Origin of the sequence: Flavobacterium arundinis, assembly GCF_038289855.1 — a bacterium.
Lineage (GTDB): Bacteria > Bacteroidota > Bacteroidia > Flavobacteriales > Flavobacteriaceae > Flavobacterium > Flavobacterium arundinis.
In genome coordinates, this window is sequence record NZ_JBBYHR010000004.1 from 170,276 (window position 1) to 227,946 (window position 57,671).

General features: G+C 42.7%; 59 protein-coding genes (2 of these 59 running past the window's edge). 34 read left to right on the top strand and 25 right to left on the bottom strand.

From position 1 onward, the window contains the following. The 8 genes from AAEO56_RS08995 to glyA form a co-directional block, all read right to left on the bottom strand. Positions 1-1,138, bottom strand: partial view of a THUMP domain-containing class I SAM-dependent RNA methyltransferase gene (locus AAEO56_RS08995; RefSeq protein WP_341696711.1) — the 5' portion only. It extends 32 nt beyond the left edge of the window; the window shows 1,138 of its 1,170 coding nt (coding positions 1-1,138); the start codon lies at positions 1,136-1,138; the stop codon falls past the left edge of the window. Between the two features lie 152 nt (positions 1,139-1,290). Beyond that, on the bottom strand, positions 1,291-2,757 hold the full coding sequence (locus tag AAEO56_RS09000) for a magnesium chelatase (protein WP_341696712.1): 1,467 nt from the start codon (positions 2,755-2,757) through the stop codon (positions 1,291-1,293). A 32-nt stretch (positions 2,758-2,789) separates the two neighbouring features. Next, complete coding sequence (locus AAEO56_RS09005; RefSeq protein WP_341696713.1) at positions 2,790-3,908, bottom strand: vWA domain-containing protein; 1,119 nt, start codon at positions 3,906-3,908, stop codon at positions 2,790-2,792. Positions 3,909-4,158: 250 nt separating this feature from the next. After that, entirely contained in the window at positions 4,159-4,572 is a 414-nt protein-coding gene (locus tag AAEO56_RS09010; protein ID WP_341696714.1) for a hypothetical protein, read from the bottom strand. Between the two features lie 143 nt (positions 4,573-4,715). Next, positions 4,716-5,171, bottom strand: coding sequence for a hypothetical protein (locus tag AAEO56_RS09015; RefSeq protein WP_341696715.1), 456 nt, complete (start codon positions 5,169-5,171; stop codon positions 4,716-4,718). A 1-nt stretch (position 5,172) separates the two neighbouring features. Beyond that, on the bottom strand, positions 5,173-5,439 hold the full coding sequence (locus AAEO56_RS09020; RefSeq protein WP_341696716.1) for a hypothetical protein: 267 nt from the start codon (positions 5,437-5,439) through the stop codon (positions 5,173-5,175). 20 nt (positions 5,440-5,459) lie between these two features. Then, complete coding sequence (locus AAEO56_RS09025) at positions 5,460-6,008, bottom strand: RNA polymerase sigma factor (RefSeq protein WP_341696717.1); 549 nt, start codon at positions 6,006-6,008, stop codon at positions 5,460-5,462. Between the two features lie 74 nt (positions 6,009-6,082). Then, the gene (gene glyA, locus AAEO56_RS09030; RefSeq protein WP_341696718.1) at positions 6,083-7,357 is read right to left on the bottom strand and encodes a serine hydroxymethyltransferase; all 1,275 of its coding nucleotides are present in this window, start codon (positions 7,355-7,357) and stop codon (positions 6,083-6,085) included. Between the two features lie 111 nt (positions 7,358-7,468). Between glyA and fahA the strand changes: the two genes are divergently transcribed. The 4 genes from fahA (at position 7,469) to tnpA (ending at position 10,479) form a co-directional block, all read left to right on the top strand. After that, the gene (gene fahA / locus AAEO56_RS09035; protein WP_341696719.1) at positions 7,469-8,752 is read left to right on the top strand and encodes a fumarylacetoacetase; all 1,284 of its coding nucleotides are present in this window, start codon (positions 7,469-7,471) and stop codon (positions 8,750-8,752) included. Positions 8,753-8,789: 37 nt separating this feature from the next. Continuing rightward, on the top strand, positions 8,790-9,242 hold the full coding sequence (locus tag AAEO56_RS09040; protein ID WP_341696720.1) for a hypothetical protein: 453 nt from the start codon (positions 8,790-8,792) through the stop codon (positions 9,240-9,242). Between the two features lie 101 nt (positions 9,243-9,343). Then, a complete protein-coding gene (locus tag AAEO56_RS09045; RefSeq protein ID WP_341696721.1) occupies positions 9,344-9,511 on the top strand; it encodes a hypothetical protein in 168 nt (55 codons plus the stop codon). Between the two features lie 506 nt (positions 9,512-10,017). Further along, positions 10,018-10,479, top strand: a complete 462-nt coding sequence (gene tnpA, locus AAEO56_RS09050; RefSeq protein WP_341696722.1) for an IS200/IS605 family transposase — start codon at positions 10,018-10,020, stop codon at positions 10,477-10,479. Positions 10,480-10,696: 217 nt separating this feature from the next. Here tnpA and ytxJ (AAEO56_RS09055) read toward each other — a convergent pair whose 3' ends face one another. Next, positions 10,697-11,035 (bottom strand): bacillithiol system redox-active protein YtxJ, encoded by a 339-nt coding sequence (ytxJ, locus tag AAEO56_RS09055; protein ID WP_341696723.1) that lies wholly within the window; start codon positions 11,033-11,035, stop codon positions 10,697-10,699. Between the two features lie 46 nt (positions 11,036-11,081). Further along, positions 11,082-11,477: a bacillithiol system redox-active protein YtxJ gene (gene ytxJ / locus AAEO56_RS09060; protein ID WP_341696724.1), complete on the bottom strand. Its 396-nt coding sequence runs from the start codon at positions 11,475-11,477 to the stop codon at positions 11,082-11,084. Between the two features lie 128 nt (positions 11,478-11,605). Between ytxJ (AAEO56_RS09060) and clpB the strand changes: the two genes are divergently transcribed. Both clpB and AAEO56_RS09070 read left to right on the top strand, forming a co-directional pair. Beyond that, on the top strand, positions 11,606-14,212 hold the full coding sequence (gene clpB / locus AAEO56_RS09065) for an ATP-dependent chaperone ClpB (RefSeq protein WP_341696725.1): 2,607 nt from the start codon (positions 11,606-11,608) through the stop codon (positions 14,210-14,212). A gap of 168 nt (positions 14,213-14,380) precedes the next feature. Then, positions 14,381-16,207: a P-loop NTPase fold protein gene (locus AAEO56_RS09070; protein ID WP_341696726.1), complete on the top strand. Its 1,827-nt coding sequence runs from the start codon at positions 14,381-14,383 to the stop codon at positions 16,205-16,207. A 53-nt stretch (positions 16,208-16,260) separates the two neighbouring features. Here AAEO56_RS09070 and AAEO56_RS09075 read toward each other — a convergent pair whose 3' ends face one another. Beyond that, positions 16,261-16,500: a hypothetical protein gene (locus AAEO56_RS09075; protein WP_341696727.1), complete on the bottom strand. Its 240-nt coding sequence runs from the start codon at positions 16,498-16,500 to the stop codon at positions 16,261-16,263. 272 nt (positions 16,501-16,772) lie between these two features. Between AAEO56_RS09075 and AAEO56_RS09080 the strand changes: the two genes are divergently transcribed. Further along, positions 16,773-16,973 carry a hypothetical protein gene (locus AAEO56_RS09080; RefSeq protein WP_341696728.1) on the top strand — a complete coding sequence of 67 codons (201 nt, stop codon included), beginning with the start codon at positions 16,773-16,775 and terminating at the stop codon, positions 16,971-16,973. A 6-nt stretch (positions 16,974-16,979) separates the two neighbouring features. Here AAEO56_RS09080 and AAEO56_RS09085 read toward each other — a convergent pair whose 3' ends face one another. Then, positions 16,980-18,254, bottom strand: coding sequence for a retropepsin-like aspartic protease (locus tag AAEO56_RS09085; protein ID WP_341696729.1), 1,275 nt, complete (start codon positions 18,252-18,254; stop codon positions 16,980-16,982). A 125-nt stretch (positions 18,255-18,379) separates the two neighbouring features. Here AAEO56_RS09085 and AAEO56_RS09090 point away from each other — a divergent pair, with 125 nt between their 5' ends. Further along, positions 18,380-19,234, top strand: coding sequence for an aldose 1-epimerase family protein (locus tag AAEO56_RS09090; protein WP_341696730.1), 855 nt, complete (start codon positions 18,380-18,382; stop codon positions 19,232-19,234). A gap of 63 nt (positions 19,235-19,297) precedes the next feature. After that, the gene (locus AAEO56_RS09095) at positions 19,298-19,705 is read left to right on the top strand and encodes a hypothetical protein (protein ID WP_341696731.1); all 408 of its coding nucleotides are present in this window, start codon (positions 19,298-19,300) and stop codon (positions 19,703-19,705) included. A 70-nt stretch (positions 19,706-19,775) separates the two neighbouring features. On the opposite strand, the gene AAEO56_RS09100 is transcribed toward AAEO56_RS09095, so the two are convergent. Further along, entirely contained in the window at positions 19,776-20,003 is a 228-nt protein-coding gene (locus AAEO56_RS09100) for a VF530 family protein (protein ID WP_341696732.1), read from the bottom strand. Positions 20,004-20,129: 126 nt separating this feature from the next. Between AAEO56_RS09100 and recG the strand changes: the two genes are divergently transcribed. The 4 genes from recG to AAEO56_RS09120 all read left to right on the top strand — a co-directional run bounded on the left by recG (position 20,130) and on the right by AAEO56_RS09120 (position 28,853). Further along, on the top strand, positions 20,130-22,229 hold the full coding sequence (gene recG, locus AAEO56_RS09105) for an ATP-dependent DNA helicase RecG (RefSeq protein WP_341696733.1): 2,100 nt from the start codon (positions 20,130-20,132) through the stop codon (positions 22,227-22,229). 281 nt (positions 22,230-22,510) lie between these two features. Continuing rightward, positions 22,511-24,889, top strand: coding sequence for a TonB-dependent receptor (locus AAEO56_RS09110; protein WP_341696734.1), 2,379 nt, complete (start codon positions 22,511-22,513; stop codon positions 24,887-24,889). A 4-nt stretch (positions 24,890-24,893) separates the two neighbouring features. Continuing rightward, positions 24,894-25,718 (top strand): DUF4249 domain-containing protein, encoded by an 825-nt coding sequence (locus tag AAEO56_RS09115; protein ID WP_341696735.1) that lies wholly within the window; start codon positions 24,894-24,896, stop codon positions 25,716-25,718. A 42-nt stretch (positions 25,719-25,760) separates the two neighbouring features. Beyond that, positions 25,761-28,853: a WG repeat-containing protein gene (locus AAEO56_RS09120; RefSeq protein ID WP_341696736.1), complete on the top strand. Its 3,093-nt coding sequence runs from the start codon at positions 25,761-25,763 to the stop codon at positions 28,851-28,853. On the opposite strand, the gene AAEO56_RS09125 is transcribed toward AAEO56_RS09120, so the two are convergent. Next, positions 28,850-29,338 carry a GNAT family N-acetyltransferase gene (locus tag AAEO56_RS09125; RefSeq protein WP_341696737.1) on the bottom strand — a complete coding sequence of 163 codons (489 nt, stop codon included), beginning with the start codon at positions 29,336-29,338 and terminating at the stop codon, positions 28,850-28,852. The genes AAEO56_RS09120 and AAEO56_RS09125 overlap by 4 nt on opposite strands. Positions 29,339-29,570: 232 nt before the next feature. Here AAEO56_RS09125 and AAEO56_RS09130 point away from each other — a divergent pair, with 232 nt between their 5' ends. Both AAEO56_RS09130 and AAEO56_RS09135 read left to right on the top strand, forming a co-directional pair. After that, positions 29,571-30,233 carry a thiamine diphosphokinase gene (locus tag AAEO56_RS09130; protein ID WP_341696738.1) on the top strand — a complete coding sequence of 221 codons (663 nt, stop codon included), beginning with the start codon at positions 29,571-29,573 and terminating at the stop codon, positions 30,231-30,233. Between the two features lie 21 nt (positions 30,234-30,254). Beyond that, entirely contained in the window at positions 30,255-32,504 is a 2,250-nt protein-coding gene (locus tag AAEO56_RS09135) for a hypothetical protein (protein WP_341696739.1), read from the top strand. 58 nt (positions 32,505-32,562) lie between these two features. On the opposite strand, the gene AAEO56_RS09140 is transcribed toward AAEO56_RS09135, so the two are convergent. The 6 genes from AAEO56_RS09140 to AAEO56_RS09165 all read right to left on the bottom strand — a co-directional run bounded on the left by AAEO56_RS09140 (position 32,563) and on the right by AAEO56_RS09165 (position 38,347). Beyond that, positions 32,563-33,378, bottom strand: coding sequence for a phosphate ABC transporter ATP-binding protein (locus tag AAEO56_RS09140; protein WP_341696740.1), 816 nt, complete (start codon positions 33,376-33,378; stop codon positions 32,563-32,565). Beyond that, positions 33,375-34,229 carry a PstA family ABC transporter permease gene (locus AAEO56_RS09145; protein ID WP_341696741.1) on the bottom strand — a complete coding sequence of 285 codons (855 nt, stop codon included), beginning with the start codon at positions 34,227-34,229 and terminating at the stop codon, positions 33,375-33,377. The genes AAEO56_RS09140 and AAEO56_RS09145 overlap by 4 nt, the downstream gene beginning before the upstream one ends. Before the next feature lie 3 nt (positions 34,230-34,232). Further along, complete coding sequence (pstC, locus tag AAEO56_RS09150) at positions 34,233-35,129, bottom strand: phosphate ABC transporter permease subunit PstC (protein ID WP_341696742.1); 897 nt, start codon at positions 35,127-35,129, stop codon at positions 34,233-34,235. Between the two features lie 4 nt (positions 35,130-35,133). Then, the gene (locus AAEO56_RS09155) at positions 35,134-36,090 is read right to left on the bottom strand and encodes a PstS family phosphate ABC transporter substrate-binding protein (RefSeq protein ID WP_341696743.1); all 957 of its coding nucleotides are present in this window, start codon (positions 36,088-36,090) and stop codon (positions 35,134-35,136) included. Between the two features lie 24 nt (positions 36,091-36,114). Beyond that, positions 36,115-37,698 carry an alginate export family protein gene (locus AAEO56_RS09160; protein WP_341696744.1) on the bottom strand — a complete coding sequence of 528 codons (1,584 nt, stop codon included), beginning with the start codon at positions 37,696-37,698 and terminating at the stop codon, positions 36,115-36,117. Between the two features lie 235 nt (positions 37,699-37,933). Beyond that, positions 37,934-38,347, bottom strand: a complete 414-nt coding sequence (locus tag AAEO56_RS09165; RefSeq protein WP_341696745.1) for an RrF2 family transcriptional regulator — start codon at positions 38,345-38,347, stop codon at positions 37,934-37,936. 440 nt (positions 38,348-38,787) lie between these two features. Here AAEO56_RS09165 and uvrB point away from each other — a divergent pair, with 440 nt between their 5' ends. From uvrB to AAEO56_RS09190, 5 genes are all read left to right on the top strand, one after another. Continuing rightward, entirely contained in the window at positions 38,788-40,773 is a 1,986-nt protein-coding gene (uvrB, locus tag AAEO56_RS09170) for an excinuclease ABC subunit UvrB (protein ID WP_341696746.1), read from the top strand. A 2-nt stretch (positions 40,774-40,775) separates the two neighbouring features. Continuing rightward, on the top strand, positions 40,776-41,285 hold the full coding sequence (locus tag AAEO56_RS09175; protein ID WP_341696747.1) for a hypothetical protein: 510 nt from the start codon (positions 40,776-40,778) through the stop codon (positions 41,283-41,285). Positions 41,286-41,471: 186 nt separating this feature from the next. Next, positions 41,472-41,897 (top strand): antitoxin YezG family protein, encoded by a 426-nt coding sequence (locus AAEO56_RS09180; protein WP_341696748.1) that lies wholly within the window; start codon positions 41,472-41,474, stop codon positions 41,895-41,897. Positions 41,898-42,124: 227 nt separating this feature from the next. After that, positions 42,125-42,451 (top strand): hypothetical protein, encoded by a 327-nt coding sequence (locus tag AAEO56_RS09185; protein ID WP_341696749.1) that lies wholly within the window; start codon positions 42,125-42,127, stop codon positions 42,449-42,451. 65 nt (positions 42,452-42,516) lie between these two features. Further along, positions 42,517-42,999 (top strand): hypothetical protein, encoded by a 483-nt coding sequence (locus AAEO56_RS09190; RefSeq protein ID WP_341696750.1) that lies wholly within the window; start codon positions 42,517-42,519, stop codon positions 42,997-42,999. A gap of 88 nt (positions 43,000-43,087) precedes the next feature. Here AAEO56_RS09190 and AAEO56_RS09195 read toward each other — a convergent pair whose 3' ends face one another. After that, positions 43,088-43,459: a hypothetical protein gene (locus AAEO56_RS09195; RefSeq protein WP_341696751.1), complete on the bottom strand. Its 372-nt coding sequence runs from the start codon at positions 43,457-43,459 to the stop codon at positions 43,088-43,090. A gap of 232 nt (positions 43,460-43,691) precedes the next feature. Here AAEO56_RS09195 and AAEO56_RS09200 point away from each other — a divergent pair, with 232 nt between their 5' ends. The 3 genes from AAEO56_RS09200 (at position 43,692) to AAEO56_RS09210 (ending at position 46,518) form a co-directional block, all read left to right on the top strand. Continuing rightward, positions 43,692-45,098 (top strand): FAD/NAD(P)-binding protein, encoded by a 1,407-nt coding sequence (locus AAEO56_RS09200; protein ID WP_341696752.1) that lies wholly within the window; start codon positions 43,692-43,694, stop codon positions 45,096-45,098. Positions 45,099-45,187: 89 nt separating this feature from the next. After that, the gene (locus AAEO56_RS09205; protein ID WP_341696753.1) at positions 45,188-45,769 is read left to right on the top strand and encodes a hypothetical protein; all 582 of its coding nucleotides are present in this window, start codon (positions 45,188-45,190) and stop codon (positions 45,767-45,769) included. Beyond that, positions 45,769-46,518, top strand: coding sequence for an alpha/beta hydrolase (locus tag AAEO56_RS09210; RefSeq protein WP_341696754.1), 750 nt, complete (start codon positions 45,769-45,771; stop codon positions 46,516-46,518). Before AAEO56_RS09205 ends, AAEO56_RS09210 begins: the two co-directional genes overlap by 1 nt. Here the strand turns inward: AAEO56_RS09210 and AAEO56_RS09215 are convergent, their stop codons facing one another. Beyond that, a complete protein-coding gene (locus AAEO56_RS09215; protein ID WP_341696755.1) occupies positions 46,519-47,052 on the bottom strand; it encodes a TlpA family protein disulfide reductase in 534 nt (177 codons plus the stop codon). It lies immediately after the preceding gene. Between the two features lie 11 nt (positions 47,053-47,063). After that, positions 47,064-47,465 carry an excinuclease ABC subunit B gene (locus AAEO56_RS09220; RefSeq protein WP_341696756.1) on the bottom strand — a complete coding sequence of 134 codons (402 nt, stop codon included), beginning with the start codon at positions 47,463-47,465 and terminating at the stop codon, positions 47,064-47,066. A 55-nt stretch (positions 47,466-47,520) separates the two neighbouring features. Between AAEO56_RS09220 and AAEO56_RS09225 the strand changes: the two genes are divergently transcribed. From AAEO56_RS09225 to AAEO56_RS09235, 3 genes are all read left to right on the top strand, one after another. Continuing rightward, positions 47,521-48,315, top strand: coding sequence for an alpha/beta hydrolase (locus AAEO56_RS09225; RefSeq protein WP_341696757.1), 795 nt, complete (start codon positions 47,521-47,523; stop codon positions 48,313-48,315). Between the two features lie 115 nt (positions 48,316-48,430). Beyond that, entirely contained in the window at positions 48,431-48,883 is a 453-nt protein-coding gene (locus AAEO56_RS09230) for a DUF1456 family protein (RefSeq protein ID WP_341696758.1), read from the top strand. Positions 48,884-48,951: 68 nt separating this feature from the next. Further along, positions 48,952-49,773: an alpha/beta hydrolase gene (locus AAEO56_RS09235; protein WP_341696759.1), complete on the top strand. Its 822-nt coding sequence runs from the start codon at positions 48,952-48,954 to the stop codon at positions 49,771-49,773. 268 nt (positions 49,774-50,041) lie between these two features. Here the strand turns inward: AAEO56_RS09235 and sucC are convergent, their stop codons facing one another. After that, entirely contained in the window at positions 50,042-51,235 is a 1,194-nt protein-coding gene (sucC, locus tag AAEO56_RS09240) for an ADP-forming succinate--CoA ligase subunit beta (protein ID WP_341696760.1), read from the bottom strand. Positions 51,236-51,690: 455 nt separating this feature from the next. On the opposite strand from sucC, the gene AAEO56_RS09245 reads away from it, so the two are divergent. From AAEO56_RS09245 to lysA, 3 genes are all read left to right on the top strand, one after another. Further along, entirely contained in the window at positions 51,691-52,095 is a 405-nt protein-coding gene (locus tag AAEO56_RS09245) for a hypothetical protein (protein ID WP_341696761.1), read from the top strand. A 25-nt stretch (positions 52,096-52,120) separates the two neighbouring features. Then, positions 52,121-52,534, top strand: a complete 414-nt coding sequence (locus AAEO56_RS09250) for an RNA-dependent RNA polymerase family protein (RefSeq protein WP_341696762.1) — start codon at positions 52,121-52,123, stop codon at positions 52,532-52,534. A gap of 268 nt (positions 52,535-52,802) precedes the next feature. Next, on the top strand, positions 52,803-54,023 hold the full coding sequence (gene lysA / locus AAEO56_RS09255) for a diaminopimelate decarboxylase (protein ID WP_341696763.1): 1,221 nt from the start codon (positions 52,803-52,805) through the stop codon (positions 54,021-54,023). 60 nt (positions 54,024-54,083) lie between these two features. Here lysA and AAEO56_RS09260 read toward each other — a convergent pair whose 3' ends face one another. Beyond that, positions 54,084-54,578, bottom strand: coding sequence for a hypothetical protein (locus AAEO56_RS09260; protein ID WP_341696764.1), 495 nt, complete (start codon positions 54,576-54,578; stop codon positions 54,084-54,086). A gap of 221 nt (positions 54,579-54,799) precedes the next feature. Between AAEO56_RS09260 and AAEO56_RS09265 the strand changes: the two genes are divergently transcribed. The 5 genes from AAEO56_RS09265 to AAEO56_RS09285 all read left to right on the top strand — a co-directional run. Beyond that, on the top strand, positions 54,800-55,315 hold the full coding sequence (locus AAEO56_RS09265; RefSeq protein WP_341696765.1) for a GNAT family N-acetyltransferase: 516 nt from the start codon (positions 54,800-54,802) through the stop codon (positions 55,313-55,315). Between the two features lie 47 nt (positions 55,316-55,362). Next, positions 55,363-56,010, top strand: coding sequence for an HAD family hydrolase (locus AAEO56_RS09270; RefSeq protein ID WP_341696766.1), 648 nt, complete (start codon positions 55,363-55,365; stop codon positions 56,008-56,010). A 31-nt stretch (positions 56,011-56,041) separates the two neighbouring features. Continuing rightward, positions 56,042-56,611, top strand: a complete 570-nt coding sequence (locus AAEO56_RS09275; RefSeq protein WP_341696767.1) for a hypothetical protein — start codon at positions 56,042-56,044, stop codon at positions 56,609-56,611. Between the two features lie 32 nt (positions 56,612-56,643). Next, complete coding sequence (locus AAEO56_RS09280) at positions 56,644-57,216, top strand: hypothetical protein (RefSeq protein ID WP_341696768.1); 573 nt, start codon at positions 56,644-56,646, stop codon at positions 57,214-57,216. 98 nt (positions 57,217-57,314) lie between these two features. After that, a protein-coding gene (locus AAEO56_RS09285) for an alkaline phosphatase (protein ID WP_341696769.1) crosses the window boundary here: on the top strand, positions 57,315-57,671 show its beginning. Its footprint extends 1,062 nt past the window's final position; the window shows 357 of its 1,419 coding nt (coding positions 1-357); the start codon lies at positions 57,315-57,317; its stop codon lies beyond the right edge, outside the window.

A 57,671-nucleotide genomic window follows, 5' to 3' on the forward strand; every position in this document is an offset into this window, starting at 1 on the left:
GCTTACTGCCTTCATACATCTCATACTTTACCAATCTTGCCTCAAGCTTGCCGTTGAAGAGCTTTATTTTTCGGGAAGGTTTCAGGCCTACATATTTCAGCGCTTCAAGATTAGCGGTTATAAACCACGCATTGGTTCCCGGGTAACCCTGTTTCAGCGTGTCGCCTATCTCGCGGTAAAAACGCTCCATGTCAATATCGAGCCTTTCGCCATACGGTGGGTTAAACACCATGTGCAGCGGTCCGCGGGTTTCTTTTTCAGTTTCAAAGAAATTGAGCTGCTCAACAGTGACATATTCGTCAAGGTTGGCATTGGTAATGTTGTCTTTCGCTTTATTTACAGCAGAAGGCGCTTTGTCGTAGCCTTTTATGCTATAATGGAATTCCCTTGTTTTCTTCATCAGCGAATCAACTATCATGTCGAAAAGATCGTTATCCCAGTCGTTCCATTTTTCAAAGCCGAATTCTTTGCGGTTGATGTTAGCGGGGATATTACAGGCTATCATGGCAGCTTCGGCAAGAAGGGTACCACTACCGCACATCGGGTCAAGAAAATCGCCCTGGCCATCCCATCCGGAGAGCAACAGCATTCCTGCGGCCAATACTTCGTTGATAGGTGCTATATTGGTCGCCGTCCTGTAGCCGCGCTGGTGCAGTGACGCGCCTGAAGTATCGAGCGCTACCGAGCACTGATCGGCGTGGATATGCAGGTTGATGCGTACATCCGGGAAATCTTTATCAATATCCGGCCTTTTACCATAACGCTCACGAAACTGGTCTACAATCGCATCTTTGGCCTTGAGCGCTACGAATTGCGAGTGGTTGAAATGGTCGGAATGAATGGTCACATCAATTACAAATGACTGATTGGCATTAAGATACTTAGACCAGTCCATTGACATTATTCCTTTATATAAACTCTCCTCATTATAAGCCCTGAAAAAGTAAACGGGTTTAAGTATTTTAAGTGCCGTACGCAGGGCGAGATTGGCTTTGTACATAAAACCTTTATCACCCTTAAAACTAACCATACGTACCCCCTGCTCTACTTCCTGAGCACCCAACATTTGCAGTTCCTTAGCCAGTATCTCTTCAAAACCAAAAAAGGTTTTGGCAATCATTTTAAAGTTGTCTTCCATCCCTATTATAAATTAGCGCAAAAATAGGTTATTTTTTTGTTGCCAAAGCTTAAATCGCGCTTTCGTTATAGCAAACACAAAAAAATTAGCTATGAAAAGCTTCCACTAGCGTGGATACTTTTCATAGCTAACTTTAATAAAATAAGCAGGACTTACAATTTACTAATATAACTACCGTAAATATCCTTGAACTGGTAGCCTTCGCTAAAGCGGTCCTTGCTCAGCTTGTTGTTTTCTGCAAGCCCCCACAGGATGAATTCCTTCATAAAGTACATGTCTTCAGTTGGAGTATCGGGTTGGTATTTTTGTACCAATTGCTTTAACGGAATAATGCTGTCGAGCAGCTTGCGGTAATTGGCATCTGAGATATCGTCTTCCATTTCCACACCCGACTCGTCGTTAAAGAACCAGTCGATAACATCCTGAAACGGGCCTTTGCCATCATTTTTTTCGAGCTTCTCTATTTTCGGGAAGTAGTCGGCAAAAACGGTTTTCACGGCTGCACCTATCAGGTGTTCGGCTACCATGGCCGAGCCTTCCTGCTCACCTTCATATACCAGTTCCACCTTGCCTGTTATAGCAGGGACAATGCCCATGAAATCGGCCAGGCGTATGCTGGTCTTATCCTCCCCTGCCCTAAGTACCCTGCGCTCGGCAGTACTTAGCAGGTTCTCAAAAGCCGTGATGCTCATACGTGCACTCACGCCGCTCTTGTAATCGACGAACTCGCTGCTGCGTGCCTCGAAGCCTATCTGTTCCAGCAGGTCTCGTGCGAGGTCCGGTACGTGTATGGTATCGCTTTGGCGGCCGTCACGGTTGGCTTCCTGCTCGGTTATGGTGCGGGCTATCTTTACGGTTTCCGGGTAGTGCGTTATGATCTGCGAACCTATCCTGTCTTTGAGTGGTGTTACGATGCTGCCACGGTTGGTATAGTCTTCAGGGTTTGCGGTGAACACGAACTGTATGTCAAGGTTCAGGCGCACCTTGAAGCCACGAATCTGGATATCGCCTTCCTGCAATATGTTGAATAGCGCCACCTGTATTCGCGCCTGAAGATCGGGTAATTCGTTGATAACGAATATACAGCGGTTAGCACGCGGTATCATCCCGAAGTGGATTACGCGGTCATCGGCATAGGACAGCCTTAGGCTCGCGGCCTTTATCGGGTCGATATCGCCTATAAGGTCGGCCACGGTAACATCGGGCGTTGCCAGCTTTTCATAGAAGCGCTCGCTACGGTGCAGCCAGCTTATCGGGGTGTCATCGCCTTTTTCAGCAATGAGTTCTTTCGCATAGCGCGAAATAGGCTGTAACGGGTCATCGTTTATCTCGGAGCCTTCCACAAACGGAATGTACTCATCCAGCAGGTTCACCATCAGCCGTGCAAGTCGCGTCTTTGCCTGACCGCGAAGACCCAGTAAGTTGATGTTATGTTTCGAAAGTATAGCGCGCTCCAGTTCGGGTATTACCGTGTTCTCAAATCCCCAAACCCCTTCAAATACTTTTTCGCCGTTCCTTATCTTATCCCGCAGGTTTCCGCGAAGCTCATCTTTAATGTGTTTGCTTTGGTAGCCTGCTTTTTTTAATTCGCCTAATGTTTTTATGTTTTCTGTGTTCATTGTCTTTTATCTATCGTCTATTATCTAATAATCTATTTAACCCTCTTTTTCCTGTTCGTCTCATAATCCTCAAATATCATTTCGCCCAATCCTTTCAGCCCCGTATAGAATGCCTTGCCCTGGTTGGCCTCGGTAAAATGCTGAATGAATTCCTGCAAATACGGGTCGGTAGCTATCATAAAGGTCGTGATGGGAATGTGCAGCTTGCGGGCCTGCTGTGCCATGGCGTAGCATTTATCCACAATATAATCGTCGAGGCCGTTACTGTTCATGTAATAGGTGCCGTCAGACTGGCGTATGCAGCTCGGCTTGCCATCCGTAATCATGAATATCTGCTTGTTGGTGTTGCGCTTGCGGCGAAGCAGGTCCATTGCCAATTGCAGCCCTGCTACCGTATTGGTATGGTAGGGCCCTACATTAAGGTACGGCAGGTCTTTAATAGCAATAGGCCAGGCATCGTTACCAAATACAAGGATGTCCAGCGTGTCTTTCGGGTAGCGTGTGGTGATGAGCTCAGCCAAAGCCATGGCCACTTTTTTGGCTGGTGTTATTCGGTCTTCACCATAAAGTATCATACTGTGGCTGATGTCGATCATCAATACGGTGCTCATTTGCGCCTTGAACTGTGAATCCTCCACCACAAGGTCGCTCTCGAACAGTTGGAAGTCATCGATACCATTGTTCACCTGGGCGTTGCGGAGGCTTTCCGTAAGCGATATCCTTTCAAGGCTGTCGCCAAAGCGGTACTCCCTGAATTCACCCGTGTGCTCATCGCCGCTGCCCGAATATTTCGTCCGGTGGGTGCCCGACCCGGCACGCTTAAGGTTGCCGAATATCTGTTCCAATGCCTGCTGGCGGATAGAACGCTCGGTTTTTGAAGTTATCTTTAATCCGCCTGCACCATCCGGCTTTATCTCTTCGCGGATATAGCCCTTCTTCTTGAGGTCTTCTATAAAGTCATCGATAGTGTAATTTTTGTCGGTCAGCTTGTATTCTTTGTCCAGCTGCCTCAGCCAGTCGATCGCTTCATCGAGGTCGCCCGAAGTGTGGGTTATCAGTTCTGTAAATATCTCGAATAGCTTATCGAACGGCGATATATAAGGGGCTTCGTACGTCTTAAATACAAAGCCTTTTTTTCTGTTCGTTTCCATAGCCATAAAATTAGCACATTAGAGCGAGAAGAATGTAAAATGTAATATAAATTTTTACAGTAGAGGGTTCTCATCCCCGCCCTCTCCGAAAGAGAGGAGCCCTGAAGTAAATAAGAGTATTTATCATTAATCATGATATGTACAGCACTTAAGAATCCCGGAAGCTTTCGGGACGGCATCCCCGTAGCTTGTAGAAGCTAAATACCCGAAAAAAGAGAAATAAATCTTTAGACTTTTGGATTACATGATCTTACGCCGAAAGATGCGTACCTCCATAATAATGCCCTGTGATATCTCGGTCGGTCATGTCCAGATAATCACGCATTATTAGTTGGAAATTATCATTCGCATCAATTACTACCTCATAGTTAGCAACTTTCAGAAGATCTGATATTTTCTGAAATATAACATTCTTATTCATAGCCTCCTCTTTACTAAGCATAAGGTAAAACAACAGATACGTTTCAAACTGGTCACTACAGTCGGCATGGCTGCGCAAATCTTCCGAAACGCCTGTATCCTGTCTCACGGATATGATATCCGATTTTCCATTACTGATAATGGTCGCGGCATATTGCCAGAAGTTTTCCGGGCTGTACTTCCCTTCGACGAATTTTAGTTCCGTACTGCCCGGCAACTGCAGAACAACGAAATAGGTTTCCATAAGTAAGGTATTTACCTTAAAGATACTAACACCTTACGAAGTTATAATGCTATTTATAAACAGGTTAACACAAAATTCAAAATATAGCTACGCAATAACTAAATCGCGATTTTTTAGTCAATTTGTAAATCGAACCTTAGTGTTTACTCCTTTGCACGAGGTTGTTTCTGACCACCAAAAAGGCGTGGTAACTCAATTATAAGCTGCTTATAATATACCTGTTGCTCCGGCCTGCAAATGGACTTAATATCGCTGAAATGCTTAAAATGGGTCTCCTCTATTTCTTTGTGCAGACCGGATATGACGGTGATAAGGCTGTCCTTTTTTGAGGTATTATTTTCGGCAAGCAATGCATATAGCTCTTCTTTTGCTTTCCTGATCCGGCCATCCAGCTGGTTAATACGTGTCCGGTGCCATACGATTTGCTCTTCGTACTGATGGCGCTGGCCCTCATCAAAATGGAGCATCTTCGAAATAACTTCTTTCGGTTCGGGATGCTGCGGCGGACGTCCTGCCTTAAAGTAGATAAAGCCGAGTGTCAAAGCATTTATAATCAAAAGGAGTACGATCCCTGTCCCTAATAATGTTGTCTTCTTCATTTTAATAAAGCTGGTTATTGGTATAAAGCGGTGTTTCGGATGTTGAAGTTTTTTCGTTGCCGGCACTTCCTGCCGCCTTTACAGCAGCAAAGTTCAACGCTATCAGTACAGCGACAGAAGCCGCAGCCATCCAGACTTTCCTGGCGGGTACTTCAGCAAGCGTAGCTACACTTCTTTCAATGGCTTCCAACAGGCTGTCACGCGGGGCGAGCTTGCGCACCCTGGTTCCGTTATCGATAACTTCTTCTATCCATTTTTGCTTGTCCATACTCTTTTAGACGCTAATTATTATTTTTTCCTGCGGTATCCTTCAAATTTTCCCTCAAGTTTTTCCTGTAATGTTCTCTTTGCCCTTACCAATAGCGATTCTACCGCACCAACACTGGTCTCCATAATAGTAGCAATTTCTTGATTGCCAAGGCCTTCGAGCTTTGATAGCAGGAAAGCGGTCTTTTGGGTTTCGGGCAAAAGATCAATTATAGAAAAAAGCAACTTTGACTTTTCCTTATCCTCAAGCGCAATACCTGGATGCTCAAAAGTGGACTGGTTTAGGTATTCTTTTTCGGACGTGCTTTTCCTTCCGAAGATGAAAAACCGCTTTTTGCTGTCGCGGCGCTTTATAAAGTCAAGGGACTGGTTTATGGTAATCCTGTAAATCCAGGTTTTCAGTGACGACTCGTTTTTGAAGGTGGTAAACGATTCATGTACTTTTACAAACACATCCTGAGTGATCTCTTCGGCATCCTCAATGTTCAGGACATAATGGAGCGCCAGGTTATACACGAGTATCCTGTGCTCAAAATAAACCTTCCTGAAATTATCCTGTGTATCGCTCATATTTGTGGGCCTAATTTATGGGAAATAAAAAAGCCCTGACGAATCAGGGCTAAAATATTTTTATAATGACAAAATTAAAACACGAATATCGGCCTTTCGCTCATCATGTCGTTTACCTCATCGGCAACCTGCTCGAGCACGTCTTCATTGGTATGGTCGACAATTACACGGTCGATTAGCGCAACGATGGTTTCCATATCGGCTTCCAATAATCCGCGTGTCGTGATCGCTGCCGTCCCCACACGGATGCCGGAAGTCACGAATGGCGATTTGTCATCGAACGGAACCATATTCTTGTTCACGGTGATCTCCGCTTTTACCAATGCATTCTCAGCTTCTTTACCGGAAAGGTTCTTGTTCCTGAGGTCGATAAGCATCATGTGGTTATCGGTACCGCCGGAAATGATATCATAGCCTCTTTTTACAAACGCTTCTGCCATCGCCTTGGCATTCTTTTGCACCTGCATTGCGTAACGGAAGAACTCATCCGTTAAAGCCTCACCAAACGCTACGGCCTTGGCTGCGATAATATGTTCTAACGGCCCGCCCTGATTGCCCGGGAATACAGCGCCATCAAGCAATGACGACATCATCCTGATCTCGCCTTTAGGTGTCTTAATGCCAAATGGATTCTCGAAATCCTTACCCATCATGATCATGCCGCCACGTGGCCCGCGAAGGGTTTTGTGGGTTGTAGTCGTAACGATGTGGCAATGCGGAATAGGGTCGTTCATAAGACCTTTTGCGATAAGCCCTGCCGGGTGTGCAATATCGGCCAAAAGCAGTGCGCCAACGCTATCTGCAATTTCGCGGAAGCGCTTAAAGTCCATATCCCTTGAATAGGCAGAAGCGCCTGCAATGATCACCTGCGGCTTTTCCCTTTCGGCTATTTCCTGTATCTTGTCATAATTTAAACGGCCTGTCTCCTTCTCTACCCCATAAAATACAGGATTGTACAGCTTACCGGAAAAATTAACCGGCGAACCGTGGGTAAGGTGTCCACCATGTGAAAGGTCAAAACCTAATATTTTATCGCCCGGCTTAAGGATCGCGGCAAAAGCTGCAGTATTGGCCTGCGAGCCGGAATGCGGTTGCACGTTTACATATTCGGCGCCGAAAAGCTCTTTTGCCCTGTCGATAGCGATTTGCTCGATAACGTCAACTACCTCACATCCGCCATAGTAGCGCTTGCCGGGGTAGCCTTCGGCATATTTATTCGTTAAAACAGAACCTGCGGCTTCCAGCACCTGGTCGCTCACAAAATTTTCTGATGCAATTAGTTCCAGTCCGTGTATCTGCCTGTCCTGCTCTTCAAGGATAAGGTCGAAAATTTGTTCGTCGCGTTGCATTTTATAATTTTTCGTTAATTTGATGTCAAAAGTACAAAAAAACGTTTGGTAAAACGACAGAGGAAACTATATTTGATGATTCAATAAAACAAAAAAACACATACTTAGAATATGCCACTTACAGCAAATGACCCATCCCGGAAATCCTGGCTTAACGTACCGAAAGACAGCGATTTCCCAATTCAGAACATCCCATTTGGCGTGTTTATTACCAAAGACGATGTTGTGACGATTGGCACGCGGATCGGCGATTATGCCATCGATCTCGGCGCCCTTCAGCAGCTTAATTATTTTGAGGGCATCGAACTTACCGACGATATGTTCATGCAGGATACACTGAACGACTTCATTTCTGATGGGAAAAAGACATGGAGACTGGTACGCAACCGCATTGCAGACCTTTTTGATGTGACCAACAACGAACTTAAGGACAATGAAGAGCATAAGGCCGTTGTCATTTTTAACATGGAAGATGTAGAAATGCAGCTGCCGGTACTTATCGGCGATTATACTGATTTTTATTCAAGCCGCGAGCACGCCACCAATGTAGGCATCATGTTTCGCGATCCTGAAAATGCATTATTGCCCAACTGGCTGCACCTGCCCGTGGGCTACCACGGAAGGTCGTCAACGATAGTGCCTTCGGGAATTCCGGTACATCGCCCTTACGGACAGACATTGCCGCCAGGAGCTGAAAAACCGGTATACGGTCCATCTAAGCTGGTAGACTTTGAACTTGAAATGGCGTTCATCACTACCGATGCCAACGTTATGGGTGAGCAGATACCCGTTGAAGAGGCCGAAGAGCATATCTTCGGGATGGTGCTGTTCAACGACTGGAGCGCCCGCGATATCCAGAAATGGGAGTATGTGCCGCTCGGGCCATTCCTAGCTAAAAATTTCGCATCGTCCATGTCGCCGTGGATCGTGACGCTTGATGCACTGGAGTCGTTCCGTACACAGGGGCCGTCGCAAAACGACCCGCAGCCATTGGAGTACCTTCAACAGGAAGGCGCGCATGCTTTTGATATAAAACTACAGGTGGCCATAGAGCCTGAAAACGGCGAAGAGACTGTAATATCCAACTCGAACTTTAAATATATGTACTGGAGTATGGCGCAGCAGCTGGCGCACCACACCGTAAATGGCTGCCGCATCAATAGTGGTGACCTTATGGGAAGCGGTACCATATCCGGCCCTACGCCCGATAGTTTTGGCTCGATGCTGGAACTTACCTGGGGCGGCAAAAACCCTATCACTCTTAAGGATGGTACCGAACGTAAGTTCATCAACGATGGCGACAGCGTGATCATGCGCGGCTATTGTGAGAACGATGAGGTACGGATAGGCTTTGGGGAAGTGTGCAGTAAGTTGCTGGCACCTTATAAGAAATAATATAGTAAAGCCCCGGAAGGGGCTTTTACAATGCAATATGGAAGCATCCAAAGATTTATTTTTATTTAAAGGTAAAATATTTACAGCCATATACACTATAACAGTTATAGAAGATGGCAATGAATTCGTGCAAGACAACACGTTACTATTTGAATGTAGCGATGGTACCTTTTTGCAAATCCTGGTTGACCATATACTCGAATCGCATGAACTATTAACTTTGGATAAAATAGTTATCAAAGGTGACTATGAGATGCAAAACTGCAAGATTATTACCAACGTTTTCAAAAATTTACCTGGCGTAGCTGTAGATAGAATTTATAATTATTTCCAAGGCAAATATTATCATTTCGGATCAAAATTTATTGACCCAGATGGACAATATATATTCGGAATTTGCTATGGGTTTGACGAATTGGTGCTCTTAGATGAAATGGATTTTAAAGATATGTTAAGTAAGTATCAGGGGTGTCAAATGATGTCCTTATAATTTACTTGTACAGATTTCAATAAATCAATCATTTTCCGCTAAACCAATTATGCTCGCGCTAGTTGGGGGGAATAAATGATTGACTCTAATTAAAGTTAATTATGAAATATTTTTTAGTTTGTTTCTTACTGGTTATGAGTTGCAAGTCAGGAAAAGATGCAGGTAATCCTAATATTGTCATTGGAACCGCACTAAATGAAAAATACGGAGCTGTATTACGTGCTAATGATGAAGTCTATGCAATTGCAGGTTTGCAAAAGCTGGGATAGTATTTACCTGGAAAAAAAAGTAAAGGTAAAGGGACACTTTAAGTTAATGATAGATACGGATAAGGTTGAGATTAAAAATTTTGGTACATTTCAAGCTCAAAGTTACGCCAGGTATTATATTGTAGAAGATGCTACATGGGAATTGTATAATTCCAATTAACTCAAATAATGTATCAAACGTGTGAGTTTTGATCTTTAAAACTACCGAAATGAATTCCCTACGGAAAATTAGGAATCGTTTGTGGTTGTTACTACCGAAATGGATTCCCTAAAGGGAATTTGGGATTATGTACACTTCTTGTGACCCAAATAGATTCCCGAAAGGGAAATTTGAAAATCGTGTACGCCTGCTACCCAAATGGATTCTCTAAAGGGAAACTGTATTGCATTCCACTAAGTGAATTTCCCGTAGGGAAATAATTTCGGTAGAAAATATTCGGTATTGCGAGGAATTTCCCTTTAGGGAATTAATCAATTTATTATGTTTGTTATATTATAAAGATAAAATGCCAAATACCTACACTCAGATTCATCTTCAGTTTGTTTTTGCCGTAAAGCACAGATACGGAATAATTGCACCACATTGGAAGCAGGAATTGTATCTATACATTTCCGGAATAATTGAAAAACAGGGACACAAACTTTTAGCAATAAATGGAATGCCCGACCATGTACATATTTTTATAGGCATGAGGCCTAATCAATCTGTTTCTGATCTATTACAGGATATTAAGCGAAACTCTTCTCTTTGGATAAACCAAAAAGGATTTGTCAATGGCAAATTCGAATGGCAGGAAGGCTATGGAGCATTCTCTTATAGTAAATATCAAGTTAAGGCAGTCATTGATTATATTGAAAATCAGGAAATTCATCATAAGAAAATTTCATTTCGGGAAGAATACCTAGATTTCCTCCAGAAATTTGAAGTTGAATATGATGAGCGGTATATCTTTAGAGAGTTAGAATGATTATCAATTCCCTAAGGGAAATTTAGAATCATGTATGTCTATTGCTACCAAAATGGATTCCCTAAAGGGAAAATTGATGTATGGTTTATTGCTGCCGAAATTAACCTCCTAAACAGAAAATCGAATTGCTTAACCTGCTTAACAAATTTCTCTTAAGGAAATAATTTCTGTAGCAATTCACGGTAGCACAGCGTATTTTCCTGTAGGGAATAAATAATCATAATTTCCCCTTCACCAACCCCACATCGATCCCCCCATGTGAAGCATGGTACACAGACTTCCCGCCTTTTATCACTATAATTTGCGGCGACTGGTGCACCACGCCAAAACGTGATGCAATTTCATTGGAAATATGCCGGTTCGCTATAAGGTCTAAAAAGTAAGGCCTGCACTCCACCCCGATAAGATCATAACCGGCTTCAAATTTTCTCAGCATGGTACTGCTCATATCGCAGCGGGTACTGTGCTTGAAAATAACAACAGGCGTGTGAAACGACAAGGCAATAATTTCATCCAGTTGTTTTATATCGGTCAGGTCGTTCCATTCGGAAACCAATGTATACTGATTCTGAGGTTTAAAAAATTTATGCCGTAAACCCACACTATCCTATTTTTGCTTTCACTTCTCCGGCATTAATATCCCCGTGCGAGGTATGATAAGTAACCACCCCGTCCTTTACCAACAGCAATTGCGGTGACTGGTGCTCGACATGGAAGATAGTGGCAATTTCATTCGAAATATCCCTGTGTTCCAATAGGTCCAGATAATAAGGTTTTACCTTATCGGCATCGATAGCATATTCGCTTTCAAATCCTTTTAGCGCCATACGGCTGATCCCGCAACGCGTGCTGTGCTTGAAGATTAGTACCGGCATCTCTGCCGATTCCTGGATGATATCATCAAGTTGTTTTGATGACGTTAAATTGTTCCACTCTAAACCCGAAGATGATGTATCTTTACTATCAGATTCGCCAAATATTTTATTAAATAAGCCCATTGTGCCATTTTTAGGACATTTTGTCTGTTGAAACACCTGTAAACAGTAGTCTTTCAGGACAATTTGTCGGATTTTACTTTACGGAATACAAATTGAAATAGTCTTATCAAATTTAAAGAAATTAGAATATGAACTTTGCCAATTTTACTATAAAATCACAGGAAGCGATACAAAGGGCGCAGCAAATCGCCCAAAGTCTTGGCCAGCAGCAGATAGAGAACGAGCACATCGTGAAAGCTGTACTGGAAGTGGACGAGAACGTAACGCCTTTCCTCCTTAAAAAACTCAATGTAAATCTCCCCATGTTCCTGCAAGTATTGGACAGGGTAATTGAAAGCTTCCCGAAAGTATCGGGCGGCGAGCTCGGGCTTTCGCGGGATGCCAGCACAGCCCTTACCGAAGCCTCTAACATTGCACGCAAAATGAACGATGAATTCGTTTCTATCGAACATTTGCTGCTGGCTATTTTTGCTTCTAAAAGTAAGGTAGCCCAAATACTGAAAGACCAGGGCGTGACCGAAAAAGGCCTCAGGGCCGCAATAGACGAACTCCGCAAAGGCGAACGGGTAACCTCTGCAAGCGCAGAAGAGACTTACAATTCGCTTAACAAATATGCAAAAAATCTTAACCAGTTGGCTAACGAAGGCAAGCTGGATCCGGTGATCGGGCGTGATGAGGAGATACGACGTGTGCTGCAGATATTGTCGCGCCGTACCAAGAACAACCCGATGCTCGTGGGTGAGCCGGGCGTGGGTAAGACCGCTATTGCCGAGGGACTTGCGCACCGTATCATCCAGGGCGACGTACCGGAGAACCTGAAAAATAAGGTTGTGTATTCGCTTGATATGGGCGCATTGATAGCAGGCGCCAAATATAAAGGTGAATTTGAAGAGCGATTGAAATCGGTGGTAAAGGAAGTGACCTCTGCCGAGGGTGATATCGTACTCTTTATTGACGAGATACATACCCTTGTGGGTGCCGGTGGCGGCGAGGGCGCGATGGATGCCGCGAACATCCTGAAACCTGCACTTGCCCGTGGTGAGCTGCGTGCGATAGGTGCAACGACATTAGATGAATACCAAAAATATTTCGAAAAAGACAAAGCGCTGGAACGCCGTTTCCAAAAGGTAATGGTAGATGAGCCGGATACCGAAAGCGCTATATCCATCCTTCGCGGTATCAAGGAAAAATATGAGACCCACCACCAGGTGCGGATTAAAGATGATGCTATCATTGCAGCAGTGGAATTGTCGCAACGCTATATTACGAACCGTTTCCTACCCGATAAGGCTATCGACCTTATGGATGAGGCGGCCTCTAAACTGCGAATGGAGATCAACTCCAAGCCGGAAGAGCTGGATGTGCTTGACCGTAAGATCATGCAGCTGGAGATCGAGATCGAAGCCATCAAGCGTGAAAATGACGAGCCGAAACTGAAATCGCTCGGCATGGAGCTCGCCAACCTGAAAGAGGATCGCAACGAGATCTACGCCCAATGGAAAAGCGAGAAGGATGTTGTTGATAACATACAAGCCGCTAAAACCGAGATCGAGAACTTTAAGGCAGAAGCCGAAAGGGCCGAACGCGAAGGCAACTACGGTAAAGTAGCCGAGCTTCGTTATGGTAAGATCAAGGAAGCACAGGACAAATTGGATACCCTTGAAAGTCAATTGGCAGAAACCCATAAAGGCCAAAGCCTGATAAAAGAGGAAGTGACCCAGGAGGATATCGCTGAAGTGGTTGCTAAATGGACGGGCATACCGGTAACCAAAATGCTGCAAAGCGAGCGTGAAAAACTGCTCAACCTTGAGGATGAACTGCACAGGCGCGTTGTAGGCCAGGAAGAAGCTATTGAGGCCGTGAGCGATGCTGTGCGCAGGAGCCGTGCCGGATTGCAGGACCAGAAGAAACCGATAGGATCCTTCCTGTTCCTGGGTACAACGGGTGTGGGTAAAACCGAATTAGCGAAAGCCCTTGCCTCCTACCTGTTTGATGATGAGAACGCAATGACCCGTATCGATATGAGCGAGTATAGCGAACGCCACAGTGTGAGCCGCCTTGTTGGTGCGCCTCCGGGATATGTGGGTTATGATGAGGGTGGCCAGCTTACCGAAGCTGTGAGGAGAAAACCGTATTCGGTAGTATTGCTGGATGAGATCGAGAAAGCACACCCGGACACTTTCAATATACTCTTGCAAGTGCTAGATGAAGGAAGGCTTACCGACAACAAAGGCCGTGTAGCAGACTTTAAGAACACGATCATTATTATGACTTCCAATATGGGAAGCAGTATTATACAGGAGAAATTCGAAACTTTTAAAGGCAATATCGAAAATGCTATTGAAGCCGCCAAAGTTGAAGTGCTTGGTCTGCTGAAACAAACCGTTCGCCCGGAGTTCATCAACCGTATAGACGATATCGTGATGTTCACCCCGCTGAGCGCTGATAATATTAAGGAGATCGTAGGGCTTCAGCTGAAATCGGTAACCAAATTACTGGCAAAGCAGAATATTACACTGGACGCCACACCGGAAGCTATCGACTATCTCGCTAAAAAAGGCTACGACCCTGACTTTGGCGCACGCCCTGTAAAACGTGTGATCCAAAAAGAAGTGATGAACGAGCTTTCGAAACAGATACTTTCCGGTAAGGTAACTACAGATAGCATCATCCTGCTTGATAGCTTTGACGGCGAACTGGTATTCAGGAACCAAAGCGACCTTGTGAAAAACTAAATAATTTTTTATTTTTTATTTTCTATTGATGATTGGCTTACTCATGCTATAACCATTAGAAAATTGATTCAAAACCCTCAACGTTGTTGGGGGTTATTTTAATTTATCTATAATAACTTAATTTCTTATAAAATATAATTATTAAATTCATAAAAATTTCCTACCTATATGAATGAACACGTAAATAGATATTTAAATTACTATATAAATATAGAAAACCCACCTGAATTTGCAGTTTTTATTAGAGGAAATTGGGGTACTGGAAAATCGTGGTTTTTAGATAATTTTATACAACAAAATTCTTCAACAACATTTTTAAGAGTAAGCTTATATGGGATGGGTAGCTTTAAAGATATTGATGAAAGTATATTTCAGCAATTGCATCCTATTTTATCTTCAAAAGGAATGAGGCTTGCAGGGAAAGTTTTAAAAGGTCTTATTAAAACCACTATCAATCTAGATTTGAATGGAGATAAAAAAAGTGACGTTACAATAAATCAAGGTATTCCAGATATAGTTCTTCCCGAATATTTAAATAATCTTGATAATAATGTAATTGTTTTTGATGATTTGGAAAGATGTAGTATACCAATAGAAGATCTATTGGGTTATATCAATCAATTTGTTGAAAATAAAGGACTGAAAGTTATCATTGTTGGAAATGAAGAAGAAATTATAAAATCAGACGGAGAATCAAAAAAAAATAAATTTGCATTCATTAAAGAAAAATTAATCGGTAAAAGTTTTGACATTAAACCAGATTTTGATAGTTCTGTAGACCATTTTATTAGTCAACTAACCAATACCCATGTCATAGACCTATTAAATTCTAAAAAAGATATAATTAAAAATATTTTTGAAACCGCTGGTTATAATAATTTAAGACATTTAAAACAATCTATACTGGACTATGAAAGGTTTCATTACTATCTACCGAAAATAGAGAATAATAAAATAGATCTTCTTAATCATATCATCGAATCATTTTTCATCTTATCTTTCGAATTAAAGAAAGGAGATATGATAGAAAAAGACATTAATGATTTTTTCTTAAACTTCACTTTTGATGAAAATGATAAAAAACCCATAGATATTTTAAGAGATAAATATTCCATGTTTAACACAGGGCAATCACCTATTTTACCTCAAGATTATTCATCTTTTTTTATTTATGGAGAATCAGATGATAAAAGCATAAAAAACTCCATAGATTCGAGTAAATACTATGATAATGAAAAAACACCTACTTGGATTAAGTTTTGGAGGTTATATGATCTTGATGATGATACTTTTTTGAGCTATTATACTAATGTAATTGAAGATTTTAAAAATTTTAAATTTATTGACAAATATGTTATAATACATGTAACTGCCGTTTTATTAAATTATTCCGAATTAAATTTGATTAATTTGAATCAAGAGGATATAATAGAATATGGTAAAGAAAATATACTTAATTTAAAAGAAAAGAGGCTATTAAACACAAATATTCTTGAAGAACTTAATTATGAATATGCATACGGCTTAGCATTTCATTCGAAAAGAAATCCAAAATTTATAGAATTTCTTGACTTTACTAAAAACATTTTAATTGAGTCAGCTAGTGATTTTCAGCCGGAAAATATTGAGATATTAATCTCTGAATTGAAAGAAAACCTAACTACATTTTACAGTAAAATTGTTTTAGTTGGAACTCATCACGCAATTTATTACGATATACCAATACTAAATTATATTGATTATAAAGTTTTTGGTGATATCTGGATGACTTCAAGCAGCAATAATAAACGTCTAATAGCGAACATTTTCAACAAACGATATAAACATGAAGCTTTTATACTTAAACTTAAAAATGAATTATCATGGATAGAATCTTTGAAGGATTACATTCAAACAAATTATTTGACTCAAGAAATTAAAATCAGTTCATTAATTCTTGGGGAAACAGTACTTCCTTCATTAGAGTATGCTATTGGCCAATTATCAAAAATTTAGAAACAAAAACCCGGGCTTACATTCCCGGGTTTTCTATAAAGCGTGTCCGTGAATTAACGCGCGCTTTTATAAGCGTAGTATTGACGTATAGTCATCATATCTTTATAATTGCTTTTCCTTCTTGAAAATAGCCATAAAATTCCACCAATAACCAGGCATGACGACAATAATATTGCCAGCGTACTAATAAGATAATTACTGAAGCTTATATTATCAAAACTGAAATCATTAAGGAAAAGATAACCTGTAAGCATCAGGCCAAAAACGAATAATAGGAGGTATAATAATTTCATAATATTTTTATTAAGAGTTAAACTTCCGTTCAAATCATGGTGCAATTTCAGCAATTAAATCATTCCTTCATAACGGTTTAAGACTAAATAACTTTTATTTAGCTTTTCGTTTGTAAGTATTATTGTACGTGATATTGATAAGCTCAATAATTACTGATATTTTCAAAATTATTTGAACTAAATATGATGTTAGTGTTAATGTTTTTACAAACACTCATCGGAATATTTAAATAAGGCTGAAATTTGTAAACATCTTATTAAAACAACCTATTATGAATTTGAAACGAATTTTTGGTGCCATCCTGACTGTTCTTGGGATCATCGGCCTTATCTATGCGGCTTATATATTTGCCAATACGACAACCGGCGAGCAGAATATAAAAACGACAGCTATATACGGAGTTATAGGGCTAATTTTTTTTATTGCAGGCATTGGCCTGGTGAAAAAGACCCGCGACGATTCGCGGGCATAAACTGGCTTAGTCGAACTTCACGAACATTGCGCTGAAGTTGATGGTCATTTTTTGGAACTGTTTTATAAGGTCCTGCCCTATGTTCCCGTAGAAATGACTCTCTTCGCTATCAATTTTTTCAGTAAACAGCTGTACGCCTTCGAGTGTCAGCTGTTTACTGTTTATAATGAGCGGTAAGTTTACGCTGTAACCTCTTTTGGTCGTCATACCCCCTGCCCCGCCAAAATCCAGATCGGTTTCTTTGTAAGCACCAATTATTTCGTCCTTATGTTTTTCAAGATATTTGGTATACAGTGAAGTGCTTACAGCACCGGTATCGAAAGTATAATACTCATCGTTTATCTTTATTACAGGTGTAAGGAAATCGAGCGCCATTTCCTGCCCGCTTTTTGCCGTCATGTTTTTAGGGACAATGAATTCATCCTCCTGCGTAACCTGTATCTCTTTCATAGCCTCGATCACGGGGAAGCCAATGATACCGTTTATCTGGTAATCTATCTGCGGGAAAGCCAGCGCGCTATCAGGGAAAACCAGGAAAACAGCATTTTTTATGGTTATACTTCCTATCGTAAACTGCGGGCAAATTGCCATTTTTGCGTTGACTGTAGCACCTGTGATCGAACCTACCTGAATGCTTCCGCCCAATATCTTCATACCAAGTTTAACGGCAGTAGTTTCCGTCACTGTCGAAAGATTAGCACCGGTATCAAAAATAAAGTCAATGGTTACATTTCCAGCCTTTACCGGAAGATTGGTGAGTTGTGCCTTATCCCTTTTCATTTTTATAAATGTAGCCTCACTAACGATCACTTCCTGTTTTGGCTGCCCGGCCAGCAATGTCCATATATTGCCCATGTTGTAATAATCGGCAATTTCCGCAGCATCCAGAAATCGTGTAGGTGTCGCAAGAATATCTTTTACCACAGCATTGGCTTCGGCATACTGAAAAAGGCGTGCATGGTTGGCATGTTTCAGCCGCCTAAGGCTCAATTGAAGGGAGTCGCTTAGCTGATCAGGGAATTTATTGAAAGCTTCAACTATTTTCTCATTCGACTGCGATGCTCTGTTAAAAATATTATCGGTATTCGCTTGTAGCACAAGTCTTTCAAATTTGCTGAAATGCTTATCGTTTATAGAAATATAGTCACGTGCATTAAAATAATCTTTATCCTTAAGGAGTTGCTGCGCATGCCTGTATTCGGCAGAAGCTTTTGTGGCATTCTTTTGGGCGTTGCAGGTGATTGTAAACAGTAAGAGCAGTGGCAATAAAAATCTGTCCATGGCTAAAATTAAAGTTACGGCAAGATAACGATTTGGATAATGCAATAGTACATACCCATTGCAATCGGTTGCCTGTTATTAGACAATTGCCTAAATTAGCCTTTGCAACCAACACAAAATATAACGTGAATATTACGATCAACAACGACATCCTTACTGCTACCATCAACCCGAGGGGAGCCGAACTGAATTCTTTAAAAGACACTACCGGCAACGAATACATGTGGGAAGGCAATCCTGACTTTTGGGGAAAACATTCGCCTGTATTATTCCCGATAGTAGGCACATTACGAAACAACAGCTACCTTTTTGAAGGAAAAACCTATGCTATGACACGCCACGGATTTGCCAGGGATAAAGAATTCGCCGTAAAAAGCCATAACGGACACAGCGTAGTTTTTTCATTATTATCCGATGATGATACAAAACGGTTGTATCCTTTTGATTTTGAGTTGGAACTCACCTACACGCTCGAGGGAAAAACGCTTCGTATCGACTACACCGTAAGCAATAAAAGCGGAGGTGATATGCCATTTTCTATAGGGGCGCACCCTGCTTTTGCCCTGCCCGGAAATTTTGAGGAGTACAGCCTGATCTTCGAAAACGACGAACAGCCCATAAGCACGCAGCTGGAAAACGACCTGCTATCTGACAAAACGATAACATTACCTGTTCAAAACAAGGTGCTCCCGCTTACTTATGAACTGTTTAAAAATGATGCGCTTATCCTGAAAAACCATACCTCACGCACGTTAGAGATCGTAAAGAATGGCGACCCTCTCCTGAAGGTGGCGTTCAGCGATTTTCCGCACCTGGGCATTTGGACAAAACAAAATGCGCCATTTTTATGCATTGAGCCATGGAAAGGATATTCAGACCCGCATGACGCTTCCGGCAATATTGTTGAAAAAGAAAGCATTACGATTTTAGCATCAGGGCAAAGTTTTCAGGCGGGTTTCAGCATTGTAATTTTACGTTAAAAAAAGCCTCGCCGCTACGCAACCAATCGCATAAAATATCATCTATAATAGAAAACCACTTTTATGAAGACGCTTAAAATAAAATTTATTGGATTTTTGATTGCCATATCGGCAATAACGGCATGCAGTGTTGATGATAACAATAACAACTATTGCTTTTATAACGGCCAGATGACATCACTCGAAGTGACCGGGCCTACTACCACTACCGTAAACGTGCCGATAACACTTAACGTGACATTCAGGGTTGCCAACAGTTGTGGAGCATTCAACCGTTTTGTACAAACCACTACGTTCCCAAAAAACATTGTCGCCCTTGTGGACTATTCGGGATGCCAGTGTACCGATACCCCTAGCGGATCGCTAACTAAGCCGTATACCTTTACTGCAACGGCAGCAGGGACCTATGAACTGAGGTTCTTACAGGAGAACAACCTGTATATCACCAGGACTATCACGGTTACAGAATAATTTTTCAGTTCAGCCAAAATAAAAAAATCTTCCGCCGGGAAGATTTTTTTTGTTATAGGCAGCCACAAGACTATTTCATTTTTGGCAATGCCCTTATATAAAGTTCCTCCACTTTTTTGCGGGCCCATTCGGTTTTTCGCAGGAAGGTGAGGCTGGACTTAATGCTTGGATCCTCATTAAAGCATTTTATCTTTATCAGCTCTCCAAGGGTATCGAAACCGTAAAAGCCTACGAGGTCTTCAAGGATCTTTTTGAGCGTAACGCCGTGCATTGGGTCTTTTGAAACTGGGTTTTCCATGGTGTAAAGATAATGATAAGGCGGGAAATATAAGATATGTCCCAATTTCTCAATAATAGTTATCTTCGTACCTATAATATCAGCTGCCCTAATGTTGGTATATGCATGGAAGAATTACTTTTTTAAATGAACAACCTGCTCGAAACTCCTATAGAATACCTCAAGGGCGTAGGCCCCGCACGCGGCGAACTGTTGCGTAAAGAACTCGGCATCCATAAATATGGCGACCTCCTGCACCTGTTTCCTAACCGTTATATCGACCGTACGCGCTATTACCGCATCAATGAGCTAATAAACAGTGGCGCGGAGGTACAGGTAGTGGGAAAAGTAATCAATATAAAAACAGTAGGTGAAAAGAAGGCACGCCTTGTGGCAACGTTTACCGATGGCACCGGTGAAATGGAACTGGTTTGGTTTCAGGGACAAAAATGGATCCGCGAGAACCTGAAGCTCAATACGCCCTATGTCATTTTCGGAAAGGCAAGCTCGTTTAACGGTGTGTTCAATATGGCACACCCTGAAATGGAACCACTTGCAGAGCATGAGCAAAGCCTTCGTTCAGCCATGCAGCCTTTTTATCCTTCAACCGAAAAGCTGGCACAGAAAGGAATTACCAATAAAGTAGTGAACAATATCATGCAGCAGCTGTTCCGGGAGACTCAGGCAAAGTTTTCAGACCCCCTCCCACCTGCCCTGATTCAGGAATTGCAACTGATACCGAAAAATGCAGCGTTATTCAACATTCATTTCCCGAAGAGCCATGAAATACTGGCACGGGCGCAGTTCCGCCTGAAGTTTGAAGAATTATTTTTCATACAATTGCAGCTCATTACCAAAAATCTCATCCGGAAGCACAAGATAAAAGGCCACCCTTTTACCCAGGTAGGCCACTACTTTAATGACTTTTATAATAACCACCTGCCCTTCGGCCTGACCAATGCGCAAAAACGCGTTATCAAAGAGATACGCAACGACATGGGGCAGCCCGCACAAATGAACCGCCTTTTGCAGGGTGACGTAGGATCCGGCAAGACGATTGTAGCCATGATGAGTATGCTGCTGGCGCTTGACAACGGTTTCCAGGCCTGCCTTATGGCGCCCACAGAGATACTCGCCAACCAGCATTTTACAGGGTTAAGCGAGTTAGCCAATCCATTAGGTATCAATATAAAGATACTAACCGGCTCAACCAAAACTTCAGAACGAAAAATCATTCATGAACAACTGGAAAGCGGCGAATTGCATATCATTATTGGAACCCATGCCCTGCTGGAAGATAAGGTGCAGTTTAAAAACCTGGGGCTTGCCGTTATAGATGAGCAGCACCGCTTTGGCGTAGAGCAGCGCAGCAAGCTGTGGCGCAAGAACGACATACCGCCACATGTGCTGGTAATGACTGCCACTCCTATTCCTCGGACACTGGCTATGAGCCTGTATGGGGACCTCGATATATCAGTCATTGATGAATTGCCGCCCGGCCGAAAACCTATACAAACGGTACACCGGTTTGATAGTAACCGTCTTAAGGTGTGGAAATTCCTGAAGGATGAGATTGCGAAAGGCCGTCAGATCTATATCGTGTACCCACTGATACAGGAAAGCGAGAAGATGGACTACAAAGACCTGATGGATGGCTATGAGAGCATTTCGCGTGATTTCCCATTGCCGCAATATAGCGTGAGTATCGTGCACGGGAAGATGAAGCCTGCCGAAAAAGACAGCGAAATGGCCCGCTTTGCTTCTGGAAAAACAAATATTATGGTTGCTACAACAGTGATTGAAGTAGGTGTGAATGTTCCCAACGCCAGTGTGATGGTTATAGAGAGCGCCGAGCGCTTTGGTTTGTCACAGCTGCACCAGTTACGCGGGCGTGTAGGACGTGGCGCCGAACAGAGTTACTGCATCCTGATGACCGGGCACAAGCTGGGCAACGATACCAAAACCCGCCTGGAAACCATGACCCGAACGAATGACGGCTTCGAGATAGCGGAGGTTGATCTGAAACTGCGCGGCCCAGGCGACATTATGGGGACACAGCAGAGTGGCGTACTCAACCTCCAGATTGCCGATCTTGTGAAAGACCGCGATATACTGATGCTTGCCCGTGAGCACGCCCTGAAGCTCCTTAAAGATGATGCCCCAATGGAAAAACCCGAGCATGCTGCGTTGCGCCATGCATTTATCGAAATGGGGAAAAAGAAGAATATTTGGAATTACATCAGCTAATTTGTGTTTTAGCTTATTACATAATCATTAAAGCTAAATCGCACATAAGGAAAGTACTATCAGATTTGCGGTGCTATAACAAAGACATTTTTTTGTATTAATTTTCTGTAAAGTTTGTAACATTCAGCAATTTAAAGCGTCATACCTGCGTTATCAAATCGAAAAAGAAAAATAAGAGATGTAAAATTGCAGGCTTTCCGGAAAATGCATAAATGTATCTGCGGAAAATAACGCAACTTTGCACACAATTCGTCAATCAATCAAAACAAACAAACCACATCATGATCTTACGAACGAAAGGCTATCTTACGGTATTCCTAATCATGTTCCTGGGCAGCGTATTTGCACAGGAAAAATTTACCCTTAGCGGTACCATTGCCGATGGCAGCAGTAACGAAACGCTCATTGGCGCAAGCGTTTACATTAAAGAGGTACAAAAAGCCGCCACAACTAACGAATACGGTTTCTTCTCTATTTCGCTCCCTCCCGGGACTTATACTGTCCAGATAAGCTATGTAAGCTTCGCCACGCAGGAAGAGACCATCGTACTGACCAGTAACGTGCGGAAGAACTTCAGCCTTACTTCAAGCAGCCAGGAATTACAGGAGGTTGTAATCTCGGGCGATCAAAGAAAAGCAGACATAAGGAAACCCGAAATGAGTGTTAACAGGCTGTCATCTGAAGAAATAAAGAAAATGCCGGTTGTAATGGGCGAAGTGGATGTACTGAAATCACTTCTTACCCTTCCCGGTGTAACCAATGCCGGCGAAGGCGCTTCGGGCTTTAACGTGCGTGGCGGTTCTGCCGACCAAAATCTTATCCTCCTGGACGAAGCCACTATTTTCAACTCCTCCCACCTTTTTGGTTTCTTTTCGGTTTTTAATGCGGATGCCATTAAAGACCTGAAATTATACAAGGGCGGCATACCGGCACGCTACGGCGGAAGGCTGTCATCAGTATTGGATATTTACCAGAAAGAAGGAAACAAGAAAGAATACCACATGACAGGCGGTATAGGTGCGATTTCGAGCCGCTTACTTGCAGAAGGGCCTATCGTTAAAGACAAGGCTTCGTTCCTTATAGGCGGAAGGGCATCCTATGCGCACCTTTTCCTTAAGCTCGCTGATAATGATAACTCAGCTTATTTCTATGACCTCAATACCAAGCTGAGTTATAACATTGGAAGGAATGATAATTTATACCTTTCGGGCTATTTTGGCCGCGACCTGCTGGACATCAGCGACAGCTTTAATAATGTATATGGAAATGCCGTGCTTAACCTCCGCTGGAACCACCTTTTCAGCGACAAGCTTTTCTCTAATACCAGCCTGATATACAGCGATTATTATTATGGCCTTGAGCTAGGCTTTATAGGGCTTAAATGGGATTCGGGTATCAAGAACTACAACTTTAAATACGACCTGAAGCACTACATCAGCGATAAATTCAAACTTAACTATGGCCTCAACACGATATACTATGATTTTAATCCCGGTACTATAACGCCTATGGGATCAGACTCTGCCATAAACCCGGACCAGCTTGAGAAAAAACATGCTTTTGAGCCTGCGGCTTATATTGATGCCGAACAGGAGCTAACCGAAAACATTACCGTAAGCTACGGGATTCGATACAGTATGTTTTACCGCCTTGGCAGCCAGACACTAAATACGTATGCCAACAACCAGTCTGTAACCTTTGACAATGAGCTTAAAATTTATGAAAAAGCTACCCCTACAGGTACAAGGACGTATGGCAGTGGCGAAACAATAGCTGATTTTAATAACTTTGAGCCCCGCGCTTCCATAGCCTATAAGCTTAATGATAACCAGTCGGTTAAGGCGAGCTACAACCGTATGGCACAATACCTGCACCTGATAACGAACACCTCTTCGCCTACCCCGCTGGACGTTTGGGCACCGAGCGACGATTTTGTAAAACCGGAATTGTTGGACCAGTTTGCAGTAGGTTATTTCAGGAATTTTAAAGATGATGCCTACACGCTGGAGGTAGAATCGTTTTACAAAAAGATAAAAAACAAGCTGGATTATATAGACGGTGCCGACCTGATTGCGAACAAAGCTATTGAGCAGGTACTGCTTAGCGGCAAAGCAAGGTCGTATGGCCTCGAAGTACTATTCAGGAAAAACCGGGGCGACCTCACAGGATGGGTATCCTATACCCTGTCACGATCAGAGCAGCAAACTCCGGGCAGGGCTCCCGGGGAAACCGGCATCAATAATGGCGAATGGTACAGGACGGGCTACGACAAGCTGCACAACCTTTCGGTCACAGGCAGCTACCAGCTTACTGATAAATGGTCATTCGGGACGATATTCGCGTTGCAGTCGGGCCAGGCAGCAACTTACCCTGTAGGGCAATACCAGTATGGCGGTGTAAACGTGCCTGTATTTGGCGGAAGGAACTCACAAAGGATGCCGATGTACCACCACCTCGATGTTTCGGCAACCTATACGCCAAAACCTGAGAAGAAAAAAGGCTGGCAGGGCGAATGGGTTTTCAGCATCTACAACCTTTATAACAGGCATAATGCGGCTTCAATTACATTCAGGCAGAATGAAGATTCCGGAAGGAACGAAGCTGTAAGGCTTTCTATTTTCGGCATTATCCCGAGCGTTACCTACAACTTTAAATTTTAATCCGATGAAAAACATAAAATATATACTACTGATATTGACCACATTTTTCTTTGCTTCCTGCGAAGAGGTAATAGATGTCGACCTTAATACAGCGCCGCCGAGGTTGGCGGTAGACGCCTCTATCGACTGGGTAAGAGGCACCGATGGCAGCGAACAGAAAATAACACTTACTACGACCGGAAGCTATTATGAAAATACAGTACCGGTAGCATCGGGCGCTACGGTATTTATTACAAACAGCACCAGTACGGTATTCGACTTTATTGAGATACCCGGCACAGGCGAGTATGTATGCACTAATTTTGAACCTGTTATTGGGGAAACGTATGTTTTAACAATTGTGTATGACGGAGAGACCTATACCGCATCTGAAAAACTATTCCCGGTACCCGAGATTGCGAGTATAGTACAGGATAACGAAGGCGGTTTTACAGGTGATAATATTGAGTTGAGGTATTATTTCCAGGACGATGGCGCTGAAAATAATTTCTATCTGGCCCGTGTCGACACGAATATATATCCCTTTCCTGAATATGGCGCAATTAAGGACGAATTCGAACAGGGTAACCTCATGTCCGCAATTGTATCTGATGAGGACTTTAAGGCCGGGGACTCTGTTGACTTTAAGCTGTATGGTATCTCTGAAAGGTATTACAATTACATGTCTATAATTATAAGCATGGTTGAAGGTGGTGCAGGAAGCGGCCCTTTCCAGACACCTCCTGTAAATGCGCGTGGCAATATTGTTAACCAAACAAATGAAAAAAACTTTGCTATGGGTTACTTCAGGCTGGGCGAAGTAGATGCTTCGAATTATGTAATTCAATAATAATTGCACGATATTTGTATATATTCAAAGTAAAACCATAAAGTGACTATAAAGCCTGCCATAACATTACAAGTATTGTTCCTATTGGCAGGCTTTCGTATGGTTGCCCAGCAGCCCCAATTCGATAGCATTTATAAAAATGACGGCAGCTACGGGCTTTCTGATTTTATAAATTACAAAGCAAATTTCATTCTCAATAAGGAATTTGAAAATGCAGACGAAATTGACGATGATTATTTCATTGTAAAAAAATCAGGGAAATATGGCGTTTACAACGAATCGAAGAAAAGCTCTTATGCCGAAGTAAAATATGATACTATTACGCCATACGGAAATTTCAGGCTGAATGGCAAAGTTGGAAACATCTTCTACGGTGATGAAATATCGAACCTGATTTTGGAGCATCCACGAGGTGTTATTTTTATTAAAGACGGAAGATACGGCCTGAAGAAAATATCGGGCGAGACCATCCTCAAAGCAGACTATGATGAAATCGTACCAAAGCAGTATGGATTATTCTTCTTCAGAAAAAAAGGCAAATGGGGTTTTGTGAATGCAGACCGGGACAATACGATGGTAAAATCGAAATTCGACTTCCTGATACAATATACCGACTTCGATACGCAATACCCAACTGTTATAGCCTATAATAATAAGGTTAAAACCATCTACAGCATATACGGACAGCTGTCAGGTAAAAAGCAAAAACCTGCAAAACAAAAACGTGAAATAAAGCGATATACGGAATTTACTAAAAGCTACTGGTTTGACGGCTGGATACCAAAGACGATGTTTTTTACAGATGGCAAAAAGAATGGTGTGAAAGATGTGTCCGGAAAGATTATTATTCCCGCGAAATACGACATGATCAATCCGATGATGGATGGCAATTACCTTGTTTCGAAAGATACGCTTCACGGAATGCTGGGCAGCAAAGGCGAAACCATTATACCCGTACTATATGGTGGCATTGGCCCGGTTAAAGGCGATGCGCTGAAGGACAACCTCTTTTATGTTTACAAACAGAATACAACATCTGTGTTCGATGCATTAGGAAATCAGCTGTATCCGTTTGATATTCAATATTCCGAAGGCGCGATGACAATGGATGACGACTACAAAAAAGTGTGCTTCCAGGTCATAGAAAATAAGATACTGGAAAAAGGAAAAAAAACAGATGAGTACGGCGAACCTCAGTTAAGTCAGGACATTTACAGCAAGGCACTCCTCCTGTATGAAAACGGAAAAATAACAAAGGTACTGGGCGATTGCACCGATATAAAATATACCGACTATTCTGATGCCTATATTGTAGCATATACCCAATATGGAAGCCCGCTTTATGGTTTTTACAGTCAAAAGACCGGTAAAAAAACCGATGCCGTTTACAAAGAATATATTGTGATTGGCAATGGGCGCATTGTGGCTAAAAAAGGTGAGAATTATGATACGTTATTGGACAGTACTATGATTGCCACGCCACTCACGGTAAATGTTATGGCCTACAGGAATGGCTACTACCTGGTAGATGACAATGGCATGATGCGGGTCATGGATGAAAATAATAACGTTTCCAAATTTGCGCACCCGAAATTAGAATATTTGGTTGATTTCAAGAACTTCAGTCATATTAGCCCCGAACTGGAAGCAACCTACTCAAAGGTTTTCAAATTCTATGATCAATCAGGGAAATGCGGGCTTATTGATGCCGATGGAAAAATTCTTTTTCCGGCGGGTGAATACGACGACTTATCTATAGCGTTGCGTAGCTTTGATGAGCCGTACCCGGCTCCGGAAAAGTCAAAAGTTATTGACAAATATGTTAACCGGATCATGGTTGCAAGGAGGCATACCGACAAAAATAATGCGGATACTGACCTATATTTTGAAGGCGAAAAGATCGCGTCTTTCAACACTTATAAATATTGGCAGCTAAAGTATAATGACATCACGGCAAATAACCAACTAATACTAAGACAGCCGGGGATAAAGCTGTACAACCTTGCAACACAAAAAATCGACCTGGAAACAAATGCCGATAATTTTAGCGAAGATGCGGATGGCGGATTTACGATTGTTTACGGCTATACAAAGCACCGCATCGAAAAATATAGTACGTCAGGAAAGCTGTTATCCGTAGACAGTATTTCCAACGACAAATTGTACAGGTATGAAAAGAGCAAGCCGACATACATTCATAACCAAAATGGCAAATACGGCCTGGTGAACGTGAAGGGGGAAATGGTTTCGCCATTTGTTAATGATACGTTGTCTACGTATGACTACCAGTATTATATTGCAGCACGGGGTAATAAAATGGGGATCACTACAAAAGAAAGCACTGTTATTCCCTTTGAATATGACGCAATAACCTACCATCCTTATAACTGGATGAATGAAGAAAAAGGCATTTATATCATAAAGAAAAACGGAAAGTTTGGCGTAGCAGATACTAATGCCCAAATACTCTTATCTGCCGAATATGATCATGCTTTCGCGAAAGGGGAATTTATTGTTGCTAATAAGCAGAAAGCTTTTTCTGTATTTGACAGGAGCGGAAAACTGCTCTTTAATTTAGAATGCGATACATTAGAGCCTTATACCATGGAACTGCTATATTTCACTAAAAACAGCAAGCAGGGCATTGTGCGAAACGACGGTAAAATACTGATGGAACCGTTATACAGGCAAATCGAGCAATTGGGTAAAGGCATTTACATTGCTGATGATGGCGGGTCAAAATTCATTGTGGGGCAAGATGGACAAAAACTGCTCACAGTTGCCCTGGGTTCAGCACGCATCATCACCTCTGAATATAAGCCTTTTGACATCACGGAAGATTTTCTGGCAGTGCAAAACACGCAAGGCAGATATGCGCTTTATTCATTAGCAATGAAAGAGCTGCTTCCTTTTGAATATGACAACATTGATAAAGTGGAGAACTTTAAATATGTCATTGTAGAAAAAGACCGGATGATGGGTGTTGTAACTGTTGACAATAAAACAGTTATCCCTGTTGAATATAAATACATCCGTTTTGAGGATGAATCCGGTTGCTTTGAAGCCGAAACAGACAAAGCGCGCCACCTGATATCTCCGGATGGGATCATATTGAGTGAAGAACTGGACGACTAGACTGTCTTTTGGAACGCATCCCTCGCCGTACCATCATTCACATAAATTACACCACAATACGCAAAGCCGTTTTTCTTTAAGAAGTTCTGCATTGGTATATTCCCATGGTGGGTATCTACCCTGACGTTGCCGATTTTTGAAAAAGCAAAATCGAACGAGGTTTTTGCGATTCCCTTTGCTTTCCTGCCGGAAGCGAGTCGGTGGATCACTCCATAAGGATCATCATTTAACCAGACACCTCCTTCTATAACTGCATAATTCGGGTCCGGGTCTTCCCCTGCCATAAAACAGAAATAGCCGACAACTTCTTCGCCGGCCAAACAAACGAATCCGTAGCCGTTATTGATATCTTCTAAAATAATCTCCTGCGAGGGATAGCCAACCCACTGCGTCATGTTGCCGCTTTCGCGCATTATCTGGCGGGCTTCGTCGATTATGGGCATTATGGTGTCGAGGTCTTGTGGGGTGGCTTGTCTTACGTGCACGATAGAATATTTATAGCTAAAATACTATTTTTATGAGGTTATACCACAAAGTCGAGCAAAGAAGACACAAAGATTCGCAAAGCTTTTTTAAGCTAAAGAAGACCTCTAAGTAATTTCTGTTAACGCAAAAATTTAAATCCGTTGAAATCCACATTATACACGTTATCCGCTGCCTGCCCAGCTTTAGCAGGGTTCCCTAAAATATATTACTTTTATATCCAAATTAAAAAGCATGTCATCACACCACATCGTCCGCGACGACCAGGAACCTGCACTCATCATTGCTAATGGGGCCGAATGTAGCAAAGAGCTTATGGGCCAGCTATTGGAATGGTCACCCCTCGTTATCGTGCTCGACAGCGCTATTGAACGCGTTATCAACCTTGGTGTAAAGGTTGATGTACTACTGGGCGATTTCGACCGTGGACTTGACCCTGAGCAATACCGCGAAATGCAATACCCTTTGGAAATTGTCTACACGCCTGACCAGGATAAGACCGACCTTGAAAAAGCTTTCGATTTCCTCGTTGACCGCAAGTTCCCTGCGGCCAATGTTATATGGGCTACCGGCCGCCGCGCCGACCATACCATTACCAACATCACGAATATAGTCCGCTATCGAGACAAGCTAAAGATAGTGGTACTTGACGACCATTCGAAAATATTCCTTTTGCCTAAAAAATTCGAGAAATGGTATCCGGCAAGTACTCCCCTTTCGCTGATACCTATCGGAAAGGTTTCAGGCATACATTCGAAAAACCTGAAATACGAACTGAATAATGATGAGCTTACCATTGGCTATCGTACAGGAAGCAGCAATGAAGCATTGGCTGACGGCATGGTAGCGATAGAGCACAATGAAGGCGACCTGCTGCTGATGGAGTGTTTTGATTGATGTATTATGACCCCTATAACTATGGAAACAATTATTTACAGAGACCGAAGAAACAGGGAAATATTGAATGAGAGTGCTATTTCTGATGACCTGGCGTATGATAAAGAATACTACATTGATGAGAAGCCGATAAAAACGGAATCGTACATTTATGGGAAATTTTCGGGGTTACAACTTTACCTCCAACTGTCGGATGCACCTGAGAAATTACTTAACCAGTTCAGGCATGTCGAAACTATAACGCTATACCAGCATCGTTTCAGCACAGGGATATATGATCTCTATGATGTTGATCATTTTGAATACCTTAAGCTCAAATATTCCAAGATCGAGGTACACAGCCCCAGAGGCCGTATAGCTGAATATTGGGTTTACCCTGCCAAATATTATGGCACGAATAGTAAAACGTTTAACATTCACCCAAAAGAGGAAGGGCAAAAGAAACAAATACAGGTCAGCTATCATGGCAGCGGGGATTTTAAAACAGCCTCAGTGCCGGGCGAGAAAAGCATAGGCAGCCTTGAGGAATTCATGTCCTCTGACCTGATCAGGAAATACGGGCTGGCTAAAAGGTACTATGCATCCCTGCTTCCGCTGATTCCGGATATGCAAAAACCCCTGCCACATAGAAAGGTGCGCTATGTCAGTGACTTTAATAATAAACCGCTCACACTGCAGGAGGCGTTAAACACTAAATATTACACCAAAAAGATATATGAGGATGATGTACTCATGCAGACTGATGAATATCTGGATGGTGAATTTTATAAACGTAAAATATATTTTTATGGAGAGGCTTATTCTAGAAAATCATTTCATGCCGATGCTAATAATGTCATTTATTTTAATCCTAAGGATGTTAATAATTATGTAGTATGGGAAGCCGAATATTTTAACCGCGAGGGTGAGTTTTCCAAAAGGTGGTATGAAGTCCGGGATCACGAAGGGACAAAAATTGCTGTGCAGCAGATAAGCCTGGAATCGGGCAAGGTGACTAAAACCAAAAAATACAGCAAGCAGTTTTATGACGATTCCGAAGGATACAAGCCGTTTACATATGATAAAGATGGCGCTATTTGCAAGAAAATTGAAATACATGATGGCTTTGGATCTGAAACTTACCTTATAAGCGAAATGAAAGAAAACGGTTTTTTCGATACCGAATATGGCCGCTATTTTCTGGAACCCGAACCGCTGATACCATCATTAAAAGGCCCTGAACGTGTTAAAGGAAATGTTGTTTATAAAAACCCTTTTGGAGGTGTTATAGATGAAACGGAAGCAAAACACCTGTATGAGTACTATAAGGAAACTTACCATAACGGGTTCCTGAAGAAGTCGCATCATCATGGTGCTTCAAGATGGTCCCTTGAGGTTTATGATGATACAGCTACCGACACTTCAAAAGCTTATGGATTATATTTTTATAATCTTAAAAATGTTAATGGGTACAGGGTGTATGATGCGTACGGAAAAGACCATTATAACGATGAACCCGTAACCGGAAATTTGGTACAAGACGCATACGGACGTGAAGTATCGCGCGTATTGCGTGGACACGGAAAAATACAATATGGCAGGAAAATATTGTATGACGGCTATATGCCGGTCCCATCAGGCAGTTCCCAAACCCATGTACTTTATGATGAAGATGGAAAAGTGAGCACATACAGGAAAGTCAGGACAAAAGACAATTCTGTAATAGAGTCGACCCGCAGCGCCTATGAATCCGCTAAATATTTTAAAAATGAAAAGATTGCTCAGGAATACTACAGGTCGCTTGACGAACTTATGCCGCCGCTGCCATTCGTTTCTGATAGCCAGCTGATAGAAAGGCCGGTCGCCTCTTATGACGACTCCAGGGGCATACGGAATATAACAGGGCTTTATACTGAGCAGGGAAAGCTCAGGCATATTATAGATGGGTATGATAAAAAATATTTTCTTCCGAAGGGCGAGGATATTGTTAATGCTATAAAGGCGCTCAAGCCTTATTCATATACGCATTTTTATTTTAACATTATTGAGAAAGGCAGCAATGTGTTTTGTCATTATGCGCATTTATCAGGCTTTTTGGTGCAGATGAGGATAAGCAAATATACTTACCAGGCTGATGTACGCATTACTCCCGATCAGCGTGAAATTACCGTGAGGCTCAGGGACCATCATAACAATACGAATTGGTATGATTTTTATAAGAATGACAAATTCATCCGTGGCACTTCTTTTCATTCAAAAGAACTTGCAAAGCAGCTTTTGCAGGCTATTTAAGTAAAAAAGGACGCTTTGAAAACTCAAAGCGTCCTTTTAAAGTTTCAGTAAGCCATTATTAATGCCCTGAAAGCAGGTACTCTTTAAAAGTATCTGTTTTCGGGTCTTCGAATATTACTTCGGGGCGGCCTTTCTCCACGATCTCGCCCAGGTACATGAAAGCCACATAGTCGGCCAGCCTTTTGGCCTGCCTTAGCGTGTGCGTTACCAAAACTATGGAGAATTCTTTACTAAGCTCTTTGAACTGCTCTTCGATCTTTCTGCTTGAGATCGGGTCTAATGCTGACGTTGGCTCATCCGCAAGGATAACCCTTGGCTGTATGGCAAGTCCGCGGGCAAGGCAAAGGCGCTGCTGCTGGCCTATGGAAAGCCCACTGGCAGGTTTTTTAAGCCTGTCTTTAACTTCACCCCACAGGGCTACTTTTTCAAGATAGTACTCTATGCGGCCATCCTGCTCGCTTTTATTTTTAATGCCTTTTAGCTTGAGTGCGTAGCGGATATTATCGGCAATGGTTCCCGGCAGCGGGTGCGGCCTTTGCGACAGCAACCCCATTTTCTGGCGAAGGTCGTATACATCTACTTTTTTATCGAGAATGTTCTCACCCTCGAACAACACTTCGCCTTCGGTACGGATATCCGGGTAGAGGTCGGTAAGCCTGTTGAAGGTTTTTAAAAGCGTTGTCTTACCACAACCCGAAGGGCCCAGCAATGCTGTTATACCCTTATCGCGGATATTCAGCTCCACATCTTTAAGGGTTTGCTGTTTGCCGTGCCAAAGGTTCAGGTGGTTTACATATATAAGGTTATGAAGCCCTTTCGCTTCGTCTTTCTTTATTATTTCCTGGTCAATAGGAAGCGCTTTATCTTCTATCATTGTATTCTGTTTTTTGAAAGTTTATTGCTGATCATCCTTGAGGCAACGCTTATCACCAATATGATCATTATCAGTACGGCTGCCGCTGCATAGGCACGCGCTTTTACTTCGGGTATTGGCGAGCTGAGCTGAAAGAACACTGCCAATGGCAATGTTGCGGCAGGCTCGTTAAGGCTTTCCGGGATATAGTCGGTATAGCCTGCCGTAAAAAGTACTGAAGCCGTATCGCCTATACCTTTTCCCAGCGCCAACAGGAATGCTGTTGTTACACCGGGCATGGATTGCTTTAATAAAAATCGGAACCCGGTCTCTCCTTTAAAGTAGCCTAATGACAGTGCCGATTCGTAAAGCCCTTTTGAAACGTACTGTATCGACTCGTCCATAGAGCGTATCATTACCGGGCTGATGAGCAATGCAACGGTTATGATGGCAGCAAGCAATGAGCTTTGCCACCCCAAAAGCAGCATCAGGTTAAACCCGAAGGCACCGTAAACGATAGCCGGTACGCCCAAAAGCACATCGAGCCACAAACGTATCTTTTTCTGCCATTTTGGATGCGAGAATAAGTAGGTATGGATAAAAAGCGTCGCCGGTATGCTGATAAGCAATGCAAGTAGTGAAGCGCCTATCGCAAGGTATAATGACCCGATAATCGCGTTCAGTATCCCGCCTTCTTTACCAAAGTAATACCCGCCTTTTGGAACTTCAGTCAGCATTTGCCAGTTGAGTGCAGGAATACCTTTGACAAAGATTCCGAAAATAATGCTGAACAGCACTATGACAATAGTTAGCGTAAACAGGAACAGTATTGCCTTTACAATTTTTTCTTCTAAATGTTTTTTCTTACTCATGGCTTAACTGCTTTTTAGGTGATAATGCCCGATTACCTTATGGGCAAAATAGTTGAACAGAATTACAATAATCAGCAGTATCAACGCTGAAAGCATCAGTGCTGAATCGTATTTTGGTATAGACATCATTTCGCCATAGTTGTTAGCTAATAATGCCGGCAGTGGGTAACCTGCATCAAATACGCTCTTAGGAATCTGGACAATATTACCCACCACCATCAGTACCGCAATGGTCTCACCAAAGGCCTTGCTGACCCCAAGCGTGAAGGATGCTATAATCCCGTGCTTTATCTTTTTGATGATAATATCCCTGATAGTCTGCCATTTACTGGCTCCCATCGAAAGTCCGGTTTCCATTAGTTCCATTGATACCGCTTCGAATAATTCAATCAGCATGTTGAGTACAAACGGTATGGTCGCCACGGCAATAACCACGCCTGCAGCAAAAACAGAATAGCCGGTAGCATTTTCTGCACCGGCTCCAGTTGCCCATTCTGATATAAGCGGGACTATGGTTATAATACCCCATAGCCCGAAAATGACCGAGGGGATACCTGCCAAAATATCGATTACCGTTCGCAATATCCGCTTGACCCACAACGGTGCGAATTGCGTGATGTAGATCGCTGCGGCAAGGCAGACAGGAATCATTAAGACCAATCCCGTAAGTGTAATGATTACGGAATTGACAATAAACGGCCATAAACCGAACTTACCCTGCATGGGCATCCAGTCGGATCCGAAAAGGACATCACTGAATAATCCCGGCGCAGAAACAATAGGCCAGGATTTGTAAAGCAAAGATGCCCCGATGGCAAATGGCAATATGATTATAATAAGCAACGCGAAGAGCATCCACGATTTCCTGAAATACTCCGCTATATATCTTCTTTTCGGCATTTAATTATATTTTTTTGATCTGCTTTTCAATATTATCTTTTTCAAGCAGTATGTAACCATTGCCCACTACGAAATTCTGCCCTTTAGTAAGTACCCAGTTAAGGAAAGCCTTAACAGCAGGCGATGCCGGCTTGCCTTTGGTAACAAGGAAAAGCTCACGTGCAGGTGGGGATGGGTATCTTCCGTCTGCAATGGCTTTAGTAATATCGCCAAGCGACTCATAGAAATTTTCTTCCGCATCGATCTTGCCATTGCCATTAACGTCTATAGGCAGCACTTCAAGGCCAGGATATTTTTTTCCGCTGTTGATATCATAAGCATATATCACGTTGTTGTAACCAATACCATTTTTGTCTTTCTTAACGGCATCGGCAAGGCCCGGGTCGCCAAAAACAGCGATACCTTTAAGCTCTTCCTGGGCTTTTCCGCCAAGGTATTTCGCCCATGTTTCAGCAGCGCCGGCAGCATCAGATCGTGTGTATACATTTACTTTTTCGTTCGATTTTTTCCAGTTTTGCTTTCCGTCTTTAAGGAACAATGCAGCGAGCTCATCGCGGGTAAGGCCTTCTGCTTTCAGTTGTGCCAACAATGGATTGCTTGCCGAGATAGTAGGGATAACCGCATCTTTGGTTACCGCAAAGCCATAAGCGCCCTGGTCGGTTTCGATCTTGCTTATCTCTTTTGAATACATGGCTATATCCGCAGCGCCATTAAGCATATCGGTCATGCCCTTTCCTGCCCCGCCGCCTGAAATGTTGAACTTCACATCCGGGTATTCTTTACGGAATTCTTCAGCCCATACATTTGCCAAAGGATAAAGCGCAAACGCACCGGACATCGTTATAGTACCTTCGATCTTTGCATTCCCGTCCTTGTCTTTTTCGGCCTCTTTTTTTCCGCATGAGTTTAATAAGCCACCCAGCATAAGAGCGGATAAAGCGATTGTAATTGTTTTTTTCATTTTGTTTGAATTTAAGGAGGATTATTACTTTTTATCTTTTTTTATGAATATGTCCAGAGCATTAAAAGTCAGCTCAATATACGCAAAATTTGAAGCACCTGCATGTTCCCCATTTGCAGCATCCTGCCTGTTTTGGACAAATTCGCCTGTTGAAAAATACATATAGCCTAAATTGGCATCCATGAATTTAAAAGGCTTAAACTGCAGCCTCGAATCAAATCCGTGACCAAGGAACTTGCCGCTCTGCCCTGTAGTATCACGGTTTCCTGTGCCTGCGAGCAGGTTATTGAAACGGTCTTTTGAGCTTTGAAGCCAGTAAAAACTGTAACCCATATCTATTTTATAGCCTTTTACCGGTTCAAATTCAAGCTTAAACTTTGGGGTCACAACGTTTTCCGGAATGATGTAGTCGTCGCCTGACCATGGCCTCGCAAACCCGTAGAAACGTTCGAATCTGTTCGTTTTATTATCATTGGGGTCTTTGTCACCTGTTACATATCCAAAGAATATGCTTACCCTTGACTTCCATGAATGCTGGAATTTATACCCTACTTCTGCCGTGATCATGTAAGCATCCTGCTTTTTACCCTGGTCATCACCGAACTGGTAGGTACCGGTTACATCATAGTTCCACGATTTATTTACCCACCCATAAAGGCGTACACCCGGAGAGTTTATCATACGATGGCCAATATTCCTGTCCTGCCTCAGCGCCATATAGTAAGGCTCTATGGTTATTACATCCGACCATTTTCTCCAGTGGCCAATGGCTGCGCCAAATTGCCGGTCGTTGTCGGCATAATCCCTGTCATCAATAACCCTTATGATAGGGCGAAGCGCAAGAAGGTCGAGCTGCCAGTCATTCTTATCCTGCCCTAAAGCAGCCCTGAAACCAAGGAAGTTATTGGTAGTATTCCTCCATAAATTCTGTCCAATAAGCCTCCTGTCCAGGAATTCGAAAGCCTGGCGGCCATACCTTATCATGAATGGGCGGTTGTTCCCCAGGGCATCCGTACCAAGCGCTTTTTTGAAATAAAGCTCGGCATAACCCTGTATCATTTCCCTCTTATTAACATCGCGGTTATCCAGCGGGTATTTGCCATTCGACCTATCGCTGTCCTGCATTTCCAGTACCAGCCTGAGCGGGTCGATAATGTTTTTAATGCCAATATAGAATTTACCTTTGTAAAGGATCGGATAGTCAGTACTATGGCTGTCGGGTCTCCTGATATCGTTATTCCTGTACTCGCCTCTAAACCTGTAATCGAGGCCTGCATCGAGCCATGTCAGCTTTTCGGCAATGCCGGATTGGCCAATATTACGAACGTAGCCTGGGGGATCAGTTTCCCTTTTGGTGCCATAGGTGCCGGCCTCAACATAGTATGATGTTTTTGCAGGTTTTTCTGTAACTACGACTGGTTCAGGCTTAACGGTATCGGTAACTGTTTCCTGTGCGGAGGCAATCCCAGCTACAAATAATGCAACGGAATTTAGAAATATACTATTCCGTTTATGATTACAGAAAGCAATCCTGACTAATCCTACCAATTTGATAGAATTAGTAGGAAAATATTCAATTTTCGTTTTCTTTTCGTAGTTTTTATCCATGCTTTATGTTAAATTTCGGCTAAAATAGTAATTCTACCAATACGATGGAATTTATTTTTAACATTTTCTGAAAATTTTTACCCGACAAATTTTATTTGCTAGTGTTTCATGGTCTTACTCAATAAATCGAATGACTTATATTTATAAGCAATTGACTTACAGTAAATAATATAGATTAACATCCAGAAAATGTAAAAAATCTGAAAGAGAAATTGAAATATTAAGTAATTGCAGGCTACGGTTCCAGAAAGGACTGAATGCTGGTTTCTTTCATTACCAAACGGGTTTGCTCCTTGATTTTCATGAACTCCCTACGCATGGTGCAGGTCACTTCATCATTACAGTCAGCACATTGCTGGTAATAATCGAATGCAACACAAGGGACAAGGGCTATAGCGCCATCAAAAAGCCTGTGTATATCGGCTACGGAAACTGATTCTGCCGGCTTAGTGATAAAATACCCTCCACCATAGCCTGTCTGACTGCCAACATAACCGGCACGCTTGAGCACAAGTAGTATCTGCTCGAGGAATTTTTTCGGGATATTTTCATCGGCTGCAATATCTGCTGTAAATACATTGCCTTTTCCCTGTTTTCTTGCAAGGTATATAAGCGCCTTCAGAGCATATTTACATTTTTTCGACATCATAGTCTGCAAATATACGAAACCGCTCACAAACCTCAATTTTTTCTGAACAAAACCCTTGTCCTTCCCGAAAATCAATATAGCTTCTCCCCTAGCCCTGATTGAAGCGGTATCCCCCGACTTTTTTCGGCGGGGATATAGCGGAAAGCAGGAACAGGGATGGCAAAAATGCGCATGCCTTTTGCTCCAACCCCCCTAACCCCAATGGGAGAATAGCTCCACTATTATCTATAAGTCCTCTCCCCCGGCCCCTCTCCCAAGGAGAGGGGAGCGAGACGTGCCGACAGTTACGTGTTAGACGACCAGTTACATTTTACTATACACAAAAATTGCGTTAGACGTTGCAGTGCAACGCCTCTACGGCGAAATCGACAAAGCCATGGGTTAAAACTGTAACTGCGACTGGAAACTAATTATTATCTTTGTAAAAAAGCCGAAAAGAAATGAAATTCAATGTAGTATCTGAGTATAAGCCGACCGGCGACCAGCCTGAAGCGATAAGGCAGCTGACGGAAGGCGTTAATGCAGGAGAGAAATTCCAGACCCTGCTCGGGGTGACGGGGTCGGGTAAAACGTTTACCATGGCCAATGTGATTGAGAATGTTCAGAAACCCACGCTGGTATTGGCGCATAACAAGACGCTGGCGGCACAGCTGTATAGCGAGTTTAAGCAATTTTTCCCGAACAATGCGGTGGAGTATTTCGTGTCGTATTACGACTATTACCAGCCTGAAGCCTACATACCTGTGACGGGGCTTTATATAGAAAAAGACCTTTCGATAAACGAGGAGCTCGAGAAGATGCGCCTCAGCACCACCTCTTCCCTCCTCTCCGGACGCCGCGATATTATTGTAGTCGCGTCGGTGTCGTGCCTGTACGGTATCGGTAACCCCGTTGAGTTCCAAAAGAATGTGGTCTCTATAAAACGCGGCGAGATGATATCGCGTACCAAACTGCTGCACCGCCTTGTGCAAAGCCTTTATGCCCGTACGGAAGCCGACTTTACGCCCGGTACCTTCCGCATTAAAGGCGATACCGTGGAGGTATTCCCAAGTTATGGCGATGAGCCGTTCCGAATCCACTTTTTTGGGGATGAGATAGAAGAGATAGAAGCTTTTGACAAAGCCAATTCGAAAGTGCTTGAGAAATACGACCGCCTGAATATCTACCCGGCCAACATGTTCGTTACCAGTCCGGATGTGCTGCAAAGCGCCATTTGGGACATACAGCAGGATCTGGTAAAACAGGTAGATTATTTTAAAGAAATAGGCAAGCACCTGGAGGCCAAGCGCCTCGAGGAGCGTACTAACTTTGACCTGGAGATGATTCGTGAACTGGGTTATTGCTCAGGTATCGAGAATTACTCGCGCTACCTCGACCGCAGGCTGCCCGGCACACGCCCGTTTTGCCTGCTGGATTATTTCCCGAAAGACTTCCTGATGGTTATTGACGAAAGCCACGTGACCGTAAGCCAGGTGCATGCGATGTACGGTGGTGACCGTTCGCGTAAGGAGAATTTGGTGGAATTTGGTTTCCGCCTGCCTGCCGCGATGGACAACCGTCCGCTGAAATTTGAGGAGTTCGAGGCCATGCAAAACCAGGTGGTTTACGTGAGCGCCACCCCTGCCGATTATGAATTACAAAAAAGTGGCGGTGTCTATGTAGAACAGATCATACGGCCTACCGGGCTTCTTGACCCAATTATCGAGATACGCCCGAGCCTGAACCAGATAGATGACCTTATTGAAGAGATACAGCAGCGCGTGGAAGTTGATGAGCGTGTGCTCGTAACCACCCTGACAAAGCGTATGGCCGAAGAGCTTGCCAAGTACCTGACGAAAGTTTCCATACGTTGCCGATACATCCACAGCGAGGTGGATACGCTGGAACGCGTGGAGATTATGCAGGACCTGAGAAAGGGTATTTTTGATGTGCTCATCGGGGTGAACCTGCTGCGGGAGGGATTGGACTTACCCGAAGTTTCATTGGTAGCGATACTGGATGCCGACAAGGAAGGCTTCCTGCGCTCGAACCGCTCCCTGACGCAAACCGTAGGCCGTGCCGCGCGTAACGTAAACGGCAAAGCCATAATGTATGCCGACAAGATAACGGACAGTATGCAGCGCACCATTGACGAGACCAACTACAAACGCGAAAAGCAACACAGCTACAATATTGAGCATGGCCTGGTACCAATGGCGCTGAACAAGAAAATCGAGAACAGCACCCTCGGCAGAAGCGAGGCCTACAAGCTGGAGCACGCCCCAAAGATCGCCGCTGAACCCGACACTACCTATATGGCGAAAGGCGATATCGAAAAGATCATTCGCGATAAGCGCAAGTCTATGGAGAAAGCAGCGAAAGAATTGGACTTTTTACAGGCTGCGAAGTTGAGGGATGAGATAAAGGCGTTGCAGGAGAAGGTTTAGATATGAGAACTCTTGAAGAATTAGCGGAAAAAGAACAGTACCTTTTATCTAACATTGATAGCGTGCAAGGAACAATGGAAGAAAAATACCATTTACTCAAGGAAGCAGGTGTTTTCGACCAGTTTAAAAACATTCATGTGCATTATGCCGCTATGTGTGGTAAAGATCTTGAAGCGCTCAAACGGGCTGTCTTTCTTATGTGGTATAGTAGAGTAGAACCTGCATTTCTTTCGGGCATCAATGAACTGGATTTGGATAGTGTCTCTAAAACCATGGAATCGCTAAACGACTGTCTGAAAAATAGCATTATCGATTCTGAATTGGAATGGATGATAAATTATTACTCTAACTGGGGATACTTGTTCGAAGACTTCAAACATTTGGATTCAATTAATGAGTTCCTATTAAAAGAACCTGAAGAATCAAAATTACCTCTGTCAATAAATCAGGATATAATGAAGAACCGTGGGCAGATGGGACGCTATTGGAATTCACTCAATCGATTTGAATAATTTTTACTAAAAGCTGTAAACTACTATATGAAACTCACCTTGCTCCAAAAAACTCCCCCACTGGGCACTAGCGAACTCTCAGAATATGAAATTCAGGAATAACATATTACTCTAACCAATAATAATTTAAACGTTTGAATTAAATTATATTTATGCAAACAATTAAAGAAAAAATACAAATTAGGCATGGAGGCTATTGAATCAAAACTTAATAAAATTATAACAACGGTTATTAGTAACATACCATCAGCCGGATGGGAGAATTTTTCCCTGAATATATGTGCCCTAAACAAAATGCTCTCAATGGAAGCATTTTATGAAGAAAAAGGTGCATTTATATCTTTTGACCCGGAAGCCAGGGGTGAAGATATCATGATGGAATTTAAAAGTCTAAGGGAGATCATGTATAATGTAAGCCCGAACAAAGGAGCTTGGTATTCTGCGTCTTTTACCATAACAAATGACCATAAATTACAGGCACATTTCAATTATGATGATAAGCCCGAATTTACGTATGAACCCAGTAAGGAAAAATTTATTGATGACCTAAATGTTTTCCCCCGGGAAAAAGCATTAATTCCCGACTGGCTCGACGCTATAGTTAATTCTTAATGCTCATGCCAGCATCATTGGCAAACCAATAAAAAATGGAACTCTCTTTCCCCTCAACCACCATAGCCCATCTCCAGTCCGATCACATCCTCCACGATGCACAGGAAGCCGCAGAACTGTTGATGAACTGTCATTACCAGGGTGCGGACAGTCTTATCATTCGCGAAGAAAACCTTACTCCCATTTTTTAGAAGAGCTGGAGAAATAATTAGTTTAAATAAAATACAATGCAACCTGAAGAACTATTTAAAATAACGATCACTGACACCTCTGTAAAGGCAGAGCATCCCAAAAGGAAAACCGAAGAGATAAGGTGGGAGGCTATTAACGTGATAAAATTGATAAACACCGACCAGGGGCCGTGGCTGCCCGATGTTTGGCTGGCACTGCTGGGCGATAATCACGGCTGCCTGATACCGCAGGGTGCAGAAGGTTTTGATGCCGTGTATCAAATTGTTTCAAAATACCCCGGATTCCGTTTTGAAAATGTGATGGAATCGATGCAATGTACCGGGAATGCTGAATTTTTGTTATGGGCTAAAGATCCTGATTGATATTTTACGAAAAATGGTATGGTTTTTATTAACTTGCTGTCATATAGCCAATACAAACATAAACCATGAAAGAACAAGCCAAACGAACATTAGAATTATCACGCGGGCACCTCGCGACCCTTAGCAACGAACTGATATCCGACCTTAACGAACTTGTGGCCGGCAGCTGGGGTATTACCGATCCCGACGAAGAAGAAGAGGTTGCATCTGTTGATATTGAAATATTTGCCCAGGGCTATGCGCTTGCGGCATATCCCATGGACGACTATGACTCACAGCTCGGGTACAAACCATTATTAACCAATCTTCCCGGCGGCCCGCTGGGAGACAGTGAATTCTGCCTTGATGGCGACATTTACGATTTCGATAATGAAGAGGACATGAAAGAGATGAATGAATTCGATAAAGCACAGAACGACCTGTTTTTCGAATGGTTCCTTGAGTGCTGGAAACAAGTTGATACTTCGGATCTTGAAACACCTATGACTATATCGTTCCACGACAGTTTCCGTTCGTACGACCTTGTCAACCAAAAATGGACTAAGTAAATTCAGTCCCTTTTATAAAGCCATGTCATATTTATAAACAAAAAAACTGCTCCGTTACCGGGGCAGTTGTAGTATAGTTCGCTGCTGTTTAGTTAAAGTGCAGCGTGATCATTTCGATAAGCTTTTCATCGCTCATTTTATTGGAAGTGCTTTCGCTGGATGCAGCGTTTTTGTACTGCGGCGTATCGGCAAGGAATTTCATGAACTGCTCCTGCGCATCGCCGGTACCTGTAAGATGTATCTCATCCACATTCTGCATTAAGGCTGCAATCTCCTTAAAGAACTTGTGGGTTAAGGCGATATTTTCGTTGTTAAATGATTTTTCACTTGAATTTGGCGATGCGCCATCATTGGTTACATGGCCCAGGACTACGAAGTCGCCTTCGCCTAATGTTCCCTTGCCTACCACCGTTGCATGGTGGTTATCCATCCATACGCCAAACTGTTTCTTATCAGACATAATATATAATTTTTATAAAGATACACCCATTAAAGGCTATGCGATTTTAATTGGGTTAAGATTGGCAATATACTCCCATTTACCCATAAATTTTCCCTCATTACTCTATTAAACCGATAGAGAAATATCTGTAAACAACTGTATTACAGTAATATATTTTCATATTGTTTAATTTTTTTAGCAAAATATTAGTATTATTGCAAAAATTACTGAGACAACAATTTGCGGTATTATGAAAAAAATCGGTATAATCGGAGGAGGTTTCACAGGCACAATGACTGCGGTACACCTTATTGAAAAATCGGCGGCATGCGATATCACGATATTCAATGATGCGTCCACATTTACACGTGGGACAGCCTATAATCCTTATTCCGATAAGCACCTGCTTAATGTGATCACGTCGAAGATGAGTGCCTATCCGGGTAATTCCGATCATTTCCTTGATTGGGTGATGGAGCGCCCCGACTTTAAAAATAAAGACAGGAAGCTTATTGCCAACGCATTCATGCCGCGTGCACTGTATGGCAAATACCTTACTGAAATTTGGGATAATGCCCTTTCGAATAATGATGGAAAATGCATCGTGAATGTTGTAAACGAACAGGTTACCGACATTGATGTAAATGAAAGCTTTATAACTGTTACAATGGATAACGGCGAAAGCATGCTGTTTGACTACTGCGTAATCGCTTCAGGAAATAATGTGCCCCGAAACCCGCGCATCAAGAGCCCGGAATTTTATAACAGCCCGAATTATTTCCAGAATCCGTGGAAAGAGGAGTCGGTACTCAATCTTACAGAAAAGCCTGTCCTTATAGTGGGCAACGGCCTCACCATGGTAGACACCGTAGTGAGCCTTGTAGAACAGGATTTTAAAGGGGCTATTTACTCGATATCACCTAACGGATTCAACATATTGCCGCACAGGCATATTGGTATGAAATACAGCAAGCTTGCTGAAGAGATAAAGGAAGGCATGACGCTTTTGGAACTGGTGAGCCTTGCCAACAAGCACATTAAGATAGCACGGGAGTATGGCTTTACTGCTGAGCCGGTTATCGATTCTTTCCGGCCTTATACCCAAAAGATATGGCACAATTTTTCTGATAAGGAAAAAAGCACTTTCATGTCGCGCCTGAGGCATTTATGGGGAACGGCACGCCACAGGATTCCGCTTCATTCGTATGAAAAGCTTCAAAAACTGGAGGCTGAAGGAAAGCTGCACATACACTCGGGTAACCTAATTGATATCAGCGAGAATTCAAACGGCATTGAAGTAGAATACCGTGACAGAAATGACGGCGTTATCAAAACGATGGTCGTTGGCAGGATAATCAATTGCACCGGCCCTGAAAGTGATTTCTCAAAACTGGAAAGTGGCTTCCTTAAAAATTGTGTTGAAAACAATATCCTGAAACAGGACGCACTAAAGCTCGGTATTGTTACCGATATTGAATCATACGGCATTATAGGCCCTGACGGAAAAGTGTACCATAACCTGTTCACGATTGGCGGAAACCTCAGAGGTGAGCTATGGGAAAGTACCGCTGTGCATGATCTTAGGGAGCAGGCAGAGAAACTATCGCAAAGCCTGGCATCGAAGGTTCTTTCGGAAAGTGCTGAATTGATTTCGTAATATCGGCAGGAACGGTTAAATATAACCCAAAACACTTACACTTCTATTTATAATGGACTATTTTCATGGTATTGAATTGAAATCATACCATGAAAATAAAAGCCGTTTGCATTATCATATTGTTCTCCCTGCTATCCTGCAAGGATAATAAAGCGAGAAATGAAACCACTACGCAGGATACAATCCCAATTGAAACGGATCATCCTGAAAATAAGGTCATTCCTGCGCCCGAAAGTAAGGCATCCAGCGATCCCATTGATTCATTAAAAAAAGAATTTACAAGGATCAATACGACTTCGCTTAGCAAAAAAACATATACTTACAAATGCGATGAGCTTATTACCATCGACTATTATTACGAAGGTGATAATGTTGTAAAAGCAGTTGTTGACTTTGGTACCGTAGGCGACCATTACCAAAAATCTGAATTTTATTATCGCAATAATAAACTCTTCTTTTACTATGATTTTACAGAAGGAGGCCCGGCTTGCGAGGGCTGTATCGTAAAAACAGAAAAACGCTATTATGTACAGGATGATAAAGTAATTAAATACATGAAAAATAAGGAAGTTGCTAATTGTACAGTATGCAGCTTTAGCGAAACTTCCCTTCCCTACCGCGTGCTAAGTGCAGCTGAAACTAAAGATTTTAAAACCACTTTTTGCAAATAATGGAAAAGAAGACTGAAACATTAGGTACCGTAACCGAATTTACTATTCAGGCACCGCAATTAGGACGCGAAAAAACCATTTGGGTCTACCTCCCCTATAATTATGATGAAGCAGGAAAACGCTTCCCTGTTATCTATATGCATGACGGGCAACATGTATTTGACCATGCCGAATCGGAAAAGCGGGAATGGCATGTTGAGGATAAGCTTAACGTTTTGCATTCGGAAGCTATTATTGTCGGGATTGAGCATGGAGGTACCAACAGGCGCATTGACGAAATGACACCTTATAAAAATGAGAAATATGGTGGCGGCCACGCGGATGACTATCTTAGCTTCATTGTCAATACACTAAAGCCTTATGTCGATGAGCACTACCGTACTTTAACCGATAAAGAAAATACTACTATTTTCGGGAGTTCTGTGGGCGGATTGATATCGTTTTATGCAATGCTTAAGTTCCCCGATATATTTGGCAATGCCGGGGTTTTTTCGCCGTCTTTTTGGTTCAGCCATGAGATATTCGACCTGATGGAAACCGTACAAAAAATCGAAGGCCGCATTTATTTTATGGCTGGCGACCATGAAAGCATGGGTATGGTTCCCGACATTGAGAAGATGGAGCAACTCCTACTGGAAAGAATGGCGGATAGCAAACGTTTGCATAAAAAAATAGTGCATAATGGCAGGCACAATGAGGTGCTATGGGCAAGGGAATTTTCGGATGCGTATACGTGGCTGATGGGTTAATTACTTTTTCAGAAGAGGCACAATCCTTTTCTGCACCATTTTGGAGTCGTCATGCCAGTCGTTATCACGGTTGTCCTTCCAGGTAGTAACCATGATGACTTCGCCTTTTTGATTGAGCAGGATATATTTGGAAAAATCATCGATATCTTCAAATTGCGGCGGCGTAATTTCGCTTACGAATTTCTTGTTCCTTTTCTTTGTCTTCTCACCATAGGCGGCATCACTTAGCACAGCAATTTTGATGTCTTTGTACTGCTCTTTCAGAAAGCTAACTGCCTTTTGAGTCGTCTCACTTTTTTCAGAATCAACGATAATAACATAAAAGTTTAGGTCGTGATCTTTTGCCAGTTTGATGGCGGTGGGCAAGTGCAGCCGGCACGGCTCGCACCATATCCCAAAGGTATAGAACAACGTATTCTTTTTGGATGATGCTTTTGCTATTTCTTTAACCGAAGCGGCATCAACCACAGTAACATTCTGTGCAATAGAATTTAGCGCACACATAAAGGCGCACATAAGGAAATATTTTTTCATAGTAAATTTGGTTAATTCTGCTGTGCCCTGAATAGCGCCAGCAGCATATCAGGATCTATAAGGCCGGTTGGTGAACGCTGCATTTCATTCAGTACGCCTTTCATGGCAAACGGGCTGAGCCCCATATTGATGCCCAGTTCGCGGATAGCTACCTGCTCGTTATCGTGCAGTACCCCATCGGCATGCATGAGGAGCGCCAGCCTGTAAAACTGGAGGATGCGCTGGTGCTCTGTTTTTAGTATTACTTTTTCCGCCGGATGCTCAAAAAGGCTTTCAAAAACAGGTTTGTCAATTTTAAGCTGTGCTGCCACAATAGAGAGAAAAGCCATTTCCCTCTCGTGTATATGCCCGTCGATCTTTGCAAAAGAGATCATTTCGGTCAATAAGCTTAATTTTTCTTCATACGTGTTCATTGAATTACTATTTTTAGCTAATTTATTCTTTTGAATGCTAAAATACAAACGAAATATGAAACCGTATCTGTTTTTATTGCTCGCCTTATTTTCGGTTACCGCAAAGGCCCAAAACACCGCATCGGCAAACTTTTCCACATTCACCGTTCATTCGCCACAGCTTGATACAGATAAAAAGATATGGCTATACCTACCTGCCAATTACAACGCCGACATTAAAAATAAGTACCCGGTTATTTATATGCAGGATGCGCAGAACCTGTTTGACAAAGCGACCTCCTATGCGGGCGAATGGCGTGTTGACGAAACCCTCGACAGCCTGAAAGCCGAAGTGATAATTGTGGGCATAGAGCATGGTGGCGAGAAGAGAATAGCAGAACTTACCCCCTACCCGAACGCAAAATACGGCGGTGGCGATGCAAACATATACCTCGACTTTATAACCGAAACGCTCAAGCCTTATGTTGACGAAAACTACCGCACCAAGACCGACCGGAAAGATACCGCAATAGCCGGAAGCTCGCTGGGCGGCCTTGTATCGTATTACGCTTTACTGAAATACCCTGAGACATTTGGGAAAGCCATTGTATTCTCGCCTTCTTTCTGGTTTTCGAAAGATATTTATTCCCTAACAGAAGAAACCGATAAAATTGATGCTAAAATATATTTCCTTGCCGGAGACAGCGAAGACGAAAACATGGTTCCAGATCTGGAGAAAATGGTAAAGCTGGTTGATGGAAAAATAAGAAATAAAAAGCACCTGCTCAAAAAAGTAGTTGCAGGCGGCAAGCATAATGAAGCGCTTTGGTCCAAAGAATTCCCCGCAGCATTGCTATGGCTAATGGAATAAACGAAGTTGATGCGTTGATTGGTTTATCTGTTTATTGACTAATGATGGTAAATAAACGTATCAACAAATCAACCATAAACTATAAATACTATCTTTGTTAAAAAATTTAATGGAGATGAACAACAACGATGTATTCAAAAAACTTCGTGTAGCCCTTCAGCTTAGGGACGACCAGATAGTTGACATATTGCAGCTCGTGGATTTCAGGATATCAAAGGCGGAGCTTGGCGCTTTCTTCAGGGCTACTGACCATCCCAATTATATGGAGTGCGGTGATCAGGTACTGCGCAATTTCCTCAACGGACTTGTTATCCATTTAAGGGGTACGAAAGAGAACCCAACGAATGCGATGGATGTCATTGAAAAAAACAGGGAAGCCATTAAGCAAAATACAGAGAAACAGCATAATGAAAGGATAGCTTCGGAGAATAAACCCGCAGCTCCCAAAGAAAAACCGAAGAGGCCGCCTCTTAAAGGGCCGAAACAGCATAACAACAATAAGCCTAAAAAAGCACCGCCTGTAGTTGAAAAAGTAAAATTCAGTAATGGTAAAAACAAAAAATCCTGATGTAAGAATCAGGATTTTTTTATGGCTGACGGCACAGAATTTCTATCTTTGGGTAAACCTTGCATCCGATGAGACATTTCTTCGCCACGCTCCTTATTATTTTTACAGGCTTTACCACTACTGCGCAAAAGACCGAATACGTAACCCAAAATACTATTCGCTATTATCCCGAAAGCAGTTATAAAAATGATACTTATGCCGCAGAGCGCTGTGTGCTGGATATTTATTACCCAAAAGGCATTAAAAATTTTAGCACCATAATTTGGTTTCATGGCGGTGGATTAACCGAAGGAAGCCGGTATATTCCCGATGCGCTGAAAGATAAAGGCTATTGCATTGTTGCCATCGGCTACAGGCTTAGTCCTAAAGTAAAAGGCACTACCTGTATAGAGGATGCGGCCGCTGCTATTGCATGGATTTACAAAAATATTGCAACCTATGGTGGTGATCCTTCACTCATTTTCGTTTCGGGGCATTCTGCCGGAGGCTACCTTGCAATGATGACCGTACTGAACAAAACCTACCTTTCTAAATACAGTGTCGATGCGGATAAAATCGCAGGTTTGATACCTTTCAGCGGACAGTGTATTACCCACTTTACTATCCGAAAAGAAAAAGGTATCCCCGAGAAACAGCCGGTGGTAGATGAGTTTGCTCCGTTGTACCATGTACGTCCGGATGCGCCTCCTCTCCTGCTCATTACCGGCGACCGTGAGCTGGAAATGCTTGGCCGTTATGAAGAAAACGCTTACCTGGCCCGGATGATGAAGATTGCAGGGCATAAAGATACACGCCTGCTGGAGCTGGATGGCTATGGGCACAATATGGAAGCGCCGGCATTTCCTTTGTTGCTAAAGGAAGTGAAGAGGATATTGGATACGAAAAAGTAGTTTTCAGTCGATGCTGATTAGAGTTCTTCAACTACGCTGTGCTTCACTCAGGATGACAAGTAGCTAATAACTCGACAAAGTATTTAAAAGAAGAAGCTGTCTCAAAGTACGGTTAAGGTGTGCTTTGTCATTCTGACGAAGGAAGAATCTTTTATTGCCAAAGACTTGAGATTCTTCCTTCGTCAGAATGACACTTTGAGACTATTTAAAAAAAAATCCCGAAGCATAACTTCGGGATTAATTCAAATATATAGTAGTTTATGTTCTCTTAGCTAAGGGCAGCTTTCACCTGGTCAGCAGCTTCCTGGAATTCAACTGCAGAAAGGATCGGCATACCTGAATTGTCGATAAGCTCTTTAGCGATATCGGCATTGGTACCCTGAAGGCGAACGATAATAGGCACCTTGATAGTGTCGCCCATATTCTTGTAAGCATCAACAACACCCTGTGCAACACGGTCGCAACGAACGATACCACCAAAGATGTTGATAAGGATCGCTTTTACGTTCTCATCACGAAGGATGATACGGAAAGCAGTCTCTACCCTTTTTGCATCGGCAGTTCCGCCCACGTCAAGGAAGTTTGCCGGCTCGTAGCCCGCATATTTGATAAGGTCCATAGTTGCCATAGCAAGTCCGGCGCCGTTTACCATACAGCCTACAGTACCGTCAAGGTCTACATAGTTAAGGCCAACTTCTTTTGCCTCAACCTCGATAGGGTTCTCCTCGCGGATGTCGCGCATGTCACTGTATTTCTTCTGGCGGTAAAGTGCGTTGTCATCAAGTACCACTTTAGCATCTACAGCCATTATTTTATTATCCGATGTCTTAAGCACCGGATTGATCTCAAACATTGAAGCATCGCTGTCGATATATGCTTTGTAAAGCGAAGCTACGAACTGCGTCATTTCCTTGAACGCATTTCCGCTAAGGCCAAGGTTAAACGCGATCCTCCTTGCCTGGAATGCCTGAAGGCCAACAGCCGGGTCGATCTCTTCAGTGAAGATAAGGTGTGGCGTGTGCTCGGCAACTTCTTCAATATCCATACCGCCTTCGGTAGAATACATGATCATGTTGCGTGCTTTACCCCTGTTCAAAAGAACAGACATATAAAATTCTGACGTTTCACTTTCTCCGGGATAGTACACATCCTCGGCAATAAGCACTTTATGTACCCTTTTTCCTGTTGGAGGCGTTTGGGGCGTTATAAGGTTCATACCGATGATCTGCTCTGCAATTTCTTCAACCTGCTGAAGGTTTTTAGCCAGCTTTACGCCACCGCCTTTACCGCGGCCGCCTGCATGTATCTGTGCTTTAATAACATGCCATCCTGTTCCGGTTTCTGCAGTAAGCTGTTTTGCAGCTGCTACGGCTTCGGCAGGATTATTGGCTACAATACCGCGCTGAACACGCACTCCGTGGCTTGCAAGTATTTCTTTTCCCTGATATTCGTGTAAATTCATAATTAATGCATTTATCTTTTTAAAAGTGCAACAAAAATAGGAAAATCCATCCAATAGCAGAAAGGTTTTTAAGTTTTTTATTACGATGATCGTTTTAAATTTCTACGCCTGAATTTTGAGAAAGGCATTTGGAATTCGCCTGTTTAAATTAGGGTTTCGGTAATGTTGCCTGTTATTTAAGTATTATCGTTGGGTCATAATTTCGTTTTAACACGCAACCTTTTTATCATTCCCATCTCTTATTTATATAACATTATATTCTTACTGAACCACTAAACAATATGCTATGAAAAACATTATATGCCTTTTAGCTGCTTTATTTGCCTTACTGTTGCCTCATACGACTGACGAAGATTACACTTCCGGGCATTCCCTGAATGAAATCCCTGATTAATTTTTTTGCTTTTATGGCGCAACCTTTATTTGATTTTGACATCTGATAATAAAAACCAGCCATGAAAAAAATGAAATTTTTACTGTTATTGTTGTCGCCCTTACTTCTGGCGACGACATGTGATGACGATCCGGACTATCCGCACATTGGCCTTCAGGGCGAATGGCAGTTAGTACATATCAGTAATGGTTTTGCGGGAAGCTCCAGGGATATTGATGAGGGACTTATCAGTTGGACTTTTTCAGAAAGCTACCGTACACTTTATGTATCGAACGAAAGCGAAGATGCAGATACAGGCCTTACAAGCTCCAATTACCATTATACTATAGATGTTGAAGACCCGGACGTATGTGACGAAGCGCTTACAGTTGGCGAGAGGGAATTCGGATGTATCAGTATAACAGGCGATACACTAAGAATTTCAAAAGAATATGTAGACGGCGACACTTTTACATTCGTCAGATAATTTATGATAAATAAGACCAATAGCCATGAAAAATCTTAAATTTTTACTGCTGTTGCTTCCACCTCTTCTTAGCATAGGCTGCAACCGTAATGACGACCCTGTCACAGACGAACCGGCATTAACCGAAACCTGGAACCTGATAAATGTCAGTGGGAGCATAACCGGAGCAAGCTATGATTTCGATCCGGGGACGATAAAATGGACTTTTCACGGTCAGGCCGTGGTTGTAGTGAACAATAACACGGATGAGAGTGCCGAGGACATGTTCCAATCCGGCACCTACAGCATGCACTACGAGACCAATGAAGCTACTCCCGAAATGTGCGGACAAATCCTTTTTGTGGACGACATCGAATTGGGATGCGCAACCGTCACTGAAAACCAAATAGTTATCTCGCAGGTTTGGGCGGATGGCTACCAGCTTACGTTTGTTAAATAAAGGTTGTTTACTTGTTTGAGCCGGGTTCGATTTAAAACACTGTTTCGTCACTGCGGTTTTAAATCAGTCCGGCTTTTTTTTGCAGGATTTTTAGATTTTGGATTATTAGACTACGCTTTCACATTTGGAATTTGTGATTTGCCTTTTGGAATTTAAAAATCAAAGTTACATTTATAACAATTTGTTATATTTTGTTATTCTTCAGTCACTCACTTGTTTTGGTATATATTCGTGTTTAATTTTACAAAAAAAATAAGGGAGCAGGATTATGGACACGAAACAATTGTTGCAACTGGCAGGAGAATTTGGGAACCCGCTCTACGTTTATGATGCGGCCAAAATACAATCGCAATACCAAAGGCTTGAAAAAGCTTTTGCCAAAGTAGAACACTTAAGGATCAACTATGCCGTGAAGGCGTTATCCAACATATCGGTACTGAAGCTGCTGAAGCAAATGGGCTCCGGCCTCGACACGGTTTCAATACAGGAAGTCCAATTGGGACTGCTTGCGGGGTTTTCGCCCGACAGGATCATCTATACGCCAAACGGTGTTTCGATGGAAGAGATCGAGGAAGTTGCCGCAATGGGCGTACAGATCAATATTGATAACCTTTCGATACTCGAGCAATTTGGTGCCAAGCATCCTAAGACACCGGTTTGCATACGTATCAATCCACACGTTATGGCGGGTGGCAACAGCAATATTTCGGTTGGGCATATTGATAGTAAATTCGGAATTTCCATCCACCAAATGCCACACCTGCTGCGAATCGTGGAGAATACCGGGATGCACATCAACGGCATACACATGCATACCGGCAGTGACATCCTCGATATTGAGGTATTCCTTTACGCAGCAGAGATATTATTTGACACAGCAGTCCACTTTAAGGAACTGGAATTTCTCGATTTCGGAAGCGGGTTTAAAGTTCCTTACAAGAAAGACGACATCCAGACTGATGTGGAAGAATTGGGTAAAAAACTCACCAAACGCTTTAACTCTTTTTGCGCTGAATATGGCCGCGAACTAACGCTCGCTTTTGAGCCCGGCAAATTCCTGGTAAGTGAGGCCGGTTTTTTCCTGGCGAAAGTCAATGTGGTAAAGCAAACAACCTCAACCGTGTTCGCGGGAATAGACAGTGGCTTTAATCACCTCATCAGGCCAATGTTGTACGGGTCGCAGCACCATATCGAGAACATTTCGAACCCTAAAGGTAAAGAACGGTTCTACTCTGTGGTTGGCTACATCTGCGAGACGGACACCTTTGCCAATAACCGCCGCATTCCCGAAATTACCGAAGGCGATATACTGTGCTTCCGCAATGCCGGGGCCTACTGCTTTTCGATGAGCAGCAACTACAACTCGCGTGTGCGCCCTGCCGAAGTGCTTTGGTACGAAGGCAAAGGCCACCTGATACGCGAGCGGGAAACATTTGAAGACATCATCCGCAACCAGGTCATAATGGAATTTGGCGAAGCTACCGTTTAGGTTATATATAATTTTTGTTTTTAGTTTAAAACCGTACCTGAGAGGGTGCGGTTTTTTTTATCAATTGTTGCCAATCACGTCATAAACACTGTTTGCCTCTTTAAGCTTATCAAGTGCCAGAGCCTTATCCTTCGGCCAATAATGCTTGGCAATACCGTACCCTTCAAAAGTTTTTACTTCGCCTGTTTCAGCATATTTCAGTATCTTCAAATATTGATCGGATTCCTTATTGCCGAGCCCAAAAAAATAGGAGCTGTTCTCACCATGAAGCATAAATCCGTAATCACTGAAGGAAACCCTTGAAATTTTTGGAAGCTTGCCCGTTTCCTGTTTTCTATTGGCCTGCATTGTCAGTATTGTAATGCCGTCCTTCGTTTCAAAATAAGCATTGGCTTCGTTTGCCTTGTTTACCCAAAACACCGGCTCTGCCATGACCACCGTCATATCAAAGTGAGTGCCGGGTGTAAAGAAACCGCCTGTATCTTCCTGTGCTTCTGCAGAGAGAGAAAGCGTAAACAAAGCCACGATCAAAATCAAATGGGTAATTTTATTCATGGTGATCTTTAAATGGTTATTACCAAAGCTACAAAAATCTTATTGATTTGGTTTCAACTTCATTTAAATTATTATTCAGTGAACTGTATAAACTGTATGGTGCCCCGCTTGGGAGGGTGCGTTTTTTTATAATTCGGTATCAAAAGCAACGATAGAAGATTTTTTACACCTTTATAGAAATTTTTGGCCTCGATTATAATATTGCTTTCTATATTCGTTATATGAAAGATTTTACCTACCGCCCTGCCGAAATCGCTGATGCCCTTAAGCTGTCGGTGCTCTTTAAGCAGGTATATATCCAGACGTACGGCACGGAAGGCGTGTCGACAGAATTCGCCAACTTCATTACCCACCGCTTCTCTGTTGAACGAATAGAAGGAATAATACGCCGCGATCCCAACTGTCTTACTATTGCTGTTTATAAAGATAACTTTGTGGGTGTTGCAGAGGTTGAATTCGATAAGGAAACCCCTATCGGAAATATCACTGCGCCGGAAATCAGCAAGTTGTATGTACTGGAATGGTTCTGTGGTATGGGCGTTGGCTATGGCCTGACGAACGAGGTTGAGCGGACACTTACCCAATTAGGCTATGAGCATTACTGGCTTTGGGTGCTCATCTCCAACACCAGGGCTATTTCTTTTTACGAAAGGCAGGGTTTTGAATGGATCGGCAATGCCTTTTTCCACATGGAAGCCAATAGCTATGAAAATAAGGTACTGGTAAAAAAGCTTTAATTCGCAGATGGATAAGTTCATTATATTTGCTGTCAATACACTACTCTATGCAAAAACTCAAAGCCGTAATTTTTGATCTCGATGGTACCCTTGCCAATACCTTACCATTATGCATTAGCGCCTTCAGGCAGTCCATCGAGCCGTTAGCAGGACGCACAATAAGCGATGCCGAAATTATAGCGACTTTCGGGCCTTCTGAAGAAGGTACTGTTATGGCATTGGCACCACACCATTTTGATAAAGGTGTGAGTGACTACCTCCGCATTTATGAGGAAAGCCATGCTATGTGTCCCGCGCCTTTTGAAGGGATAATACCTGTATTAGACTTTCTGAAGGAAAAAGATATCCGTATAGCGATGGTTACCGGTAAAGGAAAAGTAAGCGCCGATATCTCTTTGGACAAATTCGGGGTTGCCCATTATTTTGAACTGTTGGAAACAGGCATGCTGCAGGGGCCGAGCAAACCAAAAGGCATAAAGTCGATACTGGACGTATGGACAGACATTGCCAAAGATGAAGTAATCTATGTAGGCGATGCGCCAAGCGATATCACTGCATGCAGGCAGGTAGGCATACCTATAATTGCTGCTGCCTGGGCGGAAACTGCCGAACCGGAACTGCTTGCTTCCCTGCAGCCGGATGAGCTGTTTTATAGTGTACATGATTTCGCTGCATGGTTGCAAACACAGGTATAATCGGTAATTACTACTATATATTACGTAATCAATGAAATTACTGCTCCCTTCCCTCCTGCTCCTTTCCGTTTTTTCTTTTGGCGGCAGGGATAAATTTGCCTGTATTAATAAACCGTTTCAGGGGCCTACAGATACGGACACTCTGGTCATCGGCGATATTAACAACGACAAAATTATTGATACTGCTTTTATCGTTGGCCCAAAATGGCTCAATGAAGAGGACGGATGGGGCGACCCAAAAACTTCACCTTATGAGATAGACGTGCATTTCTCTTGCGGTCTGCCATCTATACATGATGATAACGCAGTAACAGGCTATATAGAGAACATCGGAGATATTGATGGTGATGGGGTATCGGAGGTAATTGTTGTCCCGATATGGTTCATCGGTTGCTGGGGCAGGATGAAATTTTATACGTATAAAAAAGGCCAATGGCGCTACTTTGGCGATGCCGATTGCCATATATGTACGGATGAAAAGTACATTGGCAGGATCACGAAGCTCAGTAAAAATAAAATCCGGGTCATTGAGGATGCCTGGGATAGCGAATCTGCCGACAGAGTGAAGAAGCCCAAGATATTGAAGTTAAATTCCAAATAACAAGTAGCAAATTCCAAAACACAAATTTCAAAATGAAAATCCTTCTTATATCCCTTGCTGCCTGCCTGCTGTTTACTGTTGGCGATATTTCAATGCTAAATATAAAGATTGGCAGTCCCCAATCAGGCCTTAAAAACATTAAACTGGAAGAAGTAGCGAAGGATGGCGGCATGGTAAAGTACCGCACCAAAAATGGTAATGATTTCTCGATTACGGCTGTAGATAGCAAAGTGGCCTTTATGGAAAACGACTGGCTTCAGGATGCTTCCGCTAAGACATCACTACTGCCGGGGTTTACTTTTGGCGAGACTTCATTAAAAGATATAAGGAAAAAGTTTGGCACGAACGGTTTCAGCCATACGAATATGTCGGGCGGGGCAACCGAAACCCACGTGATACAATTCAACTGTTTTGAATTTGATTCTCCCGACAATGAGGTGCTCGTAACCATAACCAAAGTCGCCCTGGATTCCGGTGCTAATGAAGAGAATATATCTTCACTGCTAAAGCTGGATGCGCTTATCATTGCTGATAAAGCCTATCTTGACGAAATATGGGGAAGCGAAAAAGTGTATGACCCGAATTATAAAAAGATCAAGCTCTAATCGAAAATCACGGCTAAATACAACGTATAAATAACGTTCAAAAAATGAGCGCTTTTATATTAGTTTTTTACCTTTGGGAAAACCTATATTTTTCATCTATGGACAGGAGAAGATTTTTCAGGAACGGATCGTTATTCACACTTGGCGCTACACTGATAAGCCCTCTTAAAGGCACAGCCAATATATTAGACACAGGTATACTGGACAAAAACAAAAAAGCAAAGAATATTATCTTTATGGTTAGTGACGGTATGAGCACCGGCACCCTGAATATGGCCGACCTGTACCTTAACCGCAAATTCGGAAAAAGTTCCAACTGGCTTCAATTATACAAAGACCAACGTGTAAGCCGTGCATTGATGGACACGGCCTCTGCCAGTTCTATCGTTACCGATTCTTCCGCAGGAAGCTCCTCATGGGGGGGCGGTATTCGGGTAAATAATGGCTCACTTAAC

Excerpts from the sequence above, each read along its gene's own strand:
- lysA (WP_341696763.1), top strand. The coding sequence starts at position 52,803 with ATGGACACGAAACAATTGTTGCAACTGGCAGGAGAATTTGGGAACCCG.
- AAEO56_RS09155 (WP_341696743.1), bottom strand. The coding sequence starts at position 36,090 with ATGAAAAAAACAATTACAATCGCTTTATCCGCTCTTATGCTGGGTGGC.
- AAEO56_RS09135 (WP_341696739.1), top strand. The coding sequence starts at position 30,255 with ATGGAAACAATTATTTACAGAGACCGAAGAAACAGGGAAATATTGAAT.
- AAEO56_RS09070 (WP_341696726.1), top strand. The coding sequence starts at position 14,381 with ATGAATGAACACGTAAATAGATATTTAAATTACTATATAAATATAGAA.
- AAEO56_RS09165 (WP_341696745.1), bottom strand. The coding sequence starts at position 38,347 with ATGATGTCGAAAAAATGTAAATATGCTCTGAAGGCGCTTATATACCTT.
- AAEO56_RS09210 (WP_341696754.1), top strand. The coding sequence starts at position 45,769 with ATGGAAAAGAAGACTGAAACATTAGGTACCGTAACCGAATTTACTATT.
- AAEO56_RS09045 (WP_341696721.1), top strand. The coding sequence starts at position 9,344 with ATGAAATATTTTTTAGTTTGTTTCTTACTGGTTATGAGTTGCAAGTCA.
- AAEO56_RS09205 (WP_341696753.1), top strand. The coding sequence starts at position 45,188 with ATGAAAATAAAAGCCGTTTGCATTATCATATTGTTCTCCCTGCTATCC.
- AAEO56_RS09200 (WP_341696752.1), top strand. The coding sequence starts at position 43,692 with ATGAAAAAAATCGGTATAATCGGAGGAGGTTTCACAGGCACAATGACT.
- AAEO56_RS09000 (WP_341696712.1), bottom strand. The coding sequence starts at position 2,757 with ATGAACACAGAAAACATAAAAACATTAGGCGAATTAAAAAAAGCAGGC.
- AAEO56_RS09195 (WP_341696751.1), bottom strand. The coding sequence starts at position 43,459 with ATGTCTGATAAGAAACAGTTTGGCGTATGGATGGATAACCACCATGCA.
- AAEO56_RS09250 (WP_341696762.1), top strand. The coding sequence starts at position 52,121 with ATGAAAAATCTTAAATTTTTACTGCTGTTGCTTCCACCTCTTCTTAGC.
- AAEO56_RS09080 (WP_341696728.1), top strand. The coding sequence starts at position 16,773 with ATGAATTTGAAACGAATTTTTGGTGCCATCCTGACTGTTCTTGGGATC.
- AAEO56_RS09130 (WP_341696738.1), top strand. The coding sequence starts at position 29,571 with ATGTCATCACACCACATCGTCCGCGACGACCAGGAACCTGCACTCATC.
- AAEO56_RS09075 (WP_341696727.1), bottom strand. The coding sequence starts at position 16,500 with ATGAAATTATTATACCTCCTATTATTCGTTTTTGGCCTGATGCTTACA.
- AAEO56_RS09190 (WP_341696750.1), top strand. The coding sequence starts at position 42,517 with ATGAAAGAACAAGCCAAACGAACATTAGAATTATCACGCGGGCACCTC.
- AAEO56_RS09040 (WP_341696720.1), top strand. The coding sequence starts at position 8,790 with ATGGAAGCATCCAAAGATTTATTTTTATTTAAAGGTAAAATATTTACA.
- AAEO56_RS09220 (WP_341696756.1), bottom strand. The coding sequence starts at position 47,465 with ATGAACACGTATGAAGAAAAATTAAGCTTATTGACCGAAATGATCTCT.
- AAEO56_RS09185 (WP_341696749.1), top strand. The coding sequence starts at position 42,125 with ATGCAACCTGAAGAACTATTTAAAATAACGATCACTGACACCTCTGTA.
- AAEO56_RS09010 (WP_341696714.1), bottom strand. The coding sequence starts at position 4,572 with ATGGAAACCTATTTCGTTGTTCTGCAGTTGCCGGGCAGTACGGAACTA.
- AAEO56_RS09260 (WP_341696764.1), bottom strand. The coding sequence starts at position 54,578 with ATGAATAAAATTACCCATTTGATTTTGATCGTGGCTTTGTTTACGCTT.
- AAEO56_RS09225 (WP_341696757.1), top strand. The coding sequence starts at position 47,521 with ATGAAACCGTATCTGTTTTTATTGCTCGCCTTATTTTCGGTTACCGCA.
- AAEO56_RS09005 (WP_341696713.1), bottom strand. The coding sequence starts at position 3,908 with ATGGAAACGAACAGAAAAAAAGGCTTTGTATTTAAGACGTACGAAGCC.
- AAEO56_RS09095 (WP_341696731.1), top strand. The coding sequence starts at position 19,298 with ATGAAGACGCTTAAAATAAAATTTATTGGATTTTTGATTGCCATATCG.
- tnpA (WP_341696722.1), top strand. The coding sequence starts at position 10,018 with ATGCCAAATACCTACACTCAGATTCATCTTCAGTTTGTTTTTGCCGTA.
- AAEO56_RS09270 (WP_341696766.1), top strand. The coding sequence starts at position 55,363 with ATGCAAAAACTCAAAGCCGTAATTTTTGATCTCGATGGTACCCTTGCC.
- clpB (WP_341696725.1), top strand. The coding sequence starts at position 11,606 with ATGAACTTTGCCAATTTTACTATAAAATCACAGGAAGCGATACAAAGG.
- fahA (WP_341696719.1), top strand. The coding sequence starts at position 7,469 with ATGCCACTTACAGCAAATGACCCATCCCGGAAATCCTGGCTTAACGTA.
- AAEO56_RS09245 (WP_341696761.1), top strand. The coding sequence starts at position 51,691 with ATGAAAAAAATGAAATTTTTACTGTTATTGTTGTCGCCCTTACTTCTG.
- AAEO56_RS09265 (WP_341696765.1), top strand. The coding sequence starts at position 54,800 with ATGAAAGATTTTACCTACCGCCCTGCCGAAATCGCTGATGCCCTTAAG.
- sucC (WP_341696760.1), bottom strand. The coding sequence starts at position 51,235 with ATGAATTTACACGAATATCAGGGAAAAGAAATACTTGCAAGCCACGGA.
- AAEO56_RS09140 (WP_341696740.1), bottom strand. The coding sequence starts at position 33,378 with ATGATAGAAGATAAAGCGCTTCCTATTGACCAGGAAATAATAAAGAAA.
- AAEO56_RS09180 (WP_341696748.1), top strand. The coding sequence starts at position 41,472 with ATGGAGGCTATTGAATCAAAACTTAATAAAATTATAACAACGGTTATT.
- recG (WP_341696733.1), top strand. The coding sequence starts at position 20,130 with ATGAACAACCTGCTCGAAACTCCTATAGAATACCTCAAGGGCGTAGGC.
- AAEO56_RS09175 (WP_341696747.1), top strand. The coding sequence starts at position 40,776 with ATGAGAACTCTTGAAGAATTAGCGGAAAAAGAACAGTACCTTTTATCT.
- ytxJ (WP_341696724.1), bottom strand. The coding sequence starts at position 11,477 with ATGGGCTTATTTAATAAAATATTTGGCGAATCTGATAGTAAAGATACA.
- AAEO56_RS09025 (WP_341696717.1), bottom strand. The coding sequence starts at position 6,008 with ATGAGCGATACACAGGATAATTTCAGGAAGGTTTATTTTGAGCACAGG.
- AAEO56_RS09020 (WP_341696716.1), bottom strand. The coding sequence starts at position 5,439 with ATGGACAAGCAAAAATGGATAGAAGAAGTTATCGATAACGGAACCAGG.
- AAEO56_RS09160 (WP_341696744.1), bottom strand. The coding sequence starts at position 37,698 with ATGGATAAAAACTACGAAAAGAAAACGAAAATTGAATATTTTCCTACT.
- AAEO56_RS09230 (WP_341696758.1), top strand. The coding sequence starts at position 48,431 with ATGAACAACAACGATGTATTCAAAAAACTTCGTGTAGCCCTTCAGCTT.
- AAEO56_RS09115 (WP_341696735.1), top strand. The coding sequence starts at position 24,894 with ATGAAAAACATAAAATATATACTACTGATATTGACCACATTTTTCTTT.
- AAEO56_RS09015 (WP_341696715.1), bottom strand. The coding sequence starts at position 5,171 with ATGAAGAAGACAACATTATTAGGGACAGGGATCGTACTCCTTTTGATT.
- AAEO56_RS09280 (WP_341696768.1), top strand. The coding sequence starts at position 56,644 with ATGAAAATCCTTCTTATATCCCTTGCTGCCTGCCTGCTGTTTACTGTT.
- pstC (WP_341696742.1), bottom strand. The coding sequence starts at position 35,129 with ATGCCGAAAAGAAGATATATAGCGGAGTATTTCAGGAAATCGTGGATG.
- uvrB (WP_341696746.1), top strand. The coding sequence starts at position 38,788 with ATGAAATTCAATGTAGTATCTGAGTATAAGCCGACCGGCGACCAGCCT.
- AAEO56_RS09235 (WP_341696759.1), top strand. The coding sequence starts at position 48,952 with ATGAGACATTTCTTCGCCACGCTCCTTATTATTTTTACAGGCTTTACC.
- AAEO56_RS09100 (WP_341696732.1), bottom strand. The coding sequence starts at position 20,003 with ATGGAAAACCCAGTTTCAAAAGACCCAATGCACGGCGTTACGCTCAAA.
- glyA (WP_341696718.1), bottom strand. The coding sequence starts at position 7,357 with ATGCAACGCGACGAACAAATTTTCGACCTTATCCTTGAAGAGCAGGAC.
- AAEO56_RS09110 (WP_341696734.1), top strand. The coding sequence starts at position 22,511 with ATGATCTTACGAACGAAAGGCTATCTTACGGTATTCCTAATCATGTTC.
- AAEO56_RS09275 (WP_341696767.1), top strand. The coding sequence starts at position 56,042 with ATGAAATTACTGCTCCCTTCCCTCCTGCTCCTTTCCGTTTTTTCTTTT.
- AAEO56_RS09085 (WP_341696729.1), bottom strand. The coding sequence starts at position 18,254 with ATGGACAGATTTTTATTGCCACTGCTCTTACTGTTTACAATCACCTGC.
- AAEO56_RS09145 (WP_341696741.1), bottom strand. The coding sequence starts at position 34,229 with ATGAGTAAGAAAAAACATTTAGAAGAAAAAATTGTAAAGGCAATACTG.
- AAEO56_RS09215 (WP_341696755.1), bottom strand. The coding sequence starts at position 47,052 with ATGAAAAAATATTTCCTTATGTGCGCCTTTATGTGTGCGCTAAATTCT.